A 56824-nucleotide genomic window follows, 5' to 3' on the forward strand; every position below is an offset into this window, starting at 1 on the left:
CCCGAGTAACTGAATGATGCGCTCGCGCAGGCTGCGGGTGCGGGTCAACTGTTCCAGCTCCCTTTCGCACAAGTGCACGAGATGACGCCAGGTGCTCGGGCAATGTTCCGGGTTACGCAGCGCCAGGCTGGCCTGGTTCAGGCGCAGTTGGTTCTGTTCGGCAGCGAACTGGATCGGTGTAGGGCCGAGCAGGGCGTAGGCGTCGTGATAGTCCGGGCGCTCGAACTCGATGTCGATCTGCTCGGCATGGATGGCTTGGCCACAGAGGCTGGACAGCTGCTGTAGCCATCCAGACATGATCGAATCCACCACGAAGCGGTTATAGGCGTTGTACGGGCTGATTGAATAGAAGCGCAGCCACGCGCCATCGGCGTCTTCTTGAAAGCTCGACTGGCCACGATAGTTGGAACCGTACAAGGCTTCGAAACGTGTCAGGCAACGGGCCGCCTCACGCACGCTAGGGGCTTGCGCCGCGGTCACTCCGGCGAGGCCGGCCTGGCTCAGGCGGCTCAGGCGACCCATGCGCAGGCCCAATGCCGGGTCGCCGGTGAGCTGGATCGCCGCGTGGCCCAGGCGCATGTAGCGGGGGATCGACAGCCGCGCCCCAGCTTCTGCCAGCCTGGCAGGGTCCAGGGCGTATTGCGCCAGCAGGGGCGCAGGATCCAGTCCATGGCTGTGGACCGCGTCCGCCAGGCTGTGGACGAATCCCACCGACAAGTCGCCGAGGCGCATCTGTGGGGGCTTCATCGGCTTACAACCAGATGTTCAGCAAGCGAGCGCCTCGGGCGCCCTCGTCGGCAAAGGTCTGCCCATTGCTGTTGATGAAGCTGTGGCCACTGCTGCTCTGGTCCCAGAAATGGCCGCGCAGGAACACGCTGACCCCCGCAGTGGCCAGGCTGCTGGGGGGGCGGGCGGTCAGGGTCAGGCGATGCCAGGCGTCGCCTTCGCTGGTCTCCTCGGGCTTGAGGCTGACCTCACTGGGGGTGGTGATGCTCTTGTAGCCGTGCCAGGGTTTTTCCCAACTGCCTTTGCCCATGACAAAGGCCGGAACCGCCACCAGTTGCGCGTCTTGCTCATTGAGCTTGCGGTAGTTGTCGGGGTACCAGCTGTCGCTGCCGATCAGCACCCCGAGGCGGCCAGCAGGGGTGTCGATGACCTGGACCGATTGCCGGGTGTCGCCGTGGACGTAGCCACTTTCGGCATAGGTCGGATAGATCTGGCGCTGGGGCTGGCCGATGGGCAGGCCGTCGCTGCCGAACACCAGGCTACTGTTGTACAGGGCACCGCTGCCGATCTGCAGGTTGCCCTGGTTGACGCTGGGCTCCGGCAGAATGATCGAGCCGGCCACCAGGGTCACGTGGAATTCCTTGGCCAGTCCGCCGAACAGCAGTTGGTAGTCCTTGGCCATTTTTTTTGCCTTCATGCGCAGATGTGCATCATCCAGGCGGCTTTCCCCCTTGGCAGTGATCAGCGCCTTGAGGAAGGGCAACGGGTTGCTCACTGCGAGCCAGTTCATGGCTTCTTTCAAGGATGTGGCCTGATACAGCTCATTCTTTTCGCCGCTGACCATCAGCCAGGTGCCGACATGTTCCGGCAGCACGACTATGGTCTTGTCATTTACCAGGCCATGATCACGGGCCTGTTGCAGGTAGGCCGCGAGCTTGCGATGCAGGCGTTCGGTGCTCTGGTAATCGGTGGGAAAGAGTTCAGGCTCAATAGCCAGCAGGTTGCCGTGATCGGCGGGTACGCCTTGATCAACCGCGAGCTGGATACGCAAGTCCGACAGGTAGTGCGCCCCCGGACGGTCGCGGGTCCAGAGTGCATAACTGGTGATGGCGGCAAGCAGAGCCAGGGTGAAGGTGATGTAGAGAAGTTTGCGCATGGGAAAACAGTCAGCGGCCGTGTGCTGGATCGTGATATTTCTCTGATATTTGGGCTAAAGGTACAGCAGAACAATCTGTTAGATCGTTTTTTTGCACGAAATTGCATTTTTTTTGGTGAGCCGTTGAATTTTCACTGCATTGGCCGCCAAGGCACAATCTGCGGCGCCCAGATGCCTTCGCCACATAGCCCCGCGACGCAGTCACAGATTGGCGGCGGGCTTTGCAGTTGAGCGTCTTTGAAGGCTGTCGAGCTTGAGGTTTGGCCTCCACTGCTCTCAATGCATATATCGGCAGCTGACAGCGGGTGTTCGCCTGTTTTCAAAGGGCCCGAGCCTGATTCGAAAGCCTGCATGAGGAGCCTGGGGGGTTGACGTGCTTTGAGTACGACAGCGAGCCAGATGCGCAAAAAAGGTCCTGCGATCTATGCCTACAAGCTCGCAGACTTCACGGGCGTTTTTGGCCGAGCTTTTTTGCCGCTGGTACGCAGCGGCACTGCCAACGAAGTTGAGGTCTTGCGTTTGCAGCAACGGCTGGCCGAATTGACCAGCGGCTATCAGTCGACCCGCGACGACTATTTTGTGCGGCCCAAGGACGACTTCAGCAAAACCCACTCCGAGCTGGACCTTCGCTCAACGTACGCGAGGGCGGGTCGACCAGCTGACCCGCACGGTGCTCACCGCACCGACCCACGGTTATCGTCAAGGATGTCTGGACTTCGGGCATTGGCGGGGTGTTGGCGCTGGGGGGCGAGTTGATGGAAATCGCGCCCTTGGGCGACCAGTTGCTGATCGAGGCGCGGATCAGCCCGCGGGACATTGCCTTTATCCACCCCGGGCAGGAAGCCAATGGGAAAAATACCGCCTACGGCTCGTTGCCGGGCAGGGTTTAGCGCATATCGCCAGACATCATCTAGGACGATGTCGATCGTCGCCTGCGCTGGGCAGCCTATTTTGGATGGTGTTGGCGAACCGGGAGCTCATGTGGCTTAACCATACCGATGGTTTTTTATGGCTCGCCAATGTTGCGGAATATAAACGCTCTGATAAGAGCTTATTCCAATTCTTCATTGAATTATGTGGTTAAGGTTGGTGTTTTTCATGAGTTGTTAGACAGGAATTAAGAACTCAATGCTCTTTTACTGTTATTACGTTCTGTAGCAATTCCAGGGACTTTATAGTGCAGATTTAGACCAGTCGGTCATTCATAACAGTTGCTGGGTAAACATGCGGCTCAGGCCGCCGCTTAGCTGGGGTAAGTACCTTTCATAGTTAATGGCTTGTTTCGTGATTCAAATATGTTTTCCTGTTTGGGCTCCTCTCCCACTCATTGTTTTTAAAGGATGAAGTGATGAATCCAATAATTAAGGAACCTGCTAACGGTCGTCCCATGACAGACCAGCAAATAATCGAAGATGTCACCCGGAAAATTTCCGAGCATGGCAATCAACTGCGCAAGCGTTATCCCATTTTGAAATATCAGAATACCTTGGGTGCTGGTGTCATGGTGTTTTCGGTATTCGGGATGGTGACTACTGGAGCCTTGTATATACAAGGCGCTATACCGGCGTGGTTATGTATTCTGGCGAACGCATTACTGACGTCATTTATTCATGAGGTTGAACATGACCTGATTCACCGTTTGTATTTTAGAAAGCAACCCCTGGCGCATAATTTCATGATGTTGTTGTGCTGGTTGGCTCGCCCGGGAATGCCCAGCCCCTGGGTCCGGCGCGGCTTGCATTTTCACCATCATAAGGAATCCGGCACCGCTACGGACGTTGAGGCATGGATCACCACCAGTGGCAATCCCTGGGGCGCCCTGCGGCTATTGAAGTTGATAGACGGTTTCCTGTTTGGTTTGGTGAATGCTGTTCGTGCACCGGGATGGCGGCAGAAGGTCAAGTTGCTGGGCAGGATCATCCGGCTGAATACGCCCCTTGGACTGTTGTACTGGGGCTGTTGGTATATGTTCCTGGGGTATCACCTGGTGACTTGGCTCGGACCCATGGCGGGCCTGGAGGTCCAGAGTTCAGCGGCGATGTTGCAGGTGATGGAGGTGGTCAATAGTGCGGTGGTTATTGTTGTTGCGCCGAATATTATTCGCCAGTTCTGCCTGTATTTCATCAGTTCCAATATGCACTACTACGGGGATGTTGCTCCGCGTAATCCCTTGCAGCAGACCCAAGTGATGAATCACTGGTGGTTGTGGCCCTTCCAATTGTTTTGTTTTAATTTTGGTAGTACCCACAGTATTCATCATTTCGTGGTAAGGGATCCGTTCTATCTTCGGCAGATGACCGCACCTGTCGCGCATAAAATCATGGCAGAGGCAGGTGTGAGATTTAATGACTTTGGTACCTATAAGCGTGCAAATCGCTTTGGAACTGAATCTGTGGATTTTCAGTCTAGGGGCTGATAACTGTTCATGAAACGCTGTACCGCTGCTGTTGCAACGGGCTTGTATCGCAATATGAGTGGCGCGGCTTAATTCTCGGATTCAACTGACTTTAATTAATGAAACTCGATAGGTGACATTGCTGTTGTCGCTTGCGAGGGCTTCAGTTCGACCTTGATTTGGCTAGGGCCAGGGTCAATATTCCAATTGAAAGGAGTTCTGGATATGGAAGCGAAAGGAACGTGCGCGAATGGCTTTGAAGCCGTTCAGCGAGCTTTCGAGGCGATTTTCGACGACCCCCACGAACGTGGGGGGGGGGTGTTTGCATACAGGTCGATGGTGAGACGGTTGTCGATTTGTGGGCGGGGGTAGCGGATGAGCAGGGCGACCAGCCTTGGACGCGTGACACCTTGGTCAACACCTTCTGCACGGTGAAACCCTTTGCTGCGGTTGCCACCTTGATGTTGGTGGAAGAGGGCAAGCTGGAACTCGATGTACCGGTCGCCCACTACTGGCCCGAGTTTGCCCAGGGTGGAAAGGGCCAGGTCACCCTGCGTCAGGTGATGACCCACACCTCCGGAATACCCGCACTGCGGGGCGCCAACCATAACGCGATGATGTATGACTGGGAGCACATGGTCGAGATCCTGGCCGCTGAGCCATTGTGGTGGGAGCCAGGCACCGCCATGGGTTATGCCACCACCATCTTCGGTTGGATTGTGGGTGAGCTGATTCGCCGGGCCGATGGTCGCGATCCTTGTACTTTCATCCACGAGCGAATCTCGCAACCCAATGACCTGGAGGTTCATCTGGGGGTGGATGAGCAGCATTTCCACCGTATCGCTCATTATGATGCGGCCAAGGGGCGGGTCGGCGACCCTTACTCCGAGGCATTGCGCAACGTGCTGATCTCCGAGCCGGAGCACGTTGCGACGCTGGCCTTCACCAATCCGGGCATGGTGCCCAAACGAACCTCCGATCCGCGCTGGTGGGCCTATCAGCAACCGGCGGTCAGCGGTCAGGGCACGGCCCATGGTCTGGCCGGTTTTTACAGTGCGCTGTTGGCCGGGCGTTTGATCGGGCCCGAGTTGCTGAAGGAGTTTACCCGGGAGCACAGCAATGGCATGGATCGCATCTGGATGCGGCCCATGCGTTATGGCCTGGGCTGCATGATGGAGCAACCGGCCGACCCGGCAGCATCACTAGGCATGGGGCCCAACACCTTTGGCCATATCGGGCTGGGCGGGCCGATCAGCTTCGCCGACCCTGATTGTGGTGTGAGCTTTGGTTTTGTGACTTCTACCTCGGGTCGCCACTCGATGATTGACCCTCGCCCGCAGGAACTGGCCGCGTTGGCCTACGCCGCGCTTTAGCGGCGGCTGACGCTGAGTTGTGGCCGCGACGACCCACCTCGTGGCGCAGGGCAGGACGCAGCAGTCTGATGAGGAGCGAGCAATAAACGGCTAGCGTCTGCGCTCTATGTCGTGCCTGGCCGAATTCGGCCAGGCAACGCGGCTCACAACGACACGTCAGCAGATTTGAAGTGCGACCTCTCACCTGGACTTCGGGGAGTGCACAGGCCAGTGATTGCGCAACGACGCTGCACATTTTGATCATTAAGTTGTCAGTTACGGTCATTGAGCGTCGGGTGCTGTGCTCTTAGTCTGTGGAGCACTACTGATGGAAGCCGCAGAGCTTCCACATTTTCCGTGATTGCCCGATCTGGAGTGACACCATGGCTGCCGCACCTTACCCGCACCTGCTGGCCCCCCTCGACCTGGGGTTCACCACCCTGCGTAACCGTACCCTGATGGGCTCGATGCACACCGGCCTGGAAGAGAAGCCCGGCGGCTTCGAACGCATGGCTGCGTATTTTGCCGAGCGCGCCCGGGGTGGCGTTGGCCTGATGGTTACCGGCGGTATTGGCCCGAACGACGAGGGCGGGGTGTATTCCGGTGCCGCCAAGCTGACCACCGAGGAAGAAGCACTCAAGCACCAGATCGTCACGCGGGCGGTGCATGAGGCGGGCGGCAAGATCTGCATGCAGATCCTCCACGCCGGGCGTTATGCCTACAGCCCCAAACAAGTAGCACCGAGCGCGATCCAGGCACCGATCAACCCGTTCAAGCCCAAGGAGCTGGACGAGGAAGGCATCGAGAAGCAGATTCGCGATTTCGTTACCTGTTCGACCCTGGCCCAGAAGGCCGAGTACGACGGCGTCGAAATCATGGGCTCGGAAGGTTATTTCATTAACCAGTTCCTCGCCGCCCACACCAACCACCGTACCGACCGCTGGGGTGGCAGCTATGAAAACCGCATGCGCCTGCCGGTGGAAATCGTCCGTCGGGTGCGTGAAGCGGTAGGTCCGAACTTCATCATCATCTTCCGCCTGTCGATGCTCGACCTGGTGGAAGGTGGCAGCACCTGGGATGAAATTGTGCAACTGGCCCAGGCCATCGAACAGGCCGGCGCAACCATCATCAACACCGGGATCGGCTGGCACGAAGCGCGGATCCCGACCATTGCCACCAAGGTGCCGCGCGCTGCATTCAGCAAGGTCACGGCCAAGCTGCGGGGTTCGGTGAGCATTCCACTGATCACCACCAACCGCATCAACACCCCGGAAATTGCCGAGCAGATCCTGGCCGAAGGCGACGCCGACATGGTCTCCATGGCCCGGCCATTCCTCGCCGATCCGGACTTCGTCAACAAGGCTGCCGAAGGCCGTGCGGATGAGATCAACACCTGCATTGGCTGCAATCAGGCGTGCCTGGACCACACCTTCGGCGGCAAGCTGACCAGTTGCCTGGTCAACCCGCGTGCCTGCCACGAGACCGAGCTGAATTACCTGCCGGTCACGCAGATCAAGAAGATCGCCGTGGTCGGTGCCGGCCCGGCCGGTCTGTCCGCCGCCACGGTGGCTGCCGAGCGCGGGCACCAGGTGACCCTGTTCGACTCTGCGAGTGAGATCGGCGGCCAGTTCAACGTGGCCAAGCGGGTGCCGGGCAAGGAGGAGTTCTTCGAGACCCTGCGCTACTTCAAGCGCAAGCTGCAGACCACCCACGTCGAGCTGTGCCTCAACACCCGGGTCGATGTCGAGCAACTGGTGGCGGGCGATTTTGACGAAATCATCCTGGCCACCGGTATCGCGCCTCGGCTACCGGCGATTCCCGGGGTGGAGAGCCCCAAGGTCCTGAGCTACCTGGATGTGTTGCTGGAGCGCAAGCCGGTGGGCAAGAGCGTGGCGGTGATCGGCGCCGGCGGCATCGGCTTCGATGTTTCCGAGTTCCTGGTGCACCAGGGCGTGGCCACCAGCCAGGATCGCCAGGCGTTCTGGAAAGAGTGGGGCATCGACACCCAGCTTGAAGCTCGTGGTGGTGTGGCCGGGATCAAGCCCGAGCCCCATGCACCGGCGCGCCAGGTGTTCCTGTTGCAGCGGAAAAAGACCAAGGTCGGCGATGGCCTGGGCAAGACCACCGGCTGGATCCACCGCACCGGTCTGAAGAATAAGCAGGTGCAGATGCTCAACAGCGTCGAGTACCTGAAGATCGACGATGCCGGTTTGCACATTCGCATCGGCGAGGCAGGCGAACCCCAGGTGCTGGCGGTGGACAACATCGTCATCTGCGCCGGCCAGGATCCGCTGCGCGAGTTACAGGATGGCCTGGTGGCCGCGGGGCAGAATGTGCACCTGATCGGCGGCGCTGACGTGGCCGCCGAGCTGGATGCCAAGCGCGCCATCAACCAGGGTTCGCGCCTGGCGGCCGAGCTGTAACGACAAGCTCCCATCGCAGCGGCCCTCCGCGGCCGCTGTATCTCCCATCCCCACCGCTCGCTGCGATCGGGCTGGGCGGTATTTCGTAGCAAGACTCATCCTCTGAGCCAGGGCACTTCAACTGACAGACTCAGTTGCCTGAACTCGCGCGTTCTGCGCACTCGATCGCAGCCTGTGCTGAGCCAAGCGTGGTAACAACGCTGGTCAGGGGTCCGCGCTGCTAGACTGCGCTCCCTTGCTCACTGAACCCGCCGCCGATGTCGTTTGCCGATTCCTTCGATTGGTTACCCCATGCACCGCTGCAACGGCTGGAGCTGGACTGGCTGTCCCAGGCCGAGGTCGAGGTGGCGGTGTTGCGCCTGGACCTGATCGATCCGCTGATTTCCGGCAACAAGTGGTTCAAGCTGATCGAGCATTTGGCGGCGGCGCGCCTGGCCGGTGCCCAAGGCATCATCAGCCTCGGCGGTGCCCACTCCAATCATCTGCATGCGTTGGCCGCCGCCGGTCAGCGTTTTGCCTTCAGCACGGTCGGGCTGTTGCGCGGTCATCCCCAAGACACCCCGACGGTGCTCGATTTGCAGCGTTTTGGCATGCAACTGCATTGGCTAGGCTACGCCGGTTATCGGGCGCGGCACGAGGCGGGTTTCTGGGCGCCCTGGCAGGCGCAGTATCCAGCGCTTTACCCAGTCCCCGAGGGCGGTGGCGGCCTGGCCGGTGCATCCGGCTGCATGCAATTGCTGCAACAGGTGCGGCAGCAGTTGCCGGCCCTCGGCTGGGCCGACTATCACGGTTGGTGGCTGGCTGCCGGTACCGGCACCACCCTGGCCGGGTTGGTGCTGGCGGAGGCCGGTGCGCATCCGGTGTATGGCGCGTTGGCAGTTCCGGAAGATCATGGGGTGGCGCAGCAAGTACAGGGCATTTTGCGAGAAGCCGAACAGGACTGCGGTCGTTATGAACTGCTGGACAGCAGTCGTGGCGGCTTTGCCAAGGTTGACGGGGATTTACGGGCATTTATCCAACTCACCGAGCAACACAGTGCGCTGCCACTGGAACCGCTGTACACCGGCAAGGCCTTGCTGGCCCTGCAGGAGCAGGTCCAGGCCGGGCGATTCGCTGCAGGCTGCCGGTTGGTTTTCGTGCACACCGGCGGCTTGCAGGGCCGCCGGGCACTGATGGATCAGGCCTGACCGCGTTTGCGCCACATCCGTTGCAAGGTGTTATCGCGCATCACGTAGTGATGGTACAACCCGGCCAGGGCGTGCAGGCCGATCAGCCAATAGCCGATAGTCCCCAGCAGTTCGTGCCAGCCCTGGAATTGCTTGGCCAGGGTTTTGTTTTCCTCCACCAGCAGCGGCAGATCGAGACCGTAGAACATCACTTGATGGCCCTTGGCGCTGGTGGTCAGCCAGCCGAGGATCGGCATGGCGATCATGAACAGGTACAGCGCCCAGTGCATCAGCGTTGACAACAGCTTCTGCCAGAGTGGTGGAGTGGGCACGATCTTCGGTGCCACGCCCTGGGTGCGGGCGAACAGGCGCAGCCAGACCAGCACGAACACGGTCAGGCCCAGCATGAAGTGGGCTTCGGTAATCAGCGTGCGACCACCACTGCCCTTGGGAAATATGCCGCGAAATTCGATGCAGGCGTAAACCACCGCCAGCAACACCAGCATCAGCCAATGCAATGCGATCGACACGGTACTGTAACGCGCGTCGGTGTTTTTCCAGGGCATACGGGTATTCCTCGGTCAGCAGGTCTGAAGCCTCCGTTCTTGAATGACGGAGTGCTTTAACTGTAATCCGCTTTCCGCCGGTTTGCCTGAGCTGCTCGTGGCTTTTATTGCGTTGCCCGGGGCTCTGCGCCGCTCGTTACCAATAAAAAACGGCGGAACCGGGTGGTGCCGCCGCTTTTCAACTGGCCGCATTACTTGCTCAGTTGCTCTGGGGCATTTCTCCCCGTGCCAGGCGCTGGTTGATATCGGTGATGACGTGCGGCAGATCGGCGATGGTGTCGATCATGTAGTGCGGGCGCGAGCCCTCGAACAGCGCGTGGATGCGCGTGCGCTCGGTGGCCAGGGCGTCGCTGGTGAGGGCCTGGTAGGCGTCGTAGGTCAGGCCCAGGGCGTTGCCTGAACACGCCAGGGCCACGGTCCACATGCCGGCGCGGCGGCCTTCGAGAATTCCCGGCACGGTGTCGTCGATCTTCACGCAGGCGGCGACATCGTCGATGCCCAGGGCAATCACATTAGCCAGGGCCTGGGCCGGCCAAGGGCGGCCGTTGGGCACTTCGTCAGTGGCCACTACGTGGTCGGCGACGTAGCCGTTGCTGGCGGCCAGGGCCACCACCTTGTCCATCACTTGCTTGGGGTAGCCGGAACAGGAGCCGATCTTGATCCCTTGCTCGCGCAGCTTGGCGATGACCTCCAGGGCGCCGGGGATCAGCGCTGAGTGCTCGGCGATCTTGTCGATCTGCAGCGGCATGAAGCGCTCGTAGAGGGCTGTGACGTCGGCATCGGTCGGGGTGCGACCGAAGACCTTGCGGTAGCGCTCGGCCACGTCCGGCAGGTTGCACAGGGTGCGGATGTGCTCCCATTTGCCCATGCCCATCGGGCCACGGGCTTCTTCGATAGACACTTGGACATCGAACTCGGCAAAGGCTTCGACAAAGATCTGGGTCGGGGCGAAGGAGCCGAAGTCGACCACGGTGCCGGCCCAGTCGAGGATGACGGCTTGCAGCTGGGTGGGGTTGCGGTAGTTCATGGGGCGGATTCCTGTTGCGGCGTGAGGCCGGGGTAAGAAAGCGGGGATTGCGCAGGCCGGTTCGCTGGCAAGCCAGCTCCTACAGGCCTTTTCCATAGAAAAGCGCTCGGTAGCGGATCAAATGTCCAGGACTTCCATTTCTCGCAGCACTTCAGCGATGGCGGCGATGGCGGCCTGCATGCCATGGCGGTCGACATGGCCGATGCAGCCCACGCGAAAGGTTTCGACCTGGGTCAGCTTGCCCGGGTAGAGGATGAAACCCTTGGCCTTGACCCGTTCATAGAAGTCCTTGAACTGGTAGTGCGGGTCTCGCGGGGCATGGAAGGTGACGATGATCGGTGCCTGGATCGATGCTGGCAGGAAGCTGCGCAGGCCCAGTCCGGCCATGCCATCCAGCAGTGTCTGGCAATTGTCGGCGTAGCGCGCATGGCGTGCGGGCAGGCCACCTTCCTCGTGGTATTGCAGCAGCGCTTCGTGCAGCGCGGCGACGATGTGGGTCGGCGGGGTGAAGCGCCATTGACCCGTCTTGGCCATGTAGTTGTGCTGATCGTAGAGGTCCATGGCCAGGGAATGGGCGTTGCCTGCGGCCTGGGCCAGGGAGTCCTTGTAGGTGAAGACGAAGCCCATGCCGGGCACACCTTCCAGGCATTTGCCGGAGGCGGCGATCAGCGCCTCGAAGGGGATCTTGTGGGCGTCGATGGGCAGGGCGCCGAAGGAACTCATGGCGTCGATGATCAGGCGCTTGCCGTGACGGGCGACGAGCTGGGCGATCTCCGGCAGCGGGTTGAGGATGCCGGTGCTGGTTTCACAGTGGATCAGCGCTACGTGGGTGATGGCGCTGTCGGCCTGGAGCAGGCGCTCGACATCGGCGGCGGTGGTGGGTTGGTCCTCGGCGGTTGCAAAGGTGCTGAAGTCGCGGCCGAGCACTTCGCAGATCTTTGCCAGGCGCTGGCCGTAGGCACCGTTGATCAGCACCAGGACCTTGCCGTCCCGCGGGACCAGGGTGCCGATAGCCGCTTCCACGGCAAAGGTACCGCTGCCTTGCAGGGGCACGCAGTGGTGGCTGTCAGCGCCGTTGACGATAGCCAGCAGTTGTTGGCACAGGCTGGCAGTCAGCTGGTTGAACCGCTCATCCCATGAACCCCAGTCCACCAGCATCGCCTGGCGGGTACGGGCGGAGGTGGTCAAGGGACCGGGGGTGAGCAGGATTGGCTCGGCGATGCTCATGCTGTGTCCTCGAGAAAGATGGGCTGAAGCTACGGGGACTAAATTGCAGTTTGCCTTGTCATCAATCAAATTGTTTGTTGTTATGCCTGCCATCAGTGAGGCCGATAGCTATGAACCTGTTTCAACTCCGTGCATTCGACGCCGTGGCCCGTGAAGGCAGCTTCACCCGGGCGGCGGCGCGGCTGTTCATTAGCCAACCGGCGGTCACCGGGCATATCAAGGCCCTGGAAGAGCATTACCAGATCACTTTGCTGCGACGCACCGCTCGACGGGTGGAGCTGACTGAGGAAGGCATCAAGCTGGCGGCGATTACCCGGGCCATGTTCGGCCTGGCGGAAGAGGCCCAGGTGCTGCTGGAGGCCAATCGGCAGTTGCTCACCGGGCGCCTGGAGGTGGCCGCGGACGGCCCGCACCTGGTCATGCCAATGCTGGCCAGCCTGCGGCTGCGCTACCCGGGGGTGACGGTCAACCTGCGCCTGGGCAATGCCCAGGAAACCCTGGCGGCGCTGTTATCCGAATATGCCGACGTGGCGGTACTGACCGAGGTCGAGGCGCGCAAGGGCCTGCACCTGCAAAGCCTGGGCGAATCTCGGATGTGTGCCCTGGTGCCCGAGGGGCATCCTTGGCTGGAGCTGCCTGAAGGCATTGCGATCGAGCAGCTGGATCAGGTGATCATGGTGCTGCGTGAGCCCAGCTCCATCACTCGGCGCACCTTCGATGAGGCCTGCGCGCTGGCCAAGGTCCAACCCCGGGTGCTGCTGGAGCTGGACAGCCGCGAAGCGGTGACCGAGGCGGTGGCGGCGCAGTTGGGGGTGGGGGTCGTCAGTTCGGTGGAAGTCGGCCACGACCCGCGGGTGCGTACCGTGCCGATTCGTGGTGCCGGGCTGGTCAACCGGCACATGATCGGATGCATGGCGCGACGCCGGGACCTGCGTTTGATCCGGGCGTTTTTCGCCCTGGCTCCCGCCTGAGCCCGCCTCCACTCTTGTAGGAGCAGGCTTGCCAGCGAAGAGCCCCGAAAGATCGCCTTTTCCGGCAAGCCAGGCTTCTGCAGTAGCGGTGCCTGGGCGATCGCCTTCGCCGGCAAGCCGGCTCCTACGGGGCGGTGGGGGAGCCCAGGCTTTCGCGGACGAGGTCGAGGAAGGTCGCGACGATGCGCCGTGAACTCTGTTCCCGCAGGCATACCAGGGTTTCTGTCATGCGCCGCTGACAGTCGATGATCGGCAGGGCGCAGACCCGCGAGTCAGCGCCAAATTCGGCCGCCGAGACCACGCCCACGCCAATCCCCACCACCACTGCCTCGCGCGCCGCTTCACGGCCTTCGACCTGGATGGTCGGGCGAATCCGCAAACCGGCGCGATTCATCTCTTCTTCCAGGGTCTGGCGAGTCACCGAGCCGACTTCCCGCAGCACCAGCGGGGTGTCGTCCAGATCCGCCAGGCAGATGGACTGACGGTCGGCCCAAGGGTGATGGCGGGAGACAAACGCCACCATCGGGTCGTTGCGCAGGGTCAGCGACAGCAGACGTTCGTCGTTGACCTCACGGCCGAGCAATGCCAGGTCGGCCTGGTAGTTGAACAGGCGCAGCAGGGATTCGTCGGTGTTGCCGGTCTCGATCTTCACATTGATCCCGGGGTAGCGCTCGCAGAAACGCGCGATCTGCGGCAGTACGTGCACCGGTGCGTCCACCGCCAGCACCAGGCTGCCGGTCTGCAGGGCCTGGGAGTCCTGCAACAACTCCTTGGCTTCGGCCTCCACCACGAACAGGCGCTGGGTGATGCCCAGCAAGCGCTCGCCGAGGTCGGTGAGGCGTACCGAGCGTTTGTTGCGATGAAACAACAAGACGCCAAAGCGCTCCTCAAGCTTGCGTACCTGATCGGAAATCGCCGGCTGGGTCAGGTACAGGCGCTCGGCGGCCCTGGTGAAGCTGCCGTGCACGGCCACTGCATGGAAGGCTTTCAACTGTGCATGGGAAACCGACACGGGCAGGTCCTCTTACAATCTGAACTTATATTTGAAATACGATAAATCGATTTCACTTATTAGTCCGTAATTGCTTCCATCTTTCAAGGCCTGGTGACCGGTCAGTCGACCGCCGCCTGGCCCTGATGCCTGTGCGTGCACCTCCAAGTCCCGAAACAGGGAAAGCAACAGGACTCATCTGACCAGCAGTGCCCGCCTCAAGGGCTCTGCTGCAGTGCTCAACAATAAAAAACACAGGCGTTTGCTCCTCATTCTGCCGGCACACTCACCCTGAGGTCAGAACCACAATGAACAAGCAGATTGGCACTCTCAAACGTTGGCGCGTGCAGATTTTCGCTATCACCTGGATCGCCTACGCGGCGTTCTACTTCACTCGCAAAGCTTTTTCCGTGGCCAAGCTGGGCATCGCCGACGATGCCGATTTCACCCTGGACAAGATGGCCATGGCCAACCTCGACGCCATCTACCTGGCGGCGTATGCAGTGGGCCAGTTCACTTGGGGGATCCTCGCCGACCGTTTCGGCCCCCGAGTGGTGGTGCTCGGCGGCTTGCTGGTATCCGCCGCTGCGGCCCTGGTCATGGGCAGCTTCGCCACCTTGCCGATCTTCGCTACCTGCATGCTGATCCAGGGGCTGGCGCAGTCCACGGGCTGGTCCGGGCTGTGCAAGAACATCGGCAGTTTCTTTCCCGCCGATCAACGTGGCCGGGTCCTCGGATTGTGGAGCTCCTGCTACGCCTTTGGCGGCCTGGTGGCCTCGCCCTTTGCCGGCTGGTGGGCCTATACCCTGATGGGCACCTGGCACGCGGCGTTCATTTCCAGTGCCGTCGTGGTTGCTCTGACCGCCGTGCTGTTTTTCATCTTCCAGCGCAACACCCCCCAGGACGTGGGGTTGCCGGCGGTGGAGCCTTTGCCGCCGCAGAGCGCCGAAGAGGATGCCGCCGAGCGCCGCCTGAGTGTCTGGGAGCCGCTGCGGGAGATCCTGCGTAACCGCACGGTGCTGGTCCTCGGGCTGGCGTACTTCCTGCTCAAGCCGGCGCGCTACGCGATCCTGTTGTGGGGGCCGGTGATCGTCTACGAACAGATGCCTTCGGTGGGCAAGGTGGGGGCGGCGATCGTGCCTACCACCTTCGAACTGGCCGGGTTGCTGGGTCCGATCATGATCGGCCTGGCTTCGGACAAGCTGTTTGGCGCCCGGCGCATGCCGGCCTGTGTCCTCAGCCTGTTGGCGCTGACCGTGTCCCTGGTGTTGTTCATGGGAGTGCTGCACACCGGCAGTGTGGTGCTGGTGATGGTGCTGCTGTTTTTCATGGGCCTGACCCTGTACGGGCCGGATTCGATGATCAGTGGCGCTGCGGCCATTGATTTCGGCTCGGCCAAGGCCGGGGCCACGGCGGCGGGGTTCGTCAATGGCTGCGGGTCGGTGGGGGCGGTGCTCGGTGGTTTGCTCCCGGGTTACTTCGACACGGTCACGGTGTTCATCGTGTTTGCCGGTTGCGCCCTGGCCTCGGCGCTGTTGCTGATGCCGTACTGGAACAGTCGACCCGATGGGGTCGAACCGGTGCACGGGATGGTTCCCAATGAACCGTTGTTGATCAAGCCATTGCGCTCCTGACTTTCGGGCTTCTTCGCCGGCAAGCCGGCTCCTGCGAGGTGTTGCTAGGAGCTGGCCGGCCATTGCTTCCTGGAGATTCACCATGCGACCTTTCTGGCTGGAACAGGCCCTGCAACAGGAAAACCCGGACGCTTGCCCGCCGCTGCAAGGCGATACCACCTGCGAGGTGGCGATTGTCGGCGGCGGTTATACCGGGCTGTGGACCGCGATCATGCTCAAGGAGCAGAACCCCGGGCTGGATGTACTGTTGATCGAGGCCGATATCTGCGGCGCCGGTGCCAGCGGGCGCAACGGTGGCTGCGCGCTGTCCTGGTCGGCCAAGTACTTCACCCTGGAGCGTCTGTTCGGCATCGAGGAGGCGGTGCGCCTGGTCAAGGAATCGGAGCAGAGCATCCATGCCATCGGCGCCTTCTGTGAGCGTTACGGGGTGGATGCGCACTTTCGTCTCGACGGCACCTTGTACACCGCCACTAACCAGGCCCAGGTCGGCTCCACCGACGGGGTGATTGCCGCGCTGGAGCGCCGGGGCATCAACTCCTTCGAGAAGCGTTCGGTGGCCGATGTGCAGCGCATGGCCGGTTCCCGTCAGCACCTGGAAGGCTGGTATTCACCGGCCGCTGCCAGCGTGCAGCCGGGGCTGCTGGTGCGTGGACTGCGTCGGGTGGCCTTGCAACTGGGGGTGAGAGTCCACGAGAACACCGCCATGACCGGGCTGGAGGAGGGCTGTCCGGCGCGGTTGCGCACGCCTCGGGGGCAGATCTGTGCCGAGCGCGTGGTGCTGGCGATGAATGCCTGGATGGCCCGGGCCTTCGCGCAGTTCGAGCGCAGCGTGGCGATCGTTTCCAGTGACATGCTGATCACCGAGCCGCGCCCGCAGCTGTTGCAGCAGATCGGTCTCACTAGTGGGGTGACGGTGCTGGATTCGCGGATTTTCGTGCACTACTACCACAACACCCCGGACGGCCGGATCATGCTCGGCAAGGGCGGTAACACCTTTGCCTACGGCGGCCGGATGTTGCCGGTGTTCGACCAGCCATCGCCTTGCGCCAGCTTGCTCAAGCAGAGCCTGGGGCAGTTCTTCCCGGCGTTTGCCGAGGTGCCGGTGGCGGCCACCTGGAACGGTCCGTCGGATCGATCGGTCACCGGTTTGCCGTTCTTCGGCCAGATGAGCCGCGCCGGCAATGTCTTCTATGGTTTTGGCTATTCCGGCAGCGGCGTCGGCCCCTGCCATATGGGCGGGCAGATTCTCGCCTCGCTGGTACAGGGCCTGGACAATCCCTGGACCCGTTCGCCGCTGGTCAGCGGTCCCCTGGGTTACTTCCCCCCGGAGCCGATCCGCTACTTGGGCTCGTTGCTGGTGCGCAACGCCATCCGCCGCAAGGAACGCGCCGAGGATCATGGCCGCCGGCCGCGCCATCTGGATGTGCGTCTGGCGCGATTTGCCGCTGCGGCAGGCAAGGCCGACAAGGGCTGAAGCCGGAGGAACACCGACTTTTTGGTCGATCAGGGCCTTGAGGACGTATAAACTTGCCCATCGCGTCGGCCAAATCCAACTCGACGCCATAGATCAAGAGAGTGAGTAATGGGCGCACAGTGGAAGGTTAAACACAAAGAAGCGGCAGCCAATGCCAAGGGCAAGATCTTCGGCAAGCTGGTGAAAGAGATCACTATTGCCGCACGTAACGGCGCTGATATCAGTACCAACGCCCACCTGCGGCTGGTGGTCGAGCAGGCCAAGAAAGCCTCGATGCCTCGTGAGACCCTTGAGCGCGCAATCAAGAAAGGTTCGGGTCAACTGGGTGAAACCGTGCAGTACCACCGCGTGACCTACGAAGGTTTCGCCCCGCACCAGGTGCCGCTGATCGTTGAATGCGTGACCGACAACATCAACCGTACCGTGGCGGAAATCCGCGTGGCTTTCCGCAAGGGCCAGTTGGGTGCTTCGGGTTCGGTGTCCTGGGACTTCAACCATGTGGGCATGATTGAAGCCGCGCCGGACACTCCGGACGCCGATCCGGAACTGGCGGCCATCGAGGCCGGTGCCCAGGATTTTGAGCCGGGCGAAGACGGCGCGACCCTGTTCCTGACCGAGCCTGCAGACCTCGATGCGGTACAGAAAGCCTTGCCGGAGCAAGGCTTCACCGTGTTGTCGGCCAAGCTCGGCTACCAGCCGAAGAACCCGGTCACGGGCCTGAGCGATGAGCAGATGGCCGAAGTCGAGGCGTTCCTCGAAGGCCTGGACAACCATGACGACGTGCAGGACATGTTCGTCGGCCTGGCTGGGTAAGACAGACCCTGACGGCCCTTCGCCGGCAAGCCGGCTTCTGCAGGGTTTTGCAGAAGCCGGCTTGCCGGCGAAACGTTTAAACAGCCTCCAACACCTGGCTCACCTGCATGAAGTCGGGTCGTGCCAGTACCTCTGGCTGACAGCAGCTCTGCACCAATGCTTGCAGTTTCTGTCGCTGTTCGAAGGCCAGCGAGCCATCTCCTCGCTCCAGCAACTCCTCCAGCAAGATCCCGAAGGCACGTACTTCGAGGCGTTGCAGCGCCCGGGTTTCGGGGGTATCGCCTTGGGCGTGGAAGGAGGCCGCGCCAAAATCCCCCAACAGGCAGTCACCTTGTTCGTTCCACAAGATGTTGTGGCCGTAGAGATCGCCGTGGGTAATGCCCTGGGCGTGCAGGTGGCCGCCCACCGAGGCAATGCCACGGGCAATGCGCAGGGTTACAGCAGCGCTGTAGCGCGCTTCGTCCGGGTAGATGTCGCGGGAACAGGAGTCCAGGCTCGGTAGCGCGGCGAGGTTGCCGTAGCTGGAGTCGATCAACTGCATCACCAGGCCATTCTGCTCCTGGGGATGATCAACGATGCGGCCCTCGATCCGGATCAGGTTCGGGTGCAGCCCGGCGCTGATGCAGGCGTTCATTTCATGCAGCGGCGAGCCGTCGCTGGTCATCTCGCCCTTGTACAGCTTGACCGCCACCACTCGCGCCGGTTGTCCGGCCGGCTGCCACTGTGCCTGGTGAATCACCCCAGAGGCGCCTTCCCCCAAGCGCTGCTCCAGGGTCAGTTGGCTCCAGGGAATGTTCGGGGTGGACTCCAGGGCACTGGCGTCCGCCTCCGATTCCAGCGGGTTACCGGCGTAGGCCAGCCAGGTCAGGCTTGGCAGTGCCAGGAGGAACGGCGGCAGTGCGCTCAGGCGGTTGGCGGCGATTCGCAGCAGTTCCAGGCGGTGGCACTGGCTCAGGCTCTGGGGTAGCTGGGTCAGGCGGTTGCCGGCCAGCATGAGCTTTTGCAGCAGCGGGCGGTTGCCCAGCTCTTCCGGCAACTCGCTGATGCGGTTGTCGGTGAGGATCAGCCAGCGCAGTTGCGGCGGCAGGGCAGCGGCCGGCACCCGTTCGATACGGTTGGCCTTGAAGCCGATCATGCTCAGTTGTGCACATTGGCCGATGCAGGCCGGCACTTCATCGAACCGGTTGTCCGAACAGAACAGGATGCGCAGGCGGGTGAGCCGGTGCAGGTCGTCGGGCAGGCTGCTTAGCGCATTGCCGCTGAGGTTGAGAATTTCCAGGGAGTCGGCGAGATCGAAGATCTCCCGGGGGAACTCGGTCAGCCCGCAGGACAGGTCCAGGCGTTTGATTCCGGCCAATTGGCCGGCCCGCAGTTGGGCAAGGGTATCCATGAACAGCGTCAGCACTCGAAACAGGGGGAAGGGGCAGCAGGATAAAGGAGATCAGCCGGTTTGGCTGCCTGCCTGAGCCTTTGCTGCCGGGACCTGGGGTTCACTGTGTCTCCAATAGTCTGAATCTCAGGGCGGCTTGCCCGTGGTTTTCCGAGTAGTCGGCAATCAGGGTGAGATCCGTCTTCACGCCTGCGGACCATAACTGGCAAGCCACTCGCCTTGACTGGGGATCGGCCTCTGTCTGGTAAATGTCCAGAGGAACCCGGCCGCTGCCGTCGGGTTTGAAGGCCAGGTGATAAGGCGGGACCGTCAGCTCCGTCACCTTTTGCCCCGAGTACTCCAGCTCCTCGATGATTTCTGCATAAATGGCAGGGCTCACGGCGCATGCCGATAACGCCAGTCGCTCGCCGTTTTGAATGGCTTTGAGCAGAGCGGCCGTGAGTCGATAGGTTGCATCGTGATCAAATGATTGCATCGTTCATTTCTCTGGCCAGCCTGCGAAACGCGGCGGGTTGCTGGCCATTTCTGGCGTCGTCCGACATCAACTGCAGGCTGTGCTGCTTGAAGGTGTTTTTTACCGAGTCGGTTGCGACTCTCCCCAGCGGGGTGGCTGGGTTGAAGTCGCTCTCCAGGGTGGAAACCATGTAGGCGCCTTTTCTGCTCCATTGGTTGAAGCGCATGACGCATCGGTCGTTGAGGATCACCGCGCCTTCTTGCTTATCGTCCGAAAAATAGAAGGCCAGGTTCGAAGAGAGACTGTCGTCTTGCTTGGCAAGGCGCTTTTGGTATTTGAGCAAGGAGGTGAGACGCGCGCCGGGGGCCAGGGCAAAGCCACTGCCCATCGTCTGCTGGTTGAAGCGGTAACACTTGAACATCACCTCCAGCGTTCGCCGCTGGTAGCCCGTCGAGTAGCTTTTTTCATAAAAGTGCAAGTCGCAGGGGTCGCCAATCAGTTCATACCCCGCTGCCGCGAGCGCCACTGGCGAGAAGTTCTGCAGCCCAAACAGGTGCGGGTTCGTGAGCGTCGAGTTTTTCAGGTACAGGTGAAAGAGCTCGAAAAAGGTGACTGGCAACATGTCTATCACGACCGATCCTTGGATTGTTGGCGACGCAGACGCCGCGGCGGCTCAGCCCAGTGGCTGCCCGGGACCGATTTCCTGCAGTTGCCCGAGGCGGCTGCGAGTGCGGGCCAGGTCGATGGCGTGGCCGCCGAGGCACTCGTGCAGCGGACGCTGGCCGATCAGCAGCAGGCGCTTGTCCTGGTCGTAGAGCACGTCAATCAGGTTGATGAAGCGCTGCTGGGCGGCAATCGAACACTCTCCCAACTCCGGCAGTTCGTCGATGATCCAGGTGTCGAAGCGGCGGCTCAGTTCCAGGTAGTCCATGACGGCCGTGGGCTGTTCGCACAAATCGTTGAATTCGAAGCGAATGCTGCGCTGCTGGACCTGCCGCACGGTCAACAGCCGGGCACCCACTGTCAATTGCTCCGCCACGGCATGGCGCTCGGGCAACTCCAGGGCCTGGCGCTGGGCCTGGGTGCCGGGCCACACATACTGCCCCTGGGTGAAGACCTGCTGATCGTGGGTGCGGGCCTGGGTCCGGTAGTCGTGGGGGCCTCCCACCTCCATCACCTGCATGCGCCCGTTGATCAGTTCGATCACCGGCTTGAAGCGGGCATGGTACAGCGGGTTGGGCAGCAGGCCCTCGGGGGCGTAGTTGGAGGTCACCAGCAAGGTGACGCCGCGCTTGAACAGGGCCTTGAACAACCGGGTGATCAGCATGGCGTCGCCGATGTCATGGACATGGAACTCATCGAAGCACAGCACTCGGCACTGCTTGAGCAGTTCATCCAGGGTGGCTTCCAGGGCGTCGGCCTGGTGCTGGTGGCGAAACATGCCCTGGTGCAACTGGGCGAAGAAGTCGTGGAAATGCAGGCGTTGTTTCTCGGCGATGGGCAAGGCGCGGAAGAAACCGTCCAGCAACCAGCTCTTGCCCCGGCCGACGGCGCCGTACAGGTACAGGCTCTGGGCCTTGCCAGGTGTTTGCGCCAGGCCGTCGGCCTGCCGGGCCATGCAGTCGATCACCCGCAATTGGCTGTGGCTCAGGGTGTATCCCAGGTCCTGGGCCTTGTGGCGAAAGTAGTCATGGATCACGCCACCGGCGCCGCTCGGGCGGCGCGCGGCACGGGCGAACAGGCGCCGCCAGGGTGATCGAGTCTGTGCAGGTGTTGGCGGTAAAGCGGCCAATGGTGGTTACCCCGATGATTCCAGGCCGCCTACCTTAAAAGCGGCGCGACAATTTAACCAATAGAAAACCCAAGGGCCAGTGATCTCGAAAAGGCATGGCTGCGGCGATGGACGGTCATTCACAACGGGCAGGCCGGTTAATACGGTAACTGGCGGTTTCCCCCGCGGTTGCTAACCTGACTGCAGCGAATGCTCCTCATAAGGATTGAGGCCTTGAATGGATGTAAGGGTTTGGCAGTCATGAGCGCGCTGCTCAGCGCAACGGCAGGGGCCACGGATATGCAGGTGCAAGTCCGGGTCGATGTGCTGCGTGGCTGCCAATTGGTGGGGCAGCAGCGCGAGGCGGGTATCGAGCAGCTCGGCACCCTGGACTTCGGCAGCACCGCGCGCCTGGATGATGCCGCCGGGCCTCTGGGTGCGACGTTGGCCAGCGGTCGTCAGCCACGCCTGGAGTGCAACCCGGATACCCCTTATCAGATGCGCATCGACGGCGGCCTGCACGGCGGTGTCGGTGAGGTGCGTTATCTGGCCAGCAACAGCGCTGTGGGCAAGCCCATCCCTTATCGTCTCTACCAGGATTCGGCCCGGCGCATTCCGTTGCCGGTGAATGTGCCGGTCAGTGGCCGGGTGCCGGATTCCGGCACGGTGGATCTGCCCTTGTACGGACGTATTGAACCGTTGGCCGAGATTCCTCGGGCCGGTGGTTATTCCGATGTATTGAAGGTGACCCTGACCTGGTGAGGACGGGGCATGAACGCTGCCGCGGGGGACCCGGGCAGAGCAGGGAAAACCGTTCACCGTGAACGGCTCACGTAGGAGTCCTGATGGAACTGGGATGGCTGCAATGAGAGGCAGGACATGGACGATCATCGCCCTGGGCTCGCTGTGTCTGCTGGTTGACGACGCGCAGGCGGCGATCAGCGGGCAGATCCAGGCGCGCCTGGTGATTAGCACCAGCTGCCAGGTGACCAATGGTTCCGGGAGCACGCCCGCAGGCCCGGTCAGCGACCGGAGCCTGCTCGACTTCGGTCAGCAGGGGCCAACCTGGGTCACCCCGATCAAGGCCCGCCTCACCGACAGCGCCGAAGGCCAGTTGCAGGTGGCCTGCAATCCGTCGGTTACCGGTTTCACGGTGAGCATCAATGGCGGCCTCAATGGCGACGGTACGACCCGGCGCCTGAGCAACGGCAGCCAGACCATTCCCTATCGATTGTTCGTCGATGCTTCCGGTAGCGACAGCTACAGCATCGGCCAGCAGCGCAATTTCGCAGTGAGCAGCGGCAGCCGGATTCCCATTCCGGTGTTCGGCTCGGTGGTCGCGAATACCCGTGCGGTTCCGGCAGGGGTCTATACCGACACCCTGACCATCACGCTGGATTGGTAAATCACGAGAGGATGCACATCATGTACGCGCTTGTATCCAGGATTGGCTGGGCTTTATTGGGACTGGCCATGGCTTCCACGGTCCATGCGGCTACCACCGTCACCGGCCAGATCACCTCGACGCTGATTCTCATCAGCAGTTGTCAGGTCAACGGGGTCGGTGGCAGCACCGGTCTGAACTTCGGTGCCTTGAACTTCGGTACCACCAACTCCCTGTTCACCACCGCCACCGGCCAGGTACTGAGCGGCGGTGGCGGGGCGCTGTCGATTCTCTGCTCCAGCGGTACCACGCCAACACTGACCATCCAGGGGGGCAGCAACGACGGCAAATCCACCGGTGGCTCCCGTGCCCTTTACGACGGTGTGGCCAACTACGTGCCTTATGACCTGTACACCGACTCGGGGCATTCGCAGCTCGTGGCGATCAACGGGGTGATCAACCTGGCGCCGAGTACCGGGGTCGCACAGACCGTGAACATCTACGGCCAGGCGGTGGGCAAGGCCGGGCTGCCGGCCGGCACCTACAGCGACACGGTGTCGGTGCAACTGACCTTCTGATGTTGATAACCGTGGATGGGGCACTCACACCTGTCGGGACAGCTTGACCTTCACGCTTAACGGGCGGCATGCCAGGGGGGGCGCATCATGCAAGCATTTGTATTCAAACTGGGTCTGACACTGCTGGGGTTGGCCATGGTCAACCAGGCCAATGCGGTCACCACGGTGACCGGCCAGATCAGCGCTTCGCTGATTCTCACCAGCAGTTGCCAGGTCAACGGCGTCGGCGGCAGCACGGGCTTGAACTTCGGAGCCCTGAATTTTGGTACCACCAACAGCCTGTTCACGGAAATGGACGCCCAGGTACTGCAGGGAGGGGGAGGGACCTTGTCGATTCTCTGTTCCAGCGGTACCTCGCCGATCTTGAAAATCGCCTCTGGCAGCAATGATGGCAAGTCTACCGGTGGCGGTCGTGCCCTGTATGACGGGGTTGCCAACTACGTGCCCTACGATTTCTACACCGATTCGGCTCACACCCAGCTTCTGGCGATCAACGGGGTCATCAACCTGGCACTCAGCACCGGGGTTGCACAAAGCGTGAACCTTTATGGCAAGGCGGTGGGCAAAGCGGGGCTGCCGGCTGGCACCTATACCGATACGGTGTCGGTGCAACTGACGTTTTGATGACATGGCCAGCCAAGGAGGGCGGCTGCTGGCGCTGATTTGCGCGGGTGTCTGGTCGGCGTCGGTGTTGGCGGCCACCAGCCAGAGCTTCCAGGTCAGCGCCACCATCACTGCCGGTTGCCTGGTGGTAGGAGGGGTCAGCAACTACGGCAGCCTGGCGTTCGGCAGCCAGTCGGCGTTGTCCACCAGTACCGTGAAGGTAGCGCTGAGCGGAGGCGTGCAGTTGCAGTGCACGCCGGGGGTGACTCTGAACATGACGGTCGATGGCGGCCAGTACAACAGCAGTGGGCGGCACATGCAGCTCAATAGCGGCAGTGCCCGGGTGGCTTATCAACTTTATAGCGATGCCGCCTACAGTCAGAGCCTGGGCATCAGCCAGAGCGTCGCCGTGGCCTACAGCGATGCCAATAACATCAGCCTGCCGATCTATGGACAGGTGCAGTTGCCGGGCAATCAGCCTGGGGGGACATACAGCGATGTGCTGCAGGTGCAGCTCTCGTGGTGATGGGGCAAGTCAATTACCAGCCGACAGGCAGACAAGGAGTAGTTGTATGCATTTACCTTTGCGGGGCCTGTGGAAGACGGGTCATCGAGTACTGACTGCATTCTTGCTGGGGGTGTCCACGGCCCAGGCCGCCAGTTCGGTGCTGATCTGGCCGATCGACCCGGTACTGGAGGCGGATCAACAGGCCAGTGCCCTGTGGCTGGAAAATCGCGGCAGCGAAACCGCCAACCTGCAGATCCGCGTGTTTGCCTGGAGCCAGAGCGATTTTGCCGATCAATACCAGAACCAGCGCGACGTTATCGGCAGCCCGCCGGTGGCGAAGATCGAGCCCGGTCAGAAGCAACTGGTGCGCCTGACCCGGACGCGGGATATACCGCCGGGCCAGGAACTGGCCTACCGGATCATCATCGACGAGATTCCCTCGGCCAAACCCATCACCCCGGAAGAAGGAGCCAAGAGTGCCGCGGCCATTCGCTTCCAGATGCGTTATTCGGTGCCGTTGTTCGCCTATGGCGCAGGGCTCTGGAGCAAGCCAGACACCACTCGCCAGCGCGATCCCAAGAGTGCCGGGGTCCCAGACCTGAGCTGGCGCAAGGTGGCGGTGGACGGGAAGCCATTCTTCGAGTTGCGCAACCAGGGGGCGGTGCATGCGCGGCTGACCGATGTCGCACTCAAGCAGGGTGGGCAGACCCGGCCGCTGGCGCCAGGCTTGCTGGGGTATGTGTTGCCCGGAGCGGTGATGCGCTGGCCGGCGCCTGAAGCCCTGGCGGCTGAGTCGACTCTGCAATTGCGGGTCAATGGGGCGCCGCAGGTGCAGAGCCTGGCGCCTGCGCATTGATCTACAGGTGGGTTTTCGCGCGGTGCGGCACAGGCCGCAGGGCGGCTGTCGAGGTGGGATGCGCACGGATGTGAGCGGGGTGGCGTATTCGCCTTGGGATGGAGATGTCCATAGATGGACTGGAACCCGCAATGAGCCAGGATCCGGCTCGTCGTTTTCGGTGCTGGTACTGGGTATTGAGCGGCCTATGCGGCCTGCTGCTGTCCTGTCCCTCCCAGGCTGGCGAGCTGCCGCCGCCGCCCGCGAACCTGGAGTCGATGGCCGATGCACAGTTGTTTCTGGAGCTGGTGATCAATCAGATGGACACAGGGCGGGTGGTGGCGGTGGAGCAACGGGCCGGCCGGCTGTTCATGTCGTCACAAAGCCTGCGGGAAGTCGGTATCAAGTTGCCGGAAGGGTTGGGCAACGAGGTTGACCTGGAGAGCCTGCAGGGCCTGCACAGCGATTACGACAGCCAAGGCCAGCGGCTGCTTCTGCAAGTACCGCCGGACTGGTTGCCGGAGCAGTTCATTGGCAGTCGCGAAGCCTATCCACGCACCCTGTCGCTGAGCAGTTTTGGCGCACTGCTCAACTACGACCTGTACCTCAATGACACCGATGACGGTGGCACCTACCTGGCGGCGTGGAACGAGGTGCGACTGTTCGACACCTGGGGCACCTTGTCCAATACGGGGCAGTACCGGCGGACCTTGTCTGGGGTTGAAAGCGCCTCGCTGAACAACGGTTATCGACGCTACGACACCACCTGGCGCTTTTCCGACGACGAGCGTCTGCTGACCTACGAGGCCGGCGATGTGATCAGTGGCGCCTTGCCCTGGAGCAACTCGGTGCGCCTGGGAGGGGTGCAACTGTCCCGGGATTTTAGCGTGCGCCCTGACCTGGTGACTTACCCGTTGCCGCAGTTCGCTGGCGAAGCGGCGGTGCCGTCTTCAGTGGACTTGTTCATCAACGGCTACAAATCCAGCAGCGCCGAGCTGCAGCCTGGCCCCTACACACTGACCAACATTCCCTTTATCAACGGTGCCGGGGAGGCCGTGGTGGTGACCACCGACGCCCTTGGCCGACAGGTCTCGACCACGGTGCCGTTCTACGTCACCAGTACGCTGTTGCAGAAGGGATTGACGGATTTTTCGGTGGCGGCGGGCACCTTGCGCCGGGACTACACGCTGCGGGATTTTGGCTATGGCCCGGGAGTCACTTCCGGCAGCCTGCGCTATGGCCTGAGCGACAGCCTGACCCTGGAAGGTCACGGCGAGGCTTCGGACTCCCTGACCCTGGGCGGGGTCGGCGGCAACCTGCGGCTGGGCCAGTTTGGTGTGCTCAATACGGCCATCAGCCAGAGCCGCTTCGACGGCAATGGTGGCCAGCAGGTGAGCTTCGGCTACCAGTACAGCAGCCAGCGCTACAGCGTTGCCTACCAGCGTGTGCAGCGCCGCGATCAGTATGCCGACCTGACGGTGGTCGACAGTCCTTACACCAGCCTCAGCCAACGCAGCGAGCAAGTGACCCTGAGCCTCAACCTGGAGCGCTATGGCAGCCTGGGGGCCGGTTATTTCGATGTGCGCGCCGCCGACTCGACCCGTACCCGGTTGTTGAACCTGACCTGGAGCAAGCCGCTGTGGCGCAGCAGCAGCTTCTACCTGTCGGCCAACCGGGAAATCGGCGATAGCCAGTGGGCCCTGCAAGCGCAGCTGGTGATCCCCTTCGATCTGTACGGCAGCCTGAGCCTGAGCAACGAACGCAGCAAGACCGGGGAAAACCGCCAGCGGGTCAATTTCAGTCGCTCGGTACCCCTTGAAGGTGGGGTCGGCTACAACCTCGGTTATGCCACCGGCAATGGCGCGGACTATCGCCAGGCCGATGCGACCTGGCGTTTGCAGTCGGTGCGCCTGCAAGCAGGGGTCTATGGCACCAGCGATGCTGAGACGCGCTGGGCTGATGCCAGCGGCTCGCTGGTGTGGATGGACCATCAGGTATTCGCCGCCAACCGCATCGACGATGCCTTCGTGGTGGTCAGCACGAATGGCTACAAGGACATTCCGGTGCGCTATGAAAACCAGCTGGTGGGCCAGACCGACCAGAACGGTCACTTGCTGGTGCCCTGGAGCAGCGCCTATTACCGGGGCAAATACGAGATCGATCCACTGAACCTGCCGGCGAACGTGCAGAGCCCGAATGTCGAGCAGCGGGTCGCGGTACGTCGCGGCAGCGGCTACCTGCTGGAGTTTCCCCTGTCGCGGATCATTGCCGCCAGCGTGGTCCTGGTGGACGCCCAGCAACGCGAGCTGCCCCTGGGCAGCACCGTGACCCACCAGCAGAGCGGGACACGTGCGGTGGTCGGTTGGGATGGCCTGGTCTATCTGGAAAACCTGTCGGCGCATAACACCCTGGAGGTCAGCCTGGCGGATGGCAAGGATTGCCAGGCGCAGTTCGACATGGATCTGCAACAGCAGCAGGTGCCACTGATTGGCCCGCTGGTCTGTCAGTAGTCGCGGTATCACGAGGCAAAGGAGTGCAAGACGTGGGCAGGCTCATGGGATGGCGACAAGCAATACTGGGGTTGTTGGCGAGCGTGCTGTCGATACCGGCCCAGGCTGGATGCAGCACGGTCAGCACCGCGCCGGCGGGGTTTGGCACGGTCAGTTCGATCCTGGTGCGCACCACCTCGCAATCGGCGTCCACCACCAACGCCGGGTTGAGTTGCACCGGTTCGCTGCTGAGCGTATTGGCCAGCAACGACCACTTCTATGCCACCATCACCTCCAGCACCAGCGGCATGGTCGGGCCTACGGGGGACGTCATCAGCTACACCCTGTATGCCAACAACAGCACCAGCTATCCCATCACCCGGGGTACGGCATTCGACTTTGCGCGCAATTCGATCATCGATGCCCTGGGCCTGTTGAACAGCCCTACCATCCCCAAGACGGTGCCGATCTACATGAGCACCCTCATCGGCAGCAATGTCGCGGCGGGGGTCTACACCGAGAACCTGAGCATCCTCTGGAGCTGGAACTATTGCGACGGGATCGGCCTCCTGGGCGCGTGCCTGGGGCGGGATATCGGCAGCGGCACCCAGAGCCTCACCGTCAATATGACGGTGTCCAACGATTGTGTGATCACGGCACCGAACATCAGCTTCGGCAGCGCCCCGGTGATCAGCGCCTTCGTCCCGGTCACCGGGCAGACCATCAACCTGGCCTGTACCAAGGGCAGTGCCTACACCGTGGGCTTGAGCGATGGCCAGCATCCGGTGAGCACGGGGGGACGCCGACAGATGATTTCCGGCAGCAATTACCTGGCCTACGACATCTTCAAGAGCGCCGGCACCACTCGCTGGGGCAGTGTCGGGACTGCCAGGCGCTCCAGTACCGATGCCGAAGTGAACCCGGGTAACGGCCTGGGCACTGGCAGCCAGATCTTCAACTACAACGCCAAGATCTACACCGACCAGAGCACGCCGCCTGCGGGTACCTATCTAGACAACGTGGTACTGGATGTCGGGTTCTGATGGCAGCAGTGGCTACAGGGGAATCCCAGCAGGGCCAACCATGGCGTAGTTGTAGCCTTGGCCGGACCAGTACTGCGTCTGCAACTCGCCGTCACGCCTGCTGCCACGGGGCAGCAAGTTGTTCTGCGGCCCCGGCGGGCGGATGTAGAAGCTGACTTTGCGTCCCTCGCGGTCCTCGTACAGGACCATCGCCGCGGGCCCTTGTTCGGTGCTCAGCAGCCGTCCGCTGACGGCTTTGAAGCCAGCGCTCTGCAAGTCCGGTAGTGGGCTGGCCTGGGTGAAGTAACGATCCAGCCAGGCCTGCATGGGCGCGTTGTCCTGCACCTTGAAATCCGCCGGGAGGATGCCTTGCTGGGCGAACAGGCGATAGGCCTGCAGTGCGTCTGTCATCGGCGGCATGCTGTTGCCGACCAGCGTCAGTTCTCGAGCCTGCCAGCCGCTCAGGCCGCCCACGCCGAGCGCTGCGATCAATGCCGCGGCACTGGCCAGGCGGCGCAAGGCCCGTTGTTGGTGGCGTACACGGAGCAACCCAGGGTCCAGCGCCGGGTTGGCCGGCTGCAGCAAGGCACCGCCCAGGGCCGCTCGCAGTTGCTGGGCATCCTGCTGCCAGGCCTGGACCTTGGCGGCTACTTCCGGGTGGTTGGCCAGGTAACTGTGTAGCACCCGGCGGTCCGCCTCGCTGAGCTGGTGGTCGACGTAGGCGTGCAGGTCGCTGTCGCTGGGGGGCAGGCTGATCATTTGAGTATCCGTAAAGAGGGGCTGTTGATTTCGCCTTCGCTGAGTTGCCGCAATGCTTGGCGGGCCCGGGATAGACGGGACATCACGGTGCCGGTGGGCACCTGGAGAATCTCTGCGACCTCCTTGTAGCTCAGGCCTTCCACCGAGATCCAGAGCAACAGGGCGCGCTGTTCGGTACTCAGGCGGCCAAAGGCTTCCAGGGTCGATTGGGCAACCACGGTGCGCTCCACTGACGGCTGTGAGTCGTCGCGTCCAGAGAAGAACTCCAGCATGCGCGCATAGCGCCGGGCACGCCGATGGGCGTCGAGAAACTGCCGGTAGAGGATGGAAAACAGCCAGGCGCGCAGATCGCCTTCGGGGCGTTTGTGGCGCCAACTCGACAGGGCGCGTTCCAGGCAGGACTGCACCAGATCGTCGGCGCTGCTGGGCTGGCGCGTCAGGGATAAGGCAAAGCGCCTGAGTCGGGGGATCAGCAGGCGTAGCTGTTCATCGCAATCGTTCATGAGGTCCTGCAGGTGCTGGGCCGGTTATCAGGTTCTGTAGGCAAACTTGCCGAGCGAAGACCGGACAGTTTTCATCCAGAGCCTGGGCTTTGGACTAGGAAGACGCGCGCCATGGCAGGTTATTCCAGCGCCATGAAAATAAATCCAGGGCCGTGGAATAACCTTCGATGGGCTGCGTCTGACAGGTCCTTGCCCTTGTGGCTTCGCGTACTGGAGATTGTCATGGTTGCCCCTTTATCGCCGCCCGAGCGCCCACCCTTGAGCGCCGCCAGCCTGACCTTGCGCTTGGCGGCGATCGTCCTGGTCGTCGCAGCCGCAGCCGCAGCGCTGGCCTATGTGCGCGGCAGTTTCGATCCTCAGCGCCTGACCCCGAGCGCCTTGGTGGATGTGCTGGAAACCAACAACGGGGTACACCCTGGGTTTCGCCGCAATCACGCCAAGGGGGTGTGCGTCATCGGCTACTTCCAGAGCAGCGGCGAAGCCCGTGCCTATTCCTCGGCACAGGTGTTCAGTGAGGCGCGTACACCGGTAGTGGGGCGTTTTGCCCTGCCCAGCGGCAATCCCTATGCGCCCGACAGCAGTGTGCCGATCCGCAGCCTGGCGTTGCGCTTTCTCCAGGCCAACGGTCAGCAGTGGCGTACCGGGATGAACAGCATGCCGGTATTTCCGGTGGGCAGCCCCGAGGCCTTCTATCAACTGCAGCAAGCCAGCTCCCCTGATCCGGCCACGGGTAAACCGGACCCGAGCAAGGTACCGGCGTTCTTTGCCGCTCATCCCGAGGCGACGCCATTCCTGCAATGGGTCAAGAGCGCGAAGCCTTCGGCCAGCTACGCCAGCGAAAGTTACAACGGGATCAATGCGTTCTATCTGGTCAATGCCAGCGGTCAGCATCAGGCGGTGCGTTGGGGCGTAGTTCCCGAAGCACGGGATGCCGAGGCTGTTGACGGTGCCGCGCTGGGCGCCGATTACCTGGAGCAGGATCTGCTTCGACGCCTGGCGGCCGGTCCTTTGCGTTGGCGCTTGCAGATCACCCTGGCAGCGCCAGGGGACCCGACCAACGATGCAAGCAAGGCCTGGCCGGCGGATCGCCCAGTGATCAACGCCGGGACCCTGGTCCTGCAAAGCCGCCAGGCACAGGACAGCGGCGAGTGCCGGGACATCAACTACGACCCCTTGATCCTGCCCAGTGGTATCCAGGCTTCTGATGATCCGCTGTTGGCGGCGCGATCTGCTGCCTACGCCAGTTCCTACCTGCGTCGCACCAGCGAAGTCAGCCAATTGCCCAGCGCTCAGGAGCCTCACCCATGAATACCCCGACTGAACATTTCGCCCCCCTAGCGCGGCTGCTGCATTGGCTGATGGCGCTGATGATCATTGCCATGCTGTTTATCGGTGCCGGGATGGTGGCTTCGGTGTCCGAGCGCCATGAGTGGCTGATCCACCTGCACAAACCCCTGGGCATTGCCATTCTGTTGTTGGTGGTGATACGCCTGTTGGTGCGCTTTTCCACCCGGCAACCGCCGTTGCCGGCGAATTTGCCGGGCTGGCAGGTGCTGGCCGCCAAGGCTTCCCATGTCTTGTTGTACGCCTTGATGCTGAGCCTGCCGCTGCTGGGTTGGGCGATGATTTCGGCGGCCGGTGATCCGGTGATGCTCGGCAGTTCGTTGCAACTGCCATCGATCCTGCCAGCCAATGCCCAGGTGTTCGCAGTCTTGCGCAAGGCTCATGGTTACCTGGCGTATCTATTGTTCCTGACGGTATTGCTGCACTTGGCGGCCGCGCTGTTCCATGCCTGGATCCGCCGCGATGGCGTATTGCAGAGCATGTTGCGGGGCCGGGACTGAAGCCCTCTTGTGCGAGTGTGTGGTTACTCCTCCACTCAAGCTGTACAGCCGAGGTCGGCCGGGGTTTTTCCGGGATTCAAACTCCACCACCAGTAAACCAGCGCCACTGTGTTGATGCCTGCGCCCAGCAGGCATACGCCGGTCCAGCCGGCCCAGGCATAAAGGGCCGTGGCGGCAATCGAGCCGCTGGCGCTGCCCAAGGAATAGAACAGCATGTACCCGGCAGCCAGCCGGCTCTGGGCCTCCGGGCGAGTGCCATAGATCAGGCTCTGGCTGGTGACATGCACCGCCTGCAGGCCCAGGTCGAAGCTGATCACGCCGATCAACAATGCCCACAGAGAGGACTGGGTAAAGGCGATAGGCAGCCAGGAAACCAGCATCAACGCCAGGGCCAGGCCGCTGGTCCACTGTGCCAGGCCGCGATCCGCCAGATGCCCGGCCCGCGCCGCGCCTAGAGCGCCGGCCGCACCGGCGAGGCCGAACAGGCCGATCTCGGTGTGAGACAACGACAGTGGCGGGGCGCTCAGGGGTAAAACCAGAGGTGTCCACAGCACGGTGCCGGCGGCAAAGATCAGCATCGCCAGCACCGCGCGGTCTCGCAGAGCCTTCTCTTCCTTGAACAGCACTAGCAGCGAACCGAGCAGTTGCCCGTAGCGCTGCGTCGCCGCTGGCTGTTCGACTGCGGGGAGCACTTTCCACAAGGCCAGGGCCACCAACAGGGTCAAGCCGGCGGACAGCAGATAGACCGAACGCCAACCCGCCAGGTCGGCCATGGTTCCAGCCACGGTGCGGGCTAGCAGAATGCCTACCACGATGCCGCTGGTGACCATGCCCACCACCCTTCCGCGCTGGGCTGTCGGGGCCAGGTTCGCGGCGTAGGCCACCAGCACTTGGGTCACCACTGCCAGCAGGCCGGTGCAAGCCATGCCCAGCAGCAGCCAGGCGCTGCTGGGGGCCAGTGCCACGATGAGCAGGGCGAGCACTGAAAGCAGGGTCTGGATGACGATCAACCGCCGGCGGTTGAGCAGGTCCCCCAGGGGCACCAGCAACAGCAGGCCCAGGCCGTAACCCACCTGGGTCAGGGTGATGACGATACCGACGGTGGCGGGTGACAGGTCAAAGGCCTGTGCCATGGCGTCGAGCAGTGGCTGGGCATAGTAGACATTGCCCACCGCCAGACCGCAGGCGATGGCAAACAGCAGCACCACCTTTGTCGAGAGAGTGGCAGAGGCGGGGGCTAAGGGATCACATGACATGCTGGGCTCCGATTCTAGTTTCTTAATGAAACTAGTTGTACGGTAGTGATCGAGGTTTTATATTGCAACCACTTTTCAGCGACCTGATCGGAGAATGCCCTGCATGGTCAAACGCACTCGTATGCAAGATGCCGAATGCCCAGTTGCCCGCTCACTGGACGCGATTGGTGACTGGTGGTCGTTGCTGATCGTGCGTGATGCCTTTGATGGCATTCGCCGTTTTGGCGAATTCCAGCGCAACCTTGGCATGGCCAAGAACATCCTCGCTGCGCGCCTGCGGACCTTGGTGGAGCATGGTGTGTTCGAGGTGCTGCCGGCCTCCGATGGCAGCGCCTATCAGGAGTACGTGCTGACGCCAAAGGGCAAGGGACTGTTTGCGTTGATCATCGGCTTGCGCCAATGGGGCGAGGCATTTTTCTACGAAGAGGGCGAGGCGCATTCGCGGCTGGTCGACCGGGAAACCGGGCAACCGTTGCGGGCGCTGGAGCTGCGTGCTGCGGATGGGCGCCTGTTGGGGCCGGATGATTGTCTGCGGGTGCCGGCTGAATGAGGTGACTGCGGGACCGGCTCCCGCAGTCGTTGCTGGCGATCAGCGCAGGCTGTCCACCAGGTCGGCACAGGTGCTCAACACATCCTTGCCCAGTTGCATGGAGCGTTTGCCGGACCAACCGGTAATCGGGTTGGGTGCATCGTCGTGGTCCTTGAAGGGCATTTCCAGGGTCAGCGCCAGGCAATCGTACTTTTCCCCGACGGCGTTGCAGGCCAAGGCCATGTTGGCCTGCCCGGGGTTGTCACGGGCGTAGCCGTGGGTGGTCTGGAAGTCCCGGGTCTGGCGTTTCAGGTGGCTACGCAAATGCTCCTCGAGTTTTGCCAGGCGTGGTGTGTAGCCCGGGTTGCCTTCGCAACCGGCGGTAAACACGTGAGGAATCTCTTCATCGCCATGCACGTCGAGAAACATGTCTACACCGTATTTCTCCATTTGCTGCTGGACGAACAGTACTTCCGGGCTGAGTTCCTGGCTGGCGTTCTGCCAGGCGCGGTTCAGGTCCTGGCCCTTGGCGTTGGTGCGCAGATGACCATGAAAAGCGCCGTCCGGGTTCATGTTCGGCACCAGGTACAGATCGGCCTTGGCCAGGAGCGAATTGAGCTCCGGATCGTCGCGATGCTGCAGGCGCTCGATCACGCCCTCCATGAACCACTCGGCCATATGCTCGCCGGGGTGTTGCTGGGCGATGATCCAGATCTTGTGCTGGCCTTCGCCGCCACTGCCTTTGCGCAGTAATTGGATATCCCTGCCTTCGACGCTTTTGCCGACTGCCAGCAACTCGGTTCCGGCCTTGGTCAGGGCCTGGTCGATCAGCCAGTCGTGGCGACCGCGACTGTAGGGTTCGAAGTAGGCGAACCAGGCATGGGTCTGAGTGGCTTCGAGGTTGAAGCGCAGGGCATCGCCTTCGAAGATCGTCGGCACGCGGAACCAGTTCACATGGTCATAGGAGGCGACGGCCTGGTAACCGGTCCAGGCCTGGTTGTAGGAGGACTGGCTGGCATTGGTCAGGCGGAACCAGTGTTCCTGGCCGACATGCAGGCCGCTGACCTTGAAGTGGAACCACTGGAAGTGCGGACTTTGGGTGTCCGGACGGATGGCCAGCAGTACCTGCAACGGATTGCTGATGTCCAACACATCGATATTGCCACTGTCGAAGTCGGCGGAGATTTGAAACGAGGAGTGATTGCCCACGGTCATAATCGATTCCTGAACAGGATTGTTATGACCGCTACTCTACACACAAGGGGGGGTAAAAGAAGGGGGGGCGTCGTCCTTGACGCGGACGAAGCTTAGTGGTTATGCGATTGATTCTCAAGCGCTACTTTTGATTATTGAAGCTTTTACGACAGACGCTTACTTGCAAAATGACATTCTTTTGCTATTATCGCCGCCATTATTTTTAGCATCACCCACGTCTTCATTAGCCTGAAGCCAAGCCAGAAAAACTGGCAAAAAAAAGACCCGGCAAAAAGCCGGGTCAAAAACCGTGATTAGCCTGATGAGGAGATAATCCAAAGGTCCGACCTAAGGTCCTTTGGGCTATCGACTGATCTCGCGACCAGCTGCATGCAATAATAATCATTATCATTTGCAAGTCAAACGTTTTTCCCCGCCTTCTGGAAAATAATTCTCCATTTCCGATCTTCCACGCTGTTGCTCCCTTGCCGAGCGGGCACCATGTGCCTCAGCTGGATTCCTGACGCTGACTTTCCAGGGACTTGTCCACCAGGGCTTTGGCCAGGTCGATCATGTGCACCACTGAAAACGCCAGGTCGCGATTAGCCCCGCGCAGATTGTTCGCCGCGTCATAGGCAGTAGCTGCAGCGCAGCGCAACAAGTCGGATGCATGGATCATGGCTTCCTCGCTGCTGAGACTGTGTCTGATCTCGAAGAACTTCTCTTCCTTGTCCGATCCGCTAATCGTGGGTTTCAAGTAGTAGTCCATTGCGCGTCGCGCGGCATGGTTGCCTTTGAGCGAGCTGAATGTGGCCTCTGTATCGAGTTCCGGCACGTCCTTGCTGCTTGTGTTCATGAGGTGTTCTGCCCTGTTTAAGAATAGGAAAAGGGGTAGGAACAATGCTAATACGTATTGTAGTTGTTACGAGATTTCAAATAATACAAGTTGTGTGTTGAGGCATGAAATACACAACGTATTGTTCGGTCCATGGATAAATGGATCGAGTTGGTCAAAGCCAACATGAAAGGCCGCAAGGTCACACAGGAAAAGCTCGCCGAGCGTCTGGGCATGTCTCAGGGTGGTATTGGTCATTGGTTGAGCAAGCGTCGTCAACCCAAGATCGAAGACATGAACCGGGTGCTGGAAGAGATCGGCATGGGCTTTCTTGAAGTTGCCCTGGTGGTCCGCGAGAAACCCATGTTGGGTGACGATGGCGAGCCCTTGGCAGATGAACCTGCACTGTTGCACAAGTACAACCCGTACTTCCGTTACCCGGTGAGCGATTGGCGGTTTGCTGGTGAGGTTCGCGAAGATGGGCAGCCAGTCTATGTCCCTGAGCGCTACGAACTTTCCGACTATCAGGCTCAGGGTGCGGCGTTCTGGCTGGTGGTGATCGGGGACGCAATGATTGCGCCCAGTGGGTTGAGCATCAGCCAGGACATGCTGATTCTGGTGGATCCGGCGATTGCTGCCGAACCCGGAAAGTTGGTGGTTGCACAGTGTCCCGGTAATGCTGAGGCAGTTTTCCGCAAGTTGGTACAAGAGGGCAGTCAGCGTTATCTGGCACCTCTCAATCCCACTTACCCGAAGATGCTTTACAGCGACGAGTGCCGAATTATTGGTGTAGTCGTACAAGCTACTGCGAAGTTTTAACTTCCTTGAAAGCCCCTTCCTACCAGTAGTAAGGGGCTTTCTTATTGATGGGCTTATTCCAACTCCACCAATGCACTGCCTTCACTGACCATCTCGCCTTCCTGGCAATACAGCGCCTTGATGACTCCTGCTTGAGGGGCGCGAATGCTGTGCTCCATCTTCATGGCTTCCAGCACCACCAGTTGCGCACCGGCCTCGACGCTTTGCCCGATGCTGACCAGTACCCGGACGATGCTGCCGTTCATGGGCGCAGTGAGCCCGCCTTGTTGATTGTGACTGGCATCGGCTGCGGCAATCGGGTCGTACGCGGTGATGCTGTGCATGTCTCCCTGCCAGCGCAGGTACAGGGCATTGCCGCGCCGGATCGCCTGATGCTCACGGCGCAGTCCCTGCTGCTCTACCCATAGACGTTCACCTTGCAGTTGCCAGGCTGAAGACGCTGTACCTAGGCTGACGACCCGGTCCTGTCCGGCACAGCTCAGATGCAGGCTGGTCTGGGCCGGCAAACCGCTGCGCCAGCCATTGACCGCGGACCAGGGTGACTGCAGATCATCGTTACGTACCCGCTCGGGCTGACTTTGCGCAAAGGCCTGTGCGGCCGCCTGCCAGAAGTCAGAGTCGAGTTCGCTGGCGGCTGGCAGTAATTGCTCCTGGTAACGGGGGATAAAGCCGGTATCCAGTTGCGCGTCGGCGAATGCCGGATGGGCAATGATGCGCCGCAGGAATGCCAGGTTAGTTTTCAGGCCGCCAATGGCGAACTCATCGAGCATGCTCAGCAGGCGCAGGCGTGCCTGTTCGCGGTTTTCGCCCCAGGCGATCAGCTTGCCCAGCATTGGGTCGTAGAAGGGCGATACGCTGTCGCCTTCCTCGACCCCGCTGTCCACCCGCCGGCCTGGGCCGGCAGCAGATTCGCGATACAACTCCAGGCGCCCGGTTGCCGGAAGAAAATCATTGCCCGGATCTTCAGCGTACAAGCGCACTTCAATGGCATGCCCCAGCAGCGGCACCTGTGCCTGGCTGATGGGCAGAGCTTCGCCCTGGGCTACACGGATTTGCCAGGCCACCAGGTCCAGGCCGGTAATGGCTTCGGTGACCGGGTGTTCCACTTGTAGTCGGGTGTTCATTTCCATGAAGAAGAATTCGCCGCGGGCGTCGAGGAGAAACTCCACGGTGCCGGCACCCACATAGCCGATGGCCTGGGCCGCACGTACAGCGGCTTCGCCCATGGCCTGGCGCAACTCAGGGCTGAGGCCCGGGGCGGGGGCTTCTTCGACGACCTTCTGGTGGCGGCGCTGGATCGAGCAATCACGCTCGTTGAGGTACAGGCAGTTGCCGTGTTGGTCGGCGAATACCTGGATCTCAACATGACGAGGCTTGAGCAGGTATTTTTCCACCAGCATCTGCGAGTCGCCAAAGGACGACAGGGCTTCGCGCTGGGCAGAGGCCAGGGCTTCGGCCAATTGGCTGACGTCCTCGACGACTTTCATGCCCTTGCCGCCGCCACCGGCGGTGGCCTTGAGCAGTACCGGGTAGCCGATGCGTTCGGCAGCGCGGCGGAAAGTATCCAGATCCTGGGCTGCACCGTGATAACCCGGCACCAGGGGCACGCCCGCGGCTTCCATCAGCGTCTTGGCTGCCGACTTGCTGCCCATGGCGTCGATGGCCGAAGCGGGCGGGCCGAGGAAGATCAAGCCCGCGGCTTCGATGGCCCGGGCGAAACCGGCGTTCTCCGAGAGGAAGCCGTAACCAGGATGGATGGCTTGAGCGCCACTGGCTTTGGCTGCAGCGATCAACTTGTCGATCTGCAGATAACTCTCGCTGGCCTTGCTGCCCCCCAGGTCCACGCGGATATCCGCCTCACGGCTGTGCCGGGCATCGCGGTCGGTGGCGCTGTGCACGGCCACGGTGGTCAGGCCCAGGGCCTTGGCGGTGCGCATCACGCGGCAGGCGATCTCGCCACGGTTGGCCACCAGCAGGGTGTCTAGAACAGGAGTGCTCATCAACGGGGCTCCTTGGTGGTGGTCTCGGTCTGCCAGTTGGGCGGACGTTTTTCCAGGAACGCGCGCAGGCCTTCCTGGCCCTCGGCGCTGACGCGAATGCGCGCAATGGCATTTTCACAGTAGCGGCGCAGGGCGGTGGTGATAGCACCGTTGCCCACTTCCCGTAGCAGGTCCTTGCTGGCGCGCATGGCCTGAGGGCTGTTGAGCAGCAGGTTGTCGATCCACTGGTTGACCTGTTGCTCCAGCTCCGCAGTCGGATAGCTCTCCGCCAGCAAGCCGATTTCCCGTGCGCGCTGGCCGCCAAAGCGTTCCGCGGTGAGGGCATAACGTCGGGCGGCGCGCTCGCCAATGGCCTGGACCACAAAGGGGCTGATGACCGCCGGTGCCAGGCCGATGCGCACTTCCGACAGGCAGAATTGCGCATCGTCGGTAGCAATCGCCATGTCACAGCAACTGATAAGGCCCAGGGCACCACCGTAGGCAGCACCTTGTACCACTGCCAGGGTCGGGATCTTCAGCTTGGCCAGGTTGTACATCAGCTCCGCCAGTTCCCGGGCGTCGTCGAGGTTGGTCTGGTAGTCGAGTGCGGCCGATTGCTGCATCCAGGCCAGGTCTGCGCCGGCGCTGAAATGCTTGCCGCGTCCGCGCAGCAGCAGGAAACGCAGGCTAGGGTCGCCTTGGACCTGATCCAGGGCCAGGATCAGCTCACGGATCATTTCGGCATTGAAGGCGTTGTTCTTTGCTTCACGGCTGAGCCACAGGGTGGCGAAGCCACGAGGGTCGCGCAGCAGTTCCAGGGTATTGAAGTCGCTCATGTTCTTCTCGCGCAGGATTACATGCGGAACACGCCGAAGCGGCTCTGTTCGATGGGGGCATTGAGGGCCGCGGACAACGCCAGGGCCAGCACATCACGGGTTTGCGACGGGTCGATAACGCCGTCGTCCCACAAACGCGCGCTGGAGTAGTAAGGGTGACCCTGGCGTTCGTACTGATCGAGGATCGGCTGCTTGATCTCGGCTTCCTGGGCGGCATCGAAGCGGTGGCCGCCACGTTCCGCTTGTTCGCGCTTGACCTGCACCAGTACCCCGGCAGCCTGTTCGGCACCCATCACGCCGATCCGCGCGTTGGGCCACATCCACAGGAAACGCGGATCGTAGGCCCGCCCGCACATGCCGTAGTTGCCGGCGCCGAAGCTGCCGCCGATGATCACGGTGAACTTCGGGACCTTGGCGCATGCCACTGCGGTCACCAGTTTGGCGCCGTGCTTGGCGATGCCACCGGCCTCGTATTTCTGGCCGACCATGAAACCGGTGATGTTTTGCAGGAACACTAGTGGAATCCCGCGCTGGCAAGCCAGCTCGATGAAGTGCGCGCCTTTTTGCGCGGCCTCGGCGAAGAGGATGCCGTTGTTGGCCAGGATGGCAACGGGGTAGCCGTGCAGGTGGGCGAAGCCACAGACCAGGGTGGTGCCAAACAGTGCCTTGAATTCATCGAACACTGAGCCATCCACCAGCCGGGCGATGACCTCGCGGACATCGAAGGGCTGCTTGGGATCGGCCGGCACTACACCGTAGAGTTCGTCGCGGGCATACAGCGGGGCGATCGGTGTGCGTTGCTGCAACTGACCCTGCTTGTGCCAGTTGAGGTTGGCCACACAACGGCGAGCCAGGGCCAGGGCATGTTCGTCGCTGTCGGCGTAGTGGTCGGCGACTCCGGAGATCTTGCAATGCACGTCGGCGCCGCCCAGGTCCTCGGCACTCACCACTTCACCGGTGGCGGCTTTCACCAGAGGCGGGCCGGCGAGGAAGATCGTGGCTTGTTCGCGGACCATGATGGCTTCGTCGGCCATCGCCGGCACGTAGGCGCCGCCGGCGGTGCAGGAACCCATGACCACGGCGATCTGCGGGATGCCTTGGGCACTCATGTTGGCCTGGTTGAAGAAAATCCGCCCAAAGTGCTCGCGGTCCGGGAACACTTCATCCTGGCGGGGCAGGTTGGCGCCACCGGAATCCACCAGATAGATGCAGGGCAGGCGATTCTGCTGAGCGATGGTTTGCGCCCGCAGGTGCTTCTTCACCGTCAATGGGTAATACGAACCGCCTTTCACCGTGGCATCGTTGGCCACGATCATGCATTCGATACCCTCCACCCGGCCGATGCCGGCAATCACTCCGGCGGCGGGTACGTCTTCGCCATAGACCTCGTAGGCGGCCAGCGGGCTGATTTCGAGAAACGGCGAACCGGCATCGAGCAAGCGGTTGATGCGCTCCCGAGGCAGCAGTTTGCCTCGGGAGGTGTGGCGCTCCTGGGCCTTGGTGCCGCCGCCTTGCTGGACCTGGGCGAGCAGGGTATGCAAGGCGTCGACTTGTTGCAGCATCGCTTCGCTGTTGCTCATGAACTCCGCTGAGCGCGGGTTGAGCTGGGTATGCAGGATAGCCATGGACAGCTCCGTTAGCGGGTTTCGTTGAACAGTTCGCGGCCGATCAGCATGCGGCGGATCTCGCTGGTGCCCGCGCCGATCTCGTAGAGCTTGGCGTCGCGCAGCAGGCGGCCCGCCGGGAACTCATTGATGTAGCCGTTGCCGCCGAGAATCTGGATTGCGTCGAGGGCCATCTGGGTCGCGCGCTCGGCGCTGTAGAGGATCACCCCGGCGGCGTCCTTGCGGGTGGTTTCGCCGCGTTCGCAGGCCTGGGCCACGGCGTACAGGTAGGCGCGGCTGGCGTTGAGCTGGGTGTACATGTCGGCGATCTTGCCCTGGATCAGCTGGAATTCGCCGATGCTTTGGCCGAACTGCTTGCGGTCGTGGATGTAGGGAACCACCAGGTCCATGCAGGCCTGCATGATCCCGGTCGGGCCGCCGGAGAGCACAACGCGCTCGTAGTCCAGGCCGCTCATCAGGACTTTTACGCCGCCGTTGAGCACGCCGAGGATGTTTTCCTCCGGCACTTCCACGTCATCGAAGAACAGCTCGCAGGTGTTGGAGCCGCGCATGCCCAGCTTGTCGAACTTGTTGCTGCGGCTGAAGCCTTTCCAGTCGCGCTCGACGATGAAGGCGGTGATGCCGTGGGGGCCCTTTTCCAGGTCGGTCTTGGCGTAGATCACATAGGTGTTGGCGTCGGGGCCGTTGGTGATCCAGGTCTTGCTGCCGTTGAGCACAAAGTGGTCGCCGCGCTTGTCCGCGCGCAGTTTCATCGACACCACGTCAGAGCCGGCGTTGGGCTCGCTCATGGCCAGGGCGCCGATATGTTCACCGCTGATCAGCTTGGGCAGGTATTTGCTCTTTTGTTCATGGTTGCCGTTGCGGTTGATCTGGTTCACGCACAGGTTGGAGTGGGCACCGTAGGACAGGGCTACCGACGCCGAGCCACGACTGATCTCCTCCATGGCCACGACGTGGGCCAGGTAACCCAGGCCGGCGCCACCGTACTCTTCCGCCACAGTGATACCCAGGAGGCCCATGTCGCCGAACTTGCGCCACATGTCGGCGGGGAACAGGTTGTCGATGTCGATCTGCGCGGCCCTGGGTGCCAGCTCCGCCTTGACGAAGGCCTGGACCTGATGGCGCAGCATGTCGATGGTTTCACCGAGGGCGAAGTTCAGGGTCGGGTAACTCATGGCGGGGCACCTTCAAGCTTGTTTTTATTGAGGGAAATGAGCGTGGAGAGCGGCGCTGCCTGGCTCTCACCTTTACGTTAACGTAAACCTGCGTCCGGTGACTGTCAATCGCCCTTTACGTTAACGTCAACTTGCGCCAGAGTAGCAAGGCTTTCGATTGGAGCCGGGCTTTTTTGCACCATTCGCCCGGCTTCTGAACACCCACTAATAAAGACAATAGGGGTCGTCATGGAACACTCGGGTTTCCAGCCGGATCGCAGTTACACCCGTGGTACGCAAGACAAGGCCTTGTTGGCGCTGACCATTGGCCAGGCCTTCGATAACACCGTCGCCGCCTATCCCCAGGGTGAAGCCCTGGTGGTCCGTCATCAGCAGCTGCGTTACACCTGGCAGCAACTGCATGAAGCCGTCGACCTGCATGCCAGGGCGCTGCTGGCCCTGGGACTCCAGACCGGTGATCGCCTGGGGATCTGGGCGCCGAATTGCGCTCAGTGGTGCATTGCCCAATTCGCCAGCGCCAAAATCGGCGCGATTCTGGTGAACATCAATCCCGCCTATCGCAGTTCCGAGTTGGAGTATGTGCTCAAGCAGTCTGGCTGCCAGTGGTTGATCTGCGCCGGGGCCTTCAAGAGCTCCGACTACCACGGCATGCTCCAGGGCCTGATCCCGGAACTGGCGGAGCAATCCATCGGGCAATTGCACAGTGAGCGATTGCCGGAATTGCGTGGAGTCATCAGCCTGGATGCGCAGCCGCCTTCGGGTTTCCTGCCTTGGTCACAGTTGGCGGCCCTCGGTGCGGGGACCACCCCTGAACAGTTGCAAGCGCGTCAGGACAGCCTGGATTTCGACCAGCCGGTGAACATCCAGTACACCTCGGGGACCACGGGCTTCCCCAAGGGCGCGACCCTGAGCCACTACAACATTCTCAACAACGGCTACATGGTGGGTGAGAGCCTTGGCCTGACGGCGGCGGATCGCCTGGTGATCCCGGTGCCGCTGTATCACTGCTTTGGCATGGTCATGGGCAACCTCGGCTGCATCACCCATGGCACCACCATGATCTACCCCAGCGACGCCTTCGACCCGCTGCTGACCTTGAGTACGGTGGCTGAAGAACGGGCAACTGGGTTGTATGGCGTGCCCACCATGTTCATCGCCATGCTCGATCAGCCCCGGCGCAGCGAGTTCGATCTCTCGAGCCTGCGCACCGGAATCATGGCTGGCGCTACCTGCCCGATCGAGGTGATGCGTCGGGTGATCAGTGAAATGCACATGAGTGAGGTGCAGATTGCCTACGGCATGACTGAAACCAGTCCGGTGTCATTGCAGACAGGACCCGCCGACGACCTGGAGTTGCGAGTGACCACGGTAGGGCGTACCCAGCCGCACCTGGAGAGCAAGGTTATCGACGAGGCCGGCAATGTGGTGCCGCGAGGCGCCATTGGCGAGCTGTGTACCCGCGGTTACAGCGTCATGCTCGGCTACTGGAACAACCCCGAAGGCACCGGCGAATCCATCGATCAGGCGGGCTGGATGCACACCGGCGATCTGGCGACCATGAACGAGCAGGGCTATGTGTGCATCGCCGGACGCAACAAGGACATGATTATTCGTGGTGGCGAGAACATTTACCCTCGGGAGCTGGAAGAGTTCTTCTTCACCCATCCCGCGGTGGCGGATGTACAGGTCATCGGCATTCCTTGTTCTCGGTATGGCGAGGAGATTGTCGCCTGGATCAAGTTCCACCCTGGCCATAGCGCCAACGAACTTGAGCTGCAAGCCTGGTGCAAGGAGCGCATCGCGCACTTCAAGATGCCGCGTCACTTCAAGTTCGTCGAAGAGTTCCCGATGACCGTGACTGGCAAGATCCAGAAATTCCGCATGCGTGAAATCAGTATCGAGGAGCTGCGCGAGCGCGTTGCCCAGGCGTGATCGCTGATGGAGCGTGCATCGAAATAGGTGCACGCTTCATGAGCGTATAGGGTGGGGGGCAAGCAGAATCCCAGGAAGCACAAAGGGGAGCCGAGGCTCCCCTTTAATTTGTCGTTGCGTGCTCTTTTTTTATTATTGAGGGGCGGTCTATTGTTGTTTTTGGCAACCGTTGCCCTTTACCGCTGTTTTTGGCGATCCCCATCCGGGATCAAGAGCAAACGTATTTTTTTGAGCGCTGATCTAACGTGTCGCCGGGGCGATCCAACCAGTTCGGTAGCTACCTCAGGGTAGTTTTATTATTCTCTGACCGGTTGCGGATGGCTCTTGCAAGCCCTCCTGCACATCACATCCTCTCCAAAAAAATCTGTTAGCTGCGTCTCTGCCGTGTTGTTTTTGTTATGTCAGAGTCGTTACGTCTTATTTTTATTAGGTTTGCCGCTTTTTATTCTTGTTATGCAATAGAGATAGCAGAAGCCGTGCCAACTTTTTAAAGTGCTTTAAAATCAATGAGTTGATTGTTTTGTAGGACAATCTGCTTCGTAATAAAATCGACAAACTGTTTCCGTGTTACTCGTTCCTGCCTCAGATCAGAGCGGCCGGTAACACCCGGCCGCACATTGGCTCAGTCGGCGTTACGCGCCTTGGCCACGCGAGAGCCGGTAGGCCGTCCCAGCACGCTGCAGATCTGCTTGCCGGCGTCGATCAAGCGCTGCATATCGATGCCGGTATGGATGCCCAGGCCATTGAGCAAGTACAAGACATCTTCGGTGGCGACGTTACCGCTGGCGCCCTTGGCGTAAGGGCAACCGCCGAGGCCGGCAATCGAACTGTCGAACACCGCGATGCCTTCCAGCAGGCTGGCATAGACGTTGGCCAGGGCTTGGCCATAGGTGTCGTGGAAGTGGCCGGCGAGTTTTTCCCGTGGCACCTGGGCCCCCACTACTTCGAACATCTTGCGGGTGGCTCCGGCGGTACCGGTACCGATGGTGTCTCCCAGGGAGACTTCGTAGCAGCCCATTGCATACAACTCGCGGGCCACCAGGGCCACCTGTTCTGGAGCGACCTCACCTTCGTAGGGACAGCCCAGTACACAGGAGACGTAACCGCGCACGCTGACGCCGTGCTGCCTGGCAGCGTCCATGATTGGCACGAAGCGCTCCAGGCTTTCGCTGATGGAGCAGTTGATGTTGCGCTGGGAAAAGGCCTCCGAGGCCGCAGCGAATACCGCCACTTCCTTGACCCCCGCCGCCAGCGCGTCCTCGAAACCTCTCAGGTTTGGTGCCAGCGCGCCGTAGATCACCGAGGGCTTGCGCTGGATACGCGCGAAGACCTCGGCCGAGCCTGCCATCTGCGGGACCCATTTGGGCGAAACGAAACTGCCGACTTCTATATAGCCCAGGCCCGCTGCAGTCAGGGCATCCACCAATTGCACCTTGTCGTCGACGCTGATGGGCTGGGCTTCGTTCTGCAGGCCGTCGCGGGGGCCGACTTCGATCAGGCGTACGTGGCTGGGGAGTGACATTCAGGTTCACCTTCTATGAGTGATGGCGGATGCCGGCGCGAGTCGCGCGGTTACAGGCGTTATTGGGCGGTGGTTGTCTGGTTCTGGATGGTTTGTTGCAGCGCCTGGGTGCAACGCTCTTCGGCGGTGTCCAGTTCCAGTTTCATCTGTTCGATGTCGAGCAGTTGCTGTTCCAGTTGGTCACGGCGCTCGGCGATTTTTGCCAGCATGCTGTGCAACTGCTTCAGGTTGCCGCTGGTGGGGTCATAGAGTTCGATCAGTTCACGGCACTCGGCCAGGGAAAAACCGATGCGCTTGCCCCGCAGGATCAGTTTCAGGCTGACTTTGTCTCGGGGCGAGTAGATGCGTTCCTGACCGCGTCGCTCAGGTGACAGCAGGCCCTGCTCTTCATAGAAGCGTATGGCCCGGGTGGTGATGTCGAGCTCGCGGGCAAGGTCGGAGATGCTGTAGGTCTGGCTGCTCATGGAGGCGCTCAAGGTGGGGCTTGGCGCTAAGCTAAAGGCAGGTTGACGTATACGTCAAGAAGCCTGCGCTGATCGCCTTCGGCTCCTGCCGATCTTCATAGGAGCCGGTTTGCCAGCGAAGGGCGATCAACCTGCCTGCAGGTCGAGCTTTTTCTCATAGGCGCTGACCTGCTGGCACAACTCGATCATCTGTTCGCGCATCCAGCGGTTGGCCGGGTCCTGGTCGGTGCTTTCGTGCCAATAGAGGTGGGTCTCCACCGGCGGTACGTCGTTGACCGGAAGATTGAAGGCATGCAGCTCATGGCGTCGGGCAAAGCGTTCCGGCACGGTCATCACCATGTCGGTTTGCTGCAGCACTTGTGAGGCCATCAGGTAATGCTGGGAACGCAGGGCGATCTTGCGCTGGATGCCCATCTTGCCCAGGGCCAGGTCGACATGGCCCAGGCCGCTGCGGCGGCTGGAGATATGAATGTGGGTCAGGGACAGGTAATCGTCCAGGGTGAACTTTTCCTTGCCCGCCAGGGGATGGCCCTTGCGCATGGCGCAGACATAACGGTCCTCCATGAGCTTGACGTGGCGCACCTGAGGGTCGGTGTTGAGGGGGGCGTCCACGGCGAAGTCCAGGCGTCCGGCGGCCAGTTCCTTGGTGGTTTCCCGGCGCTTGGAAAGGAAGCTCTCGATGATCACCGCCGGCGCCAGGCGCCGCAGGCGTTGGAACAGTGGCGGCAGGATCACCGCCTCGGTCAGATCGGTCATGCTGATGCGGTAGGTCTTGACCGCTTGCAGCGGGTTGAAAATCCGGCTTTCCTGCACCGACACCCTGAGCAGTGATAAGGCGTTGCGCACCGGGCCGATGATGTTCTGCGCCATGGGGGTAGGCACCATGCCCTGGGCGGTCCTGACGAACAGCGGGTCATTGAAGGTCTCACGCAGACGTGCCAGGGCATTGGACACCGCCGGCTGGGTGATGCCGACGATCTGCCCGGCGCGGGTCAGGTTGGCTTCGGTGTAGATCGCGTCGAAAACGATAAAGAGGTTGAGGTCGACCTTGCTCAGATTCATGGCGCTGCGCTCTTATTGTTAGGGCCTGCGAGGTAGGCTCGGAAGCCTGTGAAATCAGCCGATCATATATCGGTGATGAATGTTAATACACGCCGAGAATAGGCTAGGTAAATTTTCGTAGCTGATCTAGCATCGATTTCAGTCCCCCCTACACCTGTTCTTCACAAAGGTAGAGCTGCCCATGGAATTCGCCTATTCCCCCAAGGTTCAGGAACTGCGTGAGCGCGTGACCGCGTTCATGGATGCCTATGTTTATCCGGCTGAAGCGGTCTTCGAGCGTCAGGTTGCTGAAGGTGATCGCTGGCAGCCCACCGCAATCATGGAAGAGCTCAAGCTCAAGGCCAAGGACGAGGGCCTGTGGAATTTGTTTCTGCCTGAGTCGGAGCTGGGTGCCGGCCTGACCAACCTTGAGTACGCGCCGCTGGCGGAAATCATGGGTCGTTCGCTGCTGGGGCCCGAGCCGTTCAACTGCTCGGCACCGGATACTGGAAATATGGAAGTGCTGGTGCGCTATGCCAGCGAAGAACAGAAGCAGTGTTGGCTGGAGCCGTTGCTGCGTGGCGAGATCCGTTCCGCCTTTGCCATGACCGAGCCGGACGTGGCCTCGTCCGACGCCACCAACATGGCTGCCCGTGCGGTGCGCGATGGTAACGAATGGGTGATCAACGGCAAGAAATGGTGGACCTCGGGGGCCTGTGACCCGCGCTGCAAGATCCTGATCTTCATGGGGTTGAGCAGCCCGGATGCACCGCGCCATCAGCAGCACTCGATGATCCTGGTACCGGTGGACACGCCGGGGGTGAAAATTGTGCGTCCGCTGCCGGTGTTTGGCTACGACGATGCGCCTCACGGTCATGCCGAGGTGTTGTTTGAGAACGTGCGTGTACCGTACGAAAACGTGTTGCTGGGGGAGGGCCGTGGTTTCGAAATCGCCCAGGGTCGCCTTGGCCCAGGCCGGATTCATCACTGCATGCGCTCTGTCGGCATGGCCGAGCGGGCGCTGGAACTGATGTGCAAGCGTTCGGTGAACCGCACTGCGTTCGGTAAGCCTCTGGCACGTTTGGGCGGCAACATCGACAAGATCGCCGACTCGCGGATGGAGATCGACATGGCCCGGCTGCTGACTCTCAAGGCGGCCTACATGATGGACACTGTGGGTAACAAGGTGGCCAAGAGCGAGATTGCGCAGATCAAGGTGGTAGCGCCAAACGTTGCCTTGCGGGTGATCGATCGGGCGATCCAGATTCACGGTGGGGCCGGGGTATCCAACGACTTCCCTCTGGCTTATATGTACGCGATGCAGCGGACCCTGCGTCTGGCGGATGGCCCGGATGAGGTGCACCGTGCGGCGATCGGCAAATACGAAATCGGCAAGTATGTGCCCAAGGAGTTGTTGCGCAGCGGGCATTGATGGTCATGCGGTCGGCCTGCCAGGCGCTGCCCATGGTAGGTCGGTTGCATGGTGTTCAGTACACCCAGACCTCTACCCGCCGGTTCTTGATCCGCCCCTCGTCGACGTTGTTGGCCGCTACTGGCAGCTGTGCACCGAACCCACGAATATCGCGAAACACCACGCCGCTTTTCACCAATTCCCGACGCACTGCCATGGCCCGTAGTTTGGACAGCAGGGCTGCGCGTGCAGTGTCATCCTTGGTATCGCCGAACCCGGCGAGAGTGACCTGCCGGTTCATCTTGCCGTGCTGGCGAAGGTAGTCCAGTACTCGGTTCAGGTCCTGGCGCGCCTTGTTGTCGAGGTTGGCGCTGCCTTCCTCAAAGCGAAAGTTCACCGTCAGGCGTTGCGCCTCTCGGCTCAGCGCTTGATAGGCCTCGGGCATCTGCGGGCTGGGAACCACGCTCATGGCCTGCACGCTCTGGGCGATAAAACCATTGGTGGCGACGATGGATTGCCCTTTGGTGCTCTGGGCAAAATTCACCAGTGCCTCGGCCCAGGGATTCTGTCCGTTGGGTGGCAAGTACAGGTACAGGCGCCGTGACAGCGGGTAATCCTCGGTAGCGATCAGGCTGTTGAGCGGCAGCATGGGCTGCGAGTCACCGTCGACGATGGCCACGGCCTTGGCCAGGCGTACGTAGGGCAGGCCGATAAAGCCAATGCCTTGGGGGTCTTGGCTCACCGCGTCGGATAGCTGTTCGCTGGATTCGAAGCGTTTGGCGGTGGTGCTCAAGGCCTTGCCGCGACGGCTGAGCACCAGTTCCTTGAAGGTATCGTAGGTGCCGGATTGATCATCCCGGGCATATAGATGTATCGCTCCGCCAATGCCCCCCAGTTCTTCCCAGGTCTTGACCTCGCCGCTGAACAGTCGGGCCAGTTGTTCGGTGCTCAGTTGGCTCAGTGGATTGTGCGGATGCAGGATGATCGCCAGTCCGTCGATGGCAATCACCTGTTCGGCGCTGGGGCTTTTCAGGTCACCCAGGCTTTCCAGTTCTACCAACTCGCTGTCCTTGATCGGCCGCGAGGACGCGGCAAGGTCGGCCCGGGCATTTTTCAGGGCGGTAAAGCCTGTACTTGAACCATGGGCGGCAACGTCTATCCGGACCGCGCGACCCTGTGTGGTCTCTCCAACGACTTGTTGTTCATTGTCCTTGCTACTGGCTTCGATCCTGACATCGCGCAATCCCTGTTGCTCCATCAGTCCCTTGACCAGCTCCGGGCCGAGTCGGGCGCCAATGGTGTTGGAGCCCTGGATGCGCAACACCGCGGTATTTTCCGCTGCCAGCGGCAAAGCGGCGAAGACCGACCAGGGCAGGGCGTAGCAAACGAAGCCAATCAGAAACAGGCTGATGGTCCGGCACCAGATATCTCGTTCGCTGACGGTGGAAGCGCGGGGCATGGCGGCACTGGCCTTCTGTATAGGGAAGAGGGGAGTGCTGGCGAGATTAAGTCAGGGAGGTGACAGGGATGTGACGGGCGGCACTTTCTGGCAAGAAATGGCGAAAGTCCTACATCATAAATAGCTGTTTTCTCTAGATTTTTTGAGACTTATCCTAAAGACTAGTCTTTGGGCGATGCGTAGAGTGGGCAACTTTGTCTGGCGGGGATTGGGGGCGACTGCCAACGCGTCATCCCCGCGGATGCCTCGGCAGTGTTGAGCTGCTATTTCGTAGTGTTCAAAGGAGTTACAAATGAGTGCCTGGTTCGAGCTGAAGCAGTATGGCAGTGGTGCCTGCAGATTCTTGCTGAAGACAAAGGAGGCGCAGACCATGCTTCAAAGCGACCGCTACCCTTGCCGGGACAGTGCCGAGGCTGCTCTCGGTCTGTTCCGCGCACACTGCGCTTCTCCTGAGCGTTACGTCAAGAAAATTTCCTCGGGCGGCAAACCTTTTTTCAAGCTCAAGTCTGGCAAGGAAGTGATTCTGGTCAGTCACTTGTACGATTCGGAGCCAGCCCTCGAGAGCGCCATTGGTGCTATCGCCGCAGCCGGCAAGACTGATCGGGTGGAGCACGTACAGCTCTAACCGGTAATAAAAAAAGCCCATCGGCAGATGGGCTTTTTTGTGTCTGTCGATCAGCTCAGTTCGAGCCAGATCGGTGCATGGTCCGAAGGCTTTTCCATGCCGCGCAGCTCATAGTCGACCCCGGCATCCTTGACCCGCGGCAGTAGGCCCCGGGACGCCATGATCAGGTCGATGCGCAGGCCGCGCTTGGGTTCGTCCTCGAAGCCGCGGCTGCGGTAGTCGAACCAGCTGAAGCGATCGTTCACCTCAGGGTTGAGGTGACGGAAACTGTCCACCAGGCCCCAGTTCTTCAGGCGCGCCATCCACTCGCGCTCTTCCGGCAGGAAACTGCACTTGCCCGTCTTCAGCCAGCGCTTGGCATTCTCGGCGCCGATGCCGATGTCGCAGTCTTCCGGGGAAATGTTCACATCACCCATGACCACCAGAGGCTGGTCATTGCTGAAGCGGCTTTCCAGCAGTTGCTGCAGGTCGTTGTAGAAACGCTCCTTGGCCGGGAACTTGGTGGGGTGGTCGCGGCTTTCGCCCTGGGGGAAGTAGCCGTTCATGATGGTCACCGGCGTGCCGTTGGCATCGGCGAAAGTACCCCAGATGAAACGGCGCTGGGCGTCTTCGTCATCGCCTTCGAAGCCTTTATGCAAGGCCAGTGGTTCCTGGCGCGAGAGCAGGGCGACACCGTAGTGACCCTTCTGGCCGTGGTAGTGCACGTGGTAGCCCAGGGCCTGGACGTCGGCCAGGGGGAACTGCTCGTCGGAGACCTTGGTTTCCTGCAGGCCGATCACATCTGGCTGGTGTTTGTCGATCAGCGCCGCCAACTGATGGGGGCGGGCGCGCAGCCCGTTGATATTGAACGAGACGATCTTCATGGTCGGCGGTCCTGGCAAAACAGCGATGCTAGCTGACAACGTTCGGGTCGACCAGCGTGGCGGTGCTGCGGATGCGCTGCTAATGTCCTTGAGCGCGGGAACGATCAGCGACGCGCAAGGCTCGTAATAACAAGAGCGCGGCCATTTGAGCCGGGTCCAGGGGAGAGTGACCGCCATGCCTGATACCTCCAATGCCATCGCCGATATCCATATGCTCGACAGCGGCTATTCCCGCGAAGCACGCTCGCTGCTGTACCAGGCTTATCGCCATGAGCCGACCTTCGGCTTCATTTTCGAATCCGAGCGCACCGGTTACGAACAGCGGGTACGAGCTACGGTACGTGAACTGGTGAAGCAGCATTTTCTTCAAGAACTGCCGGCGCTGGGCCTGTTGGTCAATGACCGACTGATCGGCATTGCCCTGATCGCTCCGCCACAACGCCGCCTGGGCATTACCGAAAGCTGGGCCTGGCGGCTGCGCATGGTCTTGAGCACAGGGTTTCGCTGCACGCGGCGCTATCTGGAGTACCACGATGCCGTGCAGGCCTGCGTGCCGGGCGATGCGGTGCATATGCTGCCGTTATTGGGGGTGCACCCGCAGTTTCAGGGCCAGCATTTCGGCGAACAGCTGCTGGAGGCAGTGCACAACTGGTGCGCGGTGGACGAACATTCCCAGGGTGTGGTGCTGGACACGGGCAATCCGCGTTACCTGGAGTTCTATAAGCGTCAGGGTTATGAGGAAATCGGTGAGATCGCAGTAGGACCGGTCCGTGAGCACGTATTCTTCCACTCGAATCCGCGCTGCTTACAAAGAGCAACAAGCTGATATCGAACTTTCCTTGCACTTGAGCGCTCTATCGCCCTCCCACGCTCGTGATAGCATCCGCGCCTATGAAGTTTCCAGGAAGATTTACCAGCGGCTTTTTGCTGTTGTTCACAAGCTGTGCGGCGCTGGCGCAGAGCGAATTGGATGTCAGGGTAAAGCCCGCCAACGACGAGCTGAAGGCCAATGTGGAGGGTTACATTGGTGGTGTCGGTGATCGCGATGAAGAAGCCCTGCTGCGGTTCAGTCGGGGTGCCGAGGAGCAGGCGAAGAAAGCTGTCCAGGCCCTGGGCTACTACCAGCCGCACATCGAGAGCGAAGTGCGTGGCGGCGAAAAACCCCGGTTGCTGCTGCGTATTGATCCCGGCGAGCCGGTGCATCTGCGCAATGTGACGATCCGCGTTGAAGGCCCTGCAGCCTCTCTCAAGTCTTTCCGCACCCCCGACAGCGATCAGCTCAAGCCCGGTGCGGTGCTCAATCATGGCCGTTACGAGGATGCCAAGCGGCTGATCCAGAACCAGGCCTCGCGCTATGGCTTTTTCAGCGGACGCTTCACCCGCCAGCAACTGTCGGTGGATCCCTTGGCTGGGGTGGCGGACATCGACCTGGTCTATGACAGTGGTCCGCGTTATGCCTTGGGCAAGGTCAGTTTTACCGGGGACTCATTGTTTGATGAAGACTTGCTGCGGCGCATGGTGCCGTTCAAGACCGGCGCGCCCTACGACTCCGAACTGATCGCCGAACTCAACCAGGCCTTGCAATCCAGTGGTTATTTCGAGGGTGTACGGGTAGATGCTGCACCCACGGCCGCCGAGCACGAAGTGATCCCGGTGGCGGTCCAACTGGAAACCCGCAAGCCCCGGACCATGGGGCTTGGCTTGGGTTACTCCACTGACGTGGGACCGCGGGTCAAAGCCAACTGGACTCGGCACTGGGTCAATCCCCAGGGGCACAGTTATGGCTGGGAAGCCGAAGTCTCTGCGCCCCGGCAGAACGTCGGCCTGTGGTACGACATCCCCCTGGATCCACCCTTGACCGACAAACTGCGGTTTGCCGGCGGTTACCAGAACGAAGAGATCGCCGGCACCGACACCTTGAGTAAATTGCTCACTGTGGGCCCCGAGTGGCACAGCAAGTTGCCCAGTGGCTGGCAGCGGGTGATCTCGCTGAAGTATCAGCGGGAAGAGTATCGTCTTGGAGACGACTCTGGCCTGAGTAATCTGCTGATGCCAGGACTCAGTTATTCCTACCTGCGCAGCGACAACCGGATTGATCCACACAACGGTTATCGTATTCAGTTCGACACCAAGCTGGCCAAGGAAGATGTCGGTTCCGATACCAACCTGTTGTACGGCACGGTCTTGCTCAAGGGCCTGACCACGGTCTGGGACAATCACCGCTTGCTCGGTCGTGTGCAGTTCGGTGGCAGTGCCACCAACGGCTACAAGTCGATTCCGCCGTCCTTGCGCTTCTTTGCCGGCGGCGACCAGAGCGTCCGTGGTTATGACTATCAGACCTTGTCGCCGGAAAATGCCGACGGTGACCGCATCGGTGGCCGCTACATGGTGGCTGGCAGCGTCGAATACCAGTATTCCGTCGCTGAGAAATGGCGGATCGCGACCTTTGTCGACCAGGGCAACTCCTTCAACAAGCTCGAACTGCCGAACCTCAAGACCGGCGTCGGGCTCGGCGTGCGCTGGGTCTCGCCGGTCGGACCGATCCGGGTCGACCTGGCCCACGCGCTGAATGATGACGGTGGTATTCGTTTGCACTTTTCCATGGGGCCAGAGCTTTGAAGCGTGGTTTGAAGATGACCCTGCTGGCGATCCTTGCGCTGGTGATCCTGATTATTCTGGCCCTGGCCGCGGTGCTGGGAACCCAGGCCGGCAGCCGCTGGGCTTTGGGCCAGGTGCCAGGGCTGAGCCTGGACAACTTCGACGGCCATCTGGGTGGCCAGTGGAGTGCCGATCACCTGCTGTGGCAGCAGGACAGCAGCCGGGTCGAACTCAACGGGGTGAAATTTGCCTGGTCCCCCGCCTGCCTGTTGCGCATGACCCTGTGCATTGAACAACTGGAAACCGACCAGGTCAGCCTGCAGTTTCCCCCCAGTACTGAAGCAAGCTCTGGCCCTATCAGCCTGCCGGACTTGAACCTGCCGTTGGCCATAGAGCTTGGGCAGGTACGCATTGGTCGCCTGCTGTTCAACGACAGCGAAGAACTCAAGGGTTTGCAGCTGGCGGCACATTGGTCCGCCGAGGGTCTGCAGATCGATTCGCTGCACTTGCAGCGCGATGACCTGAGCCTGGACCTGTCCGGCCTGTTGCAGCCTCGCGGCGATTGGCCGTTGACGGCCCAGGGCTCCCTCGGCTTGCCAGCTCCTGGTGGTGGTCCCTGGTCCTTGGCGCTGAAGGTCGAAGGCAACCTGCTCAAGATCCTCAAGCTCCACGCCGACAGCAGCGGCTACCTGCAAGGACAGCTGAGTGGTGAGCTGCAACCTCTGGTGGAAAACCTGCCAGCGCAGGTGCGCATCACCGCCGATGGTTTCAAGGCCAGCGCCGATTTGCCGGATACCTTGCAGCTGGATCAACTGGAGCTGACCGGCAACGGCGACTTGAAAAACGGCTATCAGCTCAACGGCAAGGCCAGTTTGCCAGCGGAGCAGGGGCCGGTTGCTTTGCGGCTGCAAGGCAATGTCGACGCCAAAGGCGCACAGATTGCCGCTCTGGACCTGAGTGCCAACGACAAGCAGAACCTCAAGCTCAGCGGGCAGCTTGACTGGAGCACAGGTTTCTCGGCCGAGGCCAAGCTTGCCTGGCTGGATTTTCCCTGGCATCGCCTCTATCCACTGATCGACGAGCCGGCGGTGGCGCTGCGCAGTTTCAACGCGGAAGTGGCTTACCGGGATGGTCATTACCTGGGTAACTTCAAGGGTGACCTCGACGGCCCGGCGGGAGCGTTCAGCCTGAGCAGCCCTTTCAGCGGCGACCTGACCAAGGTCTTCCTGCCGCAGTTCCAGCTCACCGCCGGACAAGGCAAGGCCCAAGGGCATCTGAACCTGCAGTTCGCTGATGGCGTGGCTTGGGATACGGCACTGGATCTGTCAGCCATCAATCCGGCCTATTGGCTGGCGGAGTTGCCCGGTACCCTGGCCGGCCCCTTGCGCAGCCAGGGTGAAATGAAAAATCAACAACTCAAGCTCAACGCCAACCTCGATCTCAAGGGGCGCTTGCGGGGGCAGCCTGCGGTATTGCAGATCAAGGCCGATGGGGCCGGTGAGCAATGGAATCTGAGCGCGTTGGACATCCGCCTGGGAGATAACCGCATCAATGGCTCCGGCAGCCTGCAGCAGAAAATCGCCGGCCAGTTGGAGATCAAGATGCCGCGCCTGGGCCAGCTCTGGCCGCAGTTGCGTGGACAGCTTGACGGTCGGGTGGATCTGGCGGGGACGCTCAAGGCGCCACAGGGCAAGGTGAATCTCTCGGGGCAGCAATTGGCTTTTGCCGATAACCGCCTGCAAAACCTCAAGCTGGATGCCAGCCTCGATGGTGTGCAAAGGGCTCAGGTCGACCTCAAAGGCAGTGGGATTCAGGCGGGCACTACGCAGCTCGGCACCCTGACCCTGGCCGGCCAGGGCGATATCAAGACGCAGAAGTTGCAACTGGATCTGCAGGGCCCGCTGTTGAAGCTGGCGTTGGGACTCGACGGTACTCTGGACCAGGGTAATTGGCGCGGACGCCTGGCCAGTGGCGAGGTGCAGACCGGCGGCCAGGACTGGAAGTTGCAAAGTCCGGCCAAGCTTGCGCGGTTGGCTAACGGCACGATCAATTTTGCTGCCCATTGCTGGGTCAGTGGTGATGCCAGCCTATGCGGCGAAGATCAGCGGCTGATGCCCGATCCGAAGTTGCGCTATCAGCTCAAGCGTTTCCCCATCGACAGTCTGGCCCAGTGGTTGCCCAAGGATTTTGCCTGGAAAGGCCTGCTCAACGCCGATGTGCAACTGGACCTGCCGGCCAGCGGTCCCAAGGGCCAGATCATGCTGGACGCCAGCGGCGGTACCTTGCGCGTCAAGGAGAAGGATCAGTGGCTGGAGTTTCCCTATCAGGCCCTGAAACTCAACACCAGCCTTACTCCGCGACGCATTGACAGCCAGTTGCAGTTCGACGGTGGCAAGCTGGGGGAGCTGATGGTCCAGGCGCAGATCAACCCGCTGCCGAAAAACAAGCCGCTGTCCGGTGAGTTCCGTCTCAGCGGGCTTGATCTGTCCGTGGCGCGGCCATTCGTGCCGATGGTGGAGAAGCTCAGTGGCAGCTTGAACGGCAGCGGTCGTCTGTCCGGCGGGTTGTTGGCACCTCAGGTCAACGGCAACCTGCAGCTC

The 56824-nt window shown here is 61.3% G+C and carries 50 protein-coding genes and 1 pseudogene (2 of these 51 cut by a window edge); 27 read left to right on the forward strand and 24 right to left on the reverse strand.

Going from position 1 to position 56824, the window contains the following annotated elements; translation table 11 throughout:
• A protein-coding gene (locus tag GV819_RS17905; RefSeq protein WP_161757381.1) for an AraC family transcriptional regulator crosses the window boundary here: on the reverse strand, positions 1 to 747 show its 5' portion. It extends 294 nt beyond the left edge of the window; 747 of the gene's 1041 nt are visible here — the first part of the coding sequence; its start codon is at positions 745 to 747; its stop codon lies beyond the left edge, outside the window.
• A 4-nt stretch (positions 748 to 751) separates the two neighbouring features.
• The gene (locus GV819_RS17910) at positions 752 to 1882 is read right to left on the reverse strand and encodes a carbon-nitrogen hydrolase family protein (RefSeq protein ID WP_161757382.1); all 1131 of its coding nucleotides are present in this window, start codon (positions 1880 to 1882) and stop codon (positions 752 to 754) included.
• Positions 1883 to 2577: 695 nt separating this feature from the next.
• On the opposite strand from GV819_RS17910, the gene GV819_RS33020 reads away from it, so the two are divergent.
• From GV819_RS33020 to GV819_RS17935, 5 genes and pseudogenes are all read left to right on the forward strand, one after another.
• Positions 2578 to 2772 carry an HlyD family efflux transporter periplasmic adaptor subunit gene (locus GV819_RS33020; RefSeq protein WP_368668915.1) on the forward strand — a complete coding sequence of 65 codons (195 nt, stop codon included), beginning with the start codon at positions 2578 to 2580 and terminating at the stop codon, positions 2770 to 2772.
• A 458-nt stretch (positions 2773 to 3230) separates the two neighbouring features.
• A complete protein-coding gene (locus tag GV819_RS17920; protein WP_161757383.1) occupies positions 3231 to 4298 on the forward strand; it encodes a fatty acid desaturase in 1068 nt (355 codons plus the stop codon).
• 204 nt (positions 4299 to 4502) lie between these two features.
• A pseudogene (locus tag GV819_RS17925) lies at positions 4503 to 5650 on the forward strand (serine hydrolase domain-containing protein).
• Between the two features lie 362 nt (positions 5651 to 6012).
• Positions 6013 to 8052 carry an NADPH-dependent 2,4-dienoyl-CoA reductase gene (locus GV819_RS17930; RefSeq protein WP_161757384.1) on the forward strand — a complete coding sequence of 680 codons (2040 nt, stop codon included), beginning with the start codon at positions 6013 to 6015 and terminating at the stop codon, positions 8050 to 8052.
• A gap of 257 nt (positions 8053 to 8309) precedes the next feature.
• Positions 8310 to 9239, forward strand: coding sequence for a 1-aminocyclopropane-1-carboxylate deaminase/D-cysteine desulfhydrase (locus tag GV819_RS17935; RefSeq protein WP_161757385.1), 930 nt, complete (start codon positions 8310 to 8312; stop codon positions 9237 to 9239).
• On the opposite strand, the gene GV819_RS17940 is transcribed toward GV819_RS17935, so the two are convergent.
• The 3 genes from GV819_RS17940 to GV819_RS17950 all read right to left on the reverse strand — a co-directional run bounded on the left by GV819_RS17940 (position 9230) and on the right by GV819_RS17950 (position 12038).
• Positions 9230 to 9784 (reverse strand): cytochrome b, encoded by a 555-nt coding sequence (locus tag GV819_RS17940; protein ID WP_161757386.1) that lies wholly within the window; start codon positions 9782 to 9784, stop codon positions 9230 to 9232. The genes GV819_RS17935 and GV819_RS17940 overlap by 10 nt on opposite strands.
• A gap of 199 nt (positions 9785 to 9983) precedes the next feature.
• Complete coding sequence (gene phnX, locus GV819_RS17945; RefSeq protein WP_161757387.1) at positions 9984 to 10811, reverse strand: phosphonoacetaldehyde hydrolase; 828 nt, start codon at positions 10809 to 10811, stop codon at positions 9984 to 9986.
• Between the two features lie 117 nt (positions 10812 to 10928).
• The gene (locus tag GV819_RS17950; RefSeq protein ID WP_161757388.1) at positions 10929 to 12038 is read right to left on the reverse strand and encodes a 2-aminoethylphosphonate--pyruvate transaminase; all 1110 of its coding nucleotides are present in this window, start codon (positions 12036 to 12038) and stop codon (positions 10929 to 10931) included.
• Positions 12039 to 12148: 110 nt separating this feature from the next.
• Between GV819_RS17950 and GV819_RS17955 the strand changes: the two genes are divergently transcribed.
• Positions 12149 to 13009: a LysR substrate-binding domain-containing protein gene (locus GV819_RS17955; RefSeq protein WP_161757389.1), complete on the forward strand. Its 861-nt coding sequence runs from the start codon at positions 12149 to 12151 to the stop codon at positions 13007 to 13009.
• Between the two features lie 124 nt (positions 13010 to 13133).
• Here the strand turns inward: GV819_RS17955 and GV819_RS17960 are convergent, their stop codons facing one another.
• Positions 13134 to 14021, reverse strand: coding sequence for a LysR family transcriptional regulator (locus GV819_RS17960; protein WP_161757390.1), 888 nt, complete (start codon positions 14019 to 14021; stop codon positions 13134 to 13136).
• 287 nt (positions 14022 to 14308) lie between these two features.
• Between GV819_RS17960 and GV819_RS17965 the strand changes: the two genes are divergently transcribed.
• The 3 genes from GV819_RS17965 to GV819_RS17975 all read left to right on the forward strand — a co-directional run bounded on the left by GV819_RS17965 (position 14309) and on the right by GV819_RS17975 (position 17921).
• The gene (locus GV819_RS17965) at positions 14309 to 15634 is read left to right on the forward strand and encodes an MFS transporter (RefSeq protein ID WP_161757391.1); all 1326 of its coding nucleotides are present in this window, start codon (positions 14309 to 14311) and stop codon (positions 15632 to 15634) included.
• A gap of 82 nt (positions 15635 to 15716) precedes the next feature.
• Positions 15717 to 17108: an FAD-dependent oxidoreductase gene (locus GV819_RS17970; protein WP_161757392.1), complete on the forward strand. Its 1392-nt coding sequence runs from the start codon at positions 15717 to 15719 to the stop codon at positions 17106 to 17108.
• Positions 17109 to 17216: 108 nt separating this feature from the next.
• The gene (locus GV819_RS17975) at positions 17217 to 17921 is read left to right on the forward strand and encodes a YebC/PmpR family DNA-binding transcriptional regulator (RefSeq protein ID WP_161757393.1); all 705 of its coding nucleotides are present in this window, start codon (positions 17217 to 17219) and stop codon (positions 17919 to 17921) included.
• A 76-nt stretch (positions 17922 to 17997) separates the two neighbouring features.
• Here GV819_RS17975 and GV819_RS17980 read toward each other — a convergent pair whose 3' ends face one another.
• From GV819_RS17980 to zapE, 4 genes are all read right to left on the reverse strand, one after another.
• Entirely contained in the window at positions 17998 to 19311 is a 1314-nt protein-coding gene (locus tag GV819_RS17980) for a leucine-rich repeat-containing protein kinase family protein (protein ID WP_161757394.1), read from the reverse strand.
• Between the two features lie 100 nt (positions 19312 to 19411).
• Entirely contained in the window at positions 19412 to 19786 is a 375-nt protein-coding gene (locus GV819_RS17985) for a hypothetical protein (RefSeq protein ID WP_161757395.1), read from the reverse strand.
• Complete coding sequence (locus tag GV819_RS17990; RefSeq protein WP_161757396.1) at positions 19773 to 20387, reverse strand: hypothetical protein; 615 nt, start codon at positions 20385 to 20387, stop codon at positions 19773 to 19775. Before GV819_RS17990 ends, GV819_RS17985 begins: the two co-directional genes overlap by 14 nt.
• Positions 20388 to 20438: 51 nt before the next feature.
• Positions 20439 to 21557, reverse strand: coding sequence for a cell division protein ZapE (gene zapE, locus GV819_RS17995; protein ID WP_161757397.1), 1119 nt, complete (start codon positions 21555 to 21557; stop codon positions 20439 to 20441).
• 240 nt (positions 21558 to 21797) lie between these two features.
• On the opposite strand from zapE, the gene GV819_RS18000 reads away from it, so the two are divergent.
• From GV819_RS18000 to GV819_RS18035, 8 genes are all read left to right on the forward strand, one after another.
• Positions 21798 to 22298: a Csu type fimbrial protein gene (locus tag GV819_RS18000; RefSeq protein WP_178124917.1), complete on the forward strand. Its 501-nt coding sequence runs from the start codon at positions 21798 to 21800 to the stop codon at positions 22296 to 22298.
• 103 nt (positions 22299 to 22401) lie between these two features.
• Entirely contained in the window at positions 22402 to 22941 is a 540-nt protein-coding gene (locus GV819_RS18005) for a Csu type fimbrial protein (RefSeq protein WP_161757536.1), read from the forward strand.
• A gap of 20 nt (positions 22942 to 22961) precedes the next feature.
• On the forward strand, positions 22962 to 23498 hold the full coding sequence (locus GV819_RS18010) for a Csu type fimbrial protein (RefSeq protein ID WP_161757399.1): 537 nt from the start codon (positions 22962 to 22964) through the stop codon (positions 23496 to 23498).
• Between the two features lie 87 nt (positions 23499 to 23585).
• Complete coding sequence (locus GV819_RS18015) at positions 23586 to 24122, forward strand: Csu type fimbrial protein (protein WP_161757400.1); 537 nt, start codon at positions 23586 to 23588, stop codon at positions 24120 to 24122.
• A gap of 4 nt (positions 24123 to 24126) precedes the next feature.
• The gene (locus tag GV819_RS18020) at positions 24127 to 24627 is read left to right on the forward strand and encodes a Csu type fimbrial protein (protein WP_161757401.1); all 501 of its coding nucleotides are present in this window, start codon (positions 24127 to 24129) and stop codon (positions 24625 to 24627) included.
• 46 nt (positions 24628 to 24673) lie between these two features.
• Positions 24674 to 25465 (forward strand): fimbrial biogenesis chaperone, encoded by a 792-nt coding sequence (locus tag GV819_RS18025; RefSeq protein WP_161757402.1) that lies wholly within the window; start codon positions 24674 to 24676, stop codon positions 25463 to 25465.
• 131 nt (positions 25466 to 25596) lie between these two features.
• Positions 25597 to 27954, forward strand: coding sequence for a fimbria/pilus outer membrane usher protein (locus tag GV819_RS18030; protein ID WP_161757403.1), 2358 nt, complete (start codon positions 25597 to 25599; stop codon positions 27952 to 27954).
• Positions 27955 to 27998: 44 nt separating this feature from the next.
• Positions 27999 to 28976, forward strand: a complete 978-nt coding sequence (locus tag GV819_RS18035) for a Csu type fimbrial protein (protein ID WP_161757404.1) — start codon at positions 27999 to 28001, stop codon at positions 28974 to 28976.
• A gap of 12 nt (positions 28977 to 28988) precedes the next feature.
• Here the strand turns inward: GV819_RS18035 and GV819_RS18040 are convergent, their stop codons facing one another.
• A complete protein-coding gene (locus tag GV819_RS18040) occupies positions 28989 to 29714 on the reverse strand; it encodes an anti-sigma factor family protein (RefSeq protein ID WP_161757405.1) in 726 nt (241 codons plus the stop codon).
• Positions 29711 to 30217 (reverse strand): RNA polymerase sigma factor, encoded by a 507-nt coding sequence (locus tag GV819_RS18045; RefSeq protein ID WP_161757406.1) that lies wholly within the window; start codon positions 30215 to 30217, stop codon positions 29711 to 29713. Before GV819_RS18045 ends, GV819_RS18040 begins: the two co-directional genes overlap by 4 nt.
• A gap of 222 nt (positions 30218 to 30439) precedes the next feature.
• Between GV819_RS18045 and GV819_RS18050 the strand changes: the two genes are divergently transcribed.
• Both GV819_RS18050 and GV819_RS18055 read left to right on the forward strand, forming a co-directional pair.
• On the forward strand, positions 30440 to 31525 hold the full coding sequence (locus GV819_RS18050) for a catalase family peroxidase (protein WP_161757407.1): 1086 nt from the start codon (positions 30440 to 30442) through the stop codon (positions 31523 to 31525).
• Positions 31522 to 32061 (forward strand): cytochrome b, encoded by a 540-nt coding sequence (locus tag GV819_RS18055; protein WP_161757408.1) that lies wholly within the window; start codon positions 31522 to 31524, stop codon positions 32059 to 32061. The genes GV819_RS18050 and GV819_RS18055 overlap by 4 nt, the downstream gene beginning before the upstream one ends.
• Positions 32062 to 32096: 35 nt before the next feature.
• Here GV819_RS18055 and GV819_RS18060 read toward each other — a convergent pair whose 3' ends face one another.
• Positions 32097 to 33317 carry an MFS transporter gene (locus GV819_RS18060; protein WP_161757409.1) on the reverse strand — a complete coding sequence of 407 codons (1221 nt, stop codon included), beginning with the start codon at positions 33315 to 33317 and terminating at the stop codon, positions 32097 to 32099.
• Between the two features lie 103 nt (positions 33318 to 33420).
• Here GV819_RS18060 and GV819_RS18065 point away from each other — a divergent pair, with 103 nt between their 5' ends.
• Positions 33421 to 33867: a winged helix-turn-helix transcriptional regulator gene (locus GV819_RS18065; RefSeq protein ID WP_161757410.1), complete on the forward strand. Its 447-nt coding sequence runs from the start codon at positions 33421 to 33423 to the stop codon at positions 33865 to 33867.
• 39 nt (positions 33868 to 33906) lie between these two features.
• Here the strand turns inward: GV819_RS18065 and GV819_RS18070 are convergent, their stop codons facing one another.
• Together GV819_RS18070 and GV819_RS18075 are read right to left on the reverse strand one after the other, a co-directional pair.
• A complete protein-coding gene (locus GV819_RS18070; protein WP_161757411.1) occupies positions 33907 to 35061 on the reverse strand; it encodes a M14 family metallopeptidase in 1155 nt (384 codons plus the stop codon).
• A 487-nt stretch (positions 35062 to 35548) separates the two neighbouring features.
• Positions 35549 to 35896, reverse strand: coding sequence for a DUF6124 family protein (locus GV819_RS18075; RefSeq protein ID WP_161757412.1), 348 nt, complete (start codon positions 35894 to 35896; stop codon positions 35549 to 35551).
• Positions 35897 to 36028: 132 nt separating this feature from the next.
• Here GV819_RS18075 and GV819_RS18080 point away from each other — a divergent pair, with 132 nt between their 5' ends.
• Complete coding sequence (locus tag GV819_RS18080) at positions 36029 to 36694, forward strand: LexA family protein (RefSeq protein WP_161757413.1); 666 nt, start codon at positions 36029 to 36031, stop codon at positions 36692 to 36694.
• Between the two features lie 53 nt (positions 36695 to 36747).
• On the opposite strand, the gene GV819_RS18085 is transcribed toward GV819_RS18080, so the two are convergent.
• Genes GV819_RS18085 through GV819_RS18100 form a run of 4 tightly spaced genes read right to left on the reverse strand, consistent with a single transcriptional unit; the run spans position 36748 to position 42309 of the window.
• The gene (locus GV819_RS18085) at positions 36748 to 38694 is read right to left on the reverse strand and encodes an acetyl/propionyl/methylcrotonyl-CoA carboxylase subunit alpha (protein WP_161757414.1); all 1947 of its coding nucleotides are present in this window, start codon (positions 38692 to 38694) and stop codon (positions 36748 to 36750) included.
• Positions 38694 to 39509, reverse strand: coding sequence for a gamma-carboxygeranoyl-CoA hydratase (locus GV819_RS18090; protein WP_161757415.1), 816 nt, complete (start codon positions 39507 to 39509; stop codon positions 38694 to 38696). The genes GV819_RS18085 and GV819_RS18090 overlap by 1 nt, the downstream gene beginning before the upstream one ends.
• A gap of 17 nt (positions 39510 to 39526) precedes the next feature.
• Positions 39527 to 41134, reverse strand: coding sequence for a carboxyl transferase domain-containing protein (locus tag GV819_RS18095; protein WP_161757416.1), 1608 nt, complete (start codon positions 41132 to 41134; stop codon positions 39527 to 39529).
• An 11-nt stretch (positions 41135 to 41145) separates the two neighbouring features.
• A complete protein-coding gene (locus GV819_RS18100) occupies positions 41146 to 42309 on the reverse strand; it encodes an isovaleryl-CoA dehydrogenase (RefSeq protein WP_161757417.1) in 1164 nt (387 codons plus the stop codon).
• 228 nt (positions 42310 to 42537) lie between these two features.
• Between GV819_RS18100 and GV819_RS18105 the strand changes: the two genes are divergently transcribed.
• Positions 42538 to 44241 carry an AMP-binding protein gene (locus tag GV819_RS18105; protein WP_161757418.1) on the forward strand — a complete coding sequence of 568 codons (1704 nt, stop codon included), beginning with the start codon at positions 42538 to 42540 and terminating at the stop codon, positions 44239 to 44241.
• Positions 44242 to 44863: 622 nt separating this feature from the next.
• Here the strand turns inward: GV819_RS18105 and GV819_RS18110 are convergent.
• From GV819_RS18110 to GV819_RS18120, 3 genes are all read right to left on the reverse strand, one after another.
• Entirely contained in the window at positions 44864 to 45763 is a 900-nt protein-coding gene (locus GV819_RS18110; RefSeq protein ID WP_161757419.1) for a hydroxymethylglutaryl-CoA lyase, read from the reverse strand.
• Positions 45764 to 45822: 59 nt separating this feature from the next.
• Positions 45823 to 46227, reverse strand: a complete 405-nt coding sequence (locus GV819_RS18115) for a MerR family transcriptional regulator (protein ID WP_161757420.1) — start codon at positions 46225 to 46227, stop codon at positions 45823 to 45825.
• Positions 46228 to 46353: 126 nt separating this feature from the next.
• A complete protein-coding gene (locus GV819_RS18120) occupies positions 46354 to 47289 on the reverse strand; it encodes a LysR family transcriptional regulator (RefSeq protein ID WP_161757421.1) in 936 nt (311 codons plus the stop codon).
• Positions 47290 to 47470: 181 nt separating this feature from the next.
• Between GV819_RS18120 and GV819_RS18125 the strand changes: the two genes are divergently transcribed.
• Entirely contained in the window at positions 47471 to 48700 is a 1230-nt protein-coding gene (locus tag GV819_RS18125) for an acyl-CoA dehydrogenase (protein WP_161757422.1), read from the forward strand.
• 55 nt (positions 48701 to 48755) lie between these two features.
• Here GV819_RS18125 and GV819_RS18130 read toward each other — a convergent pair whose 3' ends face one another.
• Entirely contained in the window at positions 48756 to 50138 is a 1383-nt protein-coding gene (locus GV819_RS18130) for a substrate-binding domain-containing protein (RefSeq protein ID WP_161757423.1), read from the reverse strand.
• Positions 50139 to 50430: 292 nt separating this feature from the next.
• Between GV819_RS18130 and GV819_RS18135 the strand changes: the two genes are divergently transcribed.
• Positions 50431 to 50763 (forward strand): DUF1508 domain-containing protein, encoded by a 333-nt coding sequence (locus GV819_RS18135; RefSeq protein WP_161757424.1) that lies wholly within the window; start codon positions 50431 to 50433, stop codon positions 50761 to 50763.
• Positions 50764 to 50813: 50 nt separating this feature from the next.
• On the opposite strand, the gene xthA is transcribed toward GV819_RS18135, so the two are convergent.
• Complete coding sequence (gene xthA / locus GV819_RS18140; protein WP_161757425.1) at positions 50814 to 51626, reverse strand: exodeoxyribonuclease III; 813 nt, start codon at positions 51624 to 51626, stop codon at positions 50814 to 50816.
• A 175-nt stretch (positions 51627 to 51801) separates the two neighbouring features.
• Between xthA and GV819_RS18145 the strand changes: the two genes are divergently transcribed.
• From GV819_RS18145 to GV819_RS18155, 3 genes are all read left to right on the forward strand, one after another.
• Positions 51802 to 52452: a GNAT family N-acetyltransferase gene (locus tag GV819_RS18145; protein WP_161757426.1), complete on the forward strand. Its 651-nt coding sequence runs from the start codon at positions 51802 to 51804 to the stop codon at positions 52450 to 52452.
• 65 nt (positions 52453 to 52517) lie between these two features.
• On the forward strand, positions 52518 to 54245 hold the full coding sequence (locus GV819_RS18150; RefSeq protein WP_161757427.1) for an autotransporter assembly complex protein TamA: 1728 nt from the start codon (positions 52518 to 52520) through the stop codon (positions 54243 to 54245).
• On the forward strand, positions 54242 to 56824 hold the 5' portion of the coding sequence (locus GV819_RS18155) for a translocation/assembly module TamB domain-containing protein (RefSeq protein ID WP_161757428.1). It continues 1089 nt past the right edge of the window; the window shows 2583 of its 3672 coding nt (coding positions 1–2583); the start codon lies at positions 54242 to 54244; its stop codon lies off the right edge, out of view. The genes GV819_RS18150 and GV819_RS18155 overlap by 4 nt, the downstream gene beginning before the upstream one ends.

It is taken from the genome of Pseudomonas sp. Fl5BN2 (assembly GCF_009908205.1).
In the GTDB taxonomy this organism is placed as follows: Bacteria; Pseudomonadota; Gammaproteobacteria; order Pseudomonadales; family Pseudomonadaceae; genus Aquipseudomonas.

Bases quoted from the DNA above. Each gene is read 5' to 3' on its own strand.
- GV819_RS17910 (WP_161757382.1), bottom strand. From the start codon at position 1,882: ATGCGCAAACTTCTCTACATCACCTTCACCCTGGCTCTGCTTGCCGCC.
- GV819_RS17920 (WP_161757383.1), top strand. From the start codon at position 3,231: ATGAATCCAATAATTAAGGAACCTGCTAACGGTCGTCCCATGACAGAC.
- GV819_RS17930 (WP_161757384.1), top strand. From the start codon at position 6,013: ATGGCTGCCGCACCTTACCCGCACCTGCTGGCCCCCCTCGACCTGGGG.
- GV819_RS17935 (WP_161757385.1), top strand. From the start codon at position 8,310: ATGTCGTTTGCCGATTCCTTCGATTGGTTACCCCATGCACCGCTGCAA.
- GV819_RS17940 (WP_161757386.1), bottom strand. From the start codon at position 9,784: ATGCCCTGGAAAAACACCGACGCGCGTTACAGTACCGTGTCGATCGCA.
- phnX (WP_161757387.1), bottom strand. From the start codon at position 10,811: ATGAACTACCGCAACCCCACCCAGCTGCAAGCCGTCATCCTCGACTGG.
- GV819_RS17950 (WP_161757388.1), bottom strand. From the start codon at position 12,038: ATGAGCATCGCCGAGCCAATCCTGCTCACCCCCGGTCCCTTGACCACC.
- GV819_RS17955 (WP_161757389.1), top strand. From the start codon at position 12,149: ATGAACCTGTTTCAACTCCGTGCATTCGACGCCGTGGCCCGTGAAGGC.
- GV819_RS17965 (WP_161757391.1), top strand. From the start codon at position 14,309: ATGAACAAGCAGATTGGCACTCTCAAACGTTGGCGCGTGCAGATTTTC.
- GV819_RS17970 (WP_161757392.1), top strand. From the start codon at position 15,717: ATGCGACCTTTCTGGCTGGAACAGGCCCTGCAACAGGAAAACCCGGAC.
- GV819_RS17975 (WP_161757393.1), top strand. From the start codon at position 17,217: ATGGGCGCACAGTGGAAGGTTAAACACAAAGAAGCGGCAGCCAATGCC.
- GV819_RS17980 (WP_161757394.1), bottom strand. From the start codon at position 19,311: ATGGATACCCTTGCCCAACTGCGGGCCGGCCAATTGGCCGGAATCAAA.
- GV819_RS17985 (WP_161757395.1), bottom strand. From the start codon at position 19,786: ATGCAATCATTTGATCACGATGCAACCTATCGACTCACGGCCGCTCTG.
- GV819_RS17990 (WP_161757396.1), bottom strand. From the start codon at position 20,387: ATGTTGCCAGTCACCTTTTTCGAGCTCTTTCACCTGTACCTGAAAAAC.
- GV819_RS18000 (WP_178124917.1), top strand. From the start codon at position 21,798: ATGAGCGCGCTGCTCAGCGCAACGGCAGGGGCCACGGATATGCAGGTG.
- GV819_RS18005 (WP_161757536.1), top strand. From the start codon at position 22,402: ATGAGAGGCAGGACATGGACGATCATCGCCCTGGGCTCGCTGTGTCTG.
- GV819_RS18010 (WP_161757399.1), top strand. From the start codon at position 22,962: ATGTACGCGCTTGTATCCAGGATTGGCTGGGCTTTATTGGGACTGGCC.
- GV819_RS18015 (WP_161757400.1), top strand. From the start codon at position 23,586: ATGCAAGCATTTGTATTCAAACTGGGTCTGACACTGCTGGGGTTGGCC.
- GV819_RS18020 (WP_161757401.1), top strand. From the start codon at position 24,127: ATGGCCAGCCAAGGAGGGCGGCTGCTGGCGCTGATTTGCGCGGGTGTC.
- GV819_RS18025 (WP_161757402.1), top strand. From the start codon at position 24,674: ATGCATTTACCTTTGCGGGGCCTGTGGAAGACGGGTCATCGAGTACTG.
- GV819_RS18030 (WP_161757403.1), top strand. From the start codon at position 25,597: ATGAGCCAGGATCCGGCTCGTCGTTTTCGGTGCTGGTACTGGGTATTG.
- GV819_RS18035 (WP_161757404.1), top strand. From the start codon at position 27,999: ATGGGATGGCGACAAGCAATACTGGGGTTGTTGGCGAGCGTGCTGTCG.
- GV819_RS18040 (WP_161757405.1), bottom strand. From the start codon at position 29,714: ATGATCAGCCTGCCCCCCAGCGACAGCGACCTGCACGCCTACGTCGAC.
- GV819_RS18045 (WP_161757406.1), bottom strand. From the start codon at position 30,217: ATGAACGATTGCGATGAACAGCTACGCCTGCTGATCCCCCGACTCAGG.
- GV819_RS18050 (WP_161757407.1), top strand. From the start codon at position 30,440: ATGGTTGCCCCTTTATCGCCGCCCGAGCGCCCACCCTTGAGCGCCGCC.
- GV819_RS18055 (WP_161757408.1), top strand. From the start codon at position 31,522: ATGAATACCCCGACTGAACATTTCGCCCCCCTAGCGCGGCTGCTGCAT.
- GV819_RS18060 (WP_161757409.1), bottom strand. From the start codon at position 33,317: ATGTCATGTGATCCCTTAGCCCCCGCCTCTGCCACTCTCTCGACAAAG.
- GV819_RS18065 (WP_161757410.1), top strand. From the start codon at position 33,421: ATGGTCAAACGCACTCGTATGCAAGATGCCGAATGCCCAGTTGCCCGC.
- GV819_RS18070 (WP_161757411.1), bottom strand. From the start codon at position 35,061: ATGACCGTGGGCAATCACTCCTCGTTTCAAATCTCCGCCGACTTCGAC.
- GV819_RS18075 (WP_161757412.1), bottom strand. From the start codon at position 35,896: ATGAACACAAGCAGCAAGGACGTGCCGGAACTCGATACAGAGGCCACA.
- GV819_RS18080 (WP_161757413.1), top strand. From the start codon at position 36,029: ATGGATAAATGGATCGAGTTGGTCAAAGCCAACATGAAAGGCCGCAAG.
- GV819_RS18085 (WP_161757414.1), bottom strand. From the start codon at position 38,694: ATGAGCACTCCTGTTCTAGACACCCTGCTGGTGGCCAACCGTGGCGAG.
- GV819_RS18090 (WP_161757415.1), bottom strand. From the start codon at position 39,509: ATGAGCGACTTCAATACCCTGGAACTGCTGCGCGACCCTCGTGGCTTC.
- GV819_RS18095 (WP_161757416.1), bottom strand. From the start codon at position 41,134: ATGGCTATCCTGCATACCCAGCTCAACCCGCGCTCAGCGGAGTTCATG.
- GV819_RS18100 (WP_161757417.1), bottom strand. From the start codon at position 42,309: ATGAGTTACCCGACCCTGAACTTCGCCCTCGGTGAAACCATCGACATG.
- GV819_RS18105 (WP_161757418.1), top strand. From the start codon at position 42,538: ATGGAACACTCGGGTTTCCAGCCGGATCGCAGTTACACCCGTGGTACG.
- GV819_RS18110 (WP_161757419.1), bottom strand. From the start codon at position 45,763: ATGTCACTCCCCAGCCACGTACGCCTGATCGAAGTCGGCCCCCGCGAC.
- GV819_RS18115 (WP_161757420.1), bottom strand. From the start codon at position 46,227: ATGAGCAGCCAGACCTACAGCATCTCCGACCTTGCCCGCGAGCTCGAC.
- GV819_RS18120 (WP_161757421.1), bottom strand. From the start codon at position 47,289: ATGAATCTGAGCAAGGTCGACCTCAACCTCTTTATCGTTTTCGACGCG.
- GV819_RS18125 (WP_161757422.1), top strand. From the start codon at position 47,471: ATGGAATTCGCCTATTCCCCCAAGGTTCAGGAACTGCGTGAGCGCGTG.
- GV819_RS18130 (WP_161757423.1), bottom strand. From the start codon at position 50,138: ATGCCCCGCGCTTCCACCGTCAGCGAACGAGATATCTGGTGCCGGACC.
- GV819_RS18135 (WP_161757424.1), top strand. From the start codon at position 50,431: ATGAGTGCCTGGTTCGAGCTGAAGCAGTATGGCAGTGGTGCCTGCAGA.
- xthA (WP_161757425.1), bottom strand. From the start codon at position 51,626: ATGAAGATCGTCTCGTTCAATATCAACGGGCTGCGCGCCCGCCCCCAT.
- GV819_RS18145 (WP_161757426.1), top strand. From the start codon at position 51,802: ATGCCTGATACCTCCAATGCCATCGCCGATATCCATATGCTCGACAGC.
- GV819_RS18150 (WP_161757427.1), top strand. From the start codon at position 52,518: ATGAAGTTTCCAGGAAGATTTACCAGCGGCTTTTTGCTGTTGTTCACA.